Consider the following 54,781-nt stretch of genomic DNA (forward strand, 5'->3'; position numbering starts at 1 on the left):
TGTCGTTACCGTCGGCAACGGCACGGACGAGACCCGTCAGGTACAAGGTGTGGCGGCAGGTGTGGTATCGGCGGATTCTACCGATGCGATCAACGGCAGCCAGTTGTATTACACCAACCAGGCGATTAACCAAAGTGTGACCAACATCGGCAATTACGTGGTGAACATGGGCGACCAAATCAACCAACGTATCGACAATGTTGAAAGCGACTCTAAAGCCGGTACCGCAGCAGCAATGGCGGTGGCCGGTCTGCCGCAAGCCTACCTGCCTGGTAAGAGCATGATGGCGGTTGCAGGCGGCGTTTACCGCGGTGAAAGCGGTTATGCAGTCGGCTTCTCCAGCATCTCCGACGGCGGCAACTGGGTCATCAAAGGTACGGCTACCGGCAACTCACGCGGCCACTACGGCGCGACCGCAGGTGTCGGCTACCAATGGTAATCCTGATCTAAAGCCTGTTTGAAGGCAAAGCAAAGGTCGTCTGAAAACCCGAAACAGGGTTTTCAGACGACCTTTTTCTATATCTGATTGAATGGGACGGGGTTTGCTTTCCGAACATGTTCGGTTTCACAAACACTCGCTTAACACAAAATGCTAAGGTTTGTTTTCAGACGACCTTGCAACCATGTCTGACTATTTTTTGTGGCAAAATTCAGCCATGTTCCACATGGTCAGTCCGCGTATTTATAGTGAATTAAATTTAAATCAGGACAAGGCGACGAAGCCGCAGACAGTACAGATAGTACGGCAAGGCGAGGCAACGCCGTACTGGTTTAAAGTTAATTCACTATAAACTGAAGAAATTTCAAGCTGGCTGACCAAACAGATTACAAGGAGAAACTGACATGAGCCGTATTTTATCCTCGCTGCGTTATCCGCTGATTCAAGCGCCGATGGCGTTTGCACATGATACAGAGCTGCCTTTGGCTGTCGGTAAAACCGGTGCTTTGGGTTCGTTGGCGGGGGCGATGTACGACGCGGCGGGTTTGGAAAAAGCGTTGGCACGGATGAAGCAGGAGGGCGGAGGCCGTCCGTACAACCTCAATTTTTTTGCCCACCGCACGCCGTCTGCCGACCGCGCGCAACAGAACGCATGGTTTGCCGTGTTGCGTCCGTATTTCGAGGCTTACGGGCTGACGGAAAACGACATTCCCAGCGGCGGCGGACGGCAGCCGTTTGATGCCGATGCGTTGGCATGTGTGGAGCGTTACCGCCCGCCTGTGGTCAGCTTCCACTTCGGCTTACCCGCGCCCGAATACTTGCAGCGCGTCAAAGCGACGGGCGCGGAAGTGTGGAGCAGCGTGACGACGGTCGAAGAAGCCGTCTGGCTGGAACAAAACGGCGCGGATGTCGTGATTGCCCAAGCGTGGGAAGCGGGCGGTCATCGGGGATGGTTTTTAAACCGCCATCCCGACAGCCAAAGCGGCTTGTTCGCCCTGTTGCCCGCCATCCGTAACGCCGTGCGCCTGCCCGTTATAGCCGCAGGCGGCGTTTCCGATGCCGCTGCCGTCCGCGCCGCGCTGGAATTGGGCGCATCCGCAGTGCAGGTCGGAACCGCCTTCCTGCTCGCAGACGAAGCCCTGACCAAACCCGCCCACCGCGCCGCCATCCAAACCGCCCGTCCCGAAGATACCGTAGTGACCAACTTGTTCAGCGGCGGCGCGGCGCGCGGGCTTTACAACCGTTTCATACGCGAAGCCGGTCCGATGAATGACGCGGCACTCCCGTTTCCCTTGGCAGGCGCAGCCGTCGGCGCCTTGAAAGCCGCCGCCGAAAAACAAGGCTGCTATGACTTTTCCCCATTTTGGGCAGGACAAAACGCAGGACTGTGCCGCCCCGGCAGCGCGGCGGAAATTGTCGAACGGCTGTGTGGCGGCATCGAGCGTTAGGACGGTTTGAATACGGGCAAGGCGGACATGGCAAACAAGGTCGTCTGAAAATGTGAACTAGGTTTCCAGACGACCTTGTTTTAACTTGCAACCTGCCCCCTCTCCCGTCTGGCGGGAGAGGGCTGGGGAGAGGGTGGTTCTGCGGATTGCACGAATTTGATTTTACCTAAACCTCAGAAGCCACCCCCATCCTAACCTTCCCCCGCCAGACGGGGGAAGGGACAGTTTGCTGTTGCTGCAACGAGTAGCGTGGGCTTTGCTCGCGAAATGGAAGCCAAAATGAATACCCATTCGGCTGTTGTCTGATTTTGATTATTGGATGATAGATTCGTGGGCAAAGCCCATGCTACCTGATTTATCCCAAGCCTGTTTTGATTGAGTAAAGGTCGTCTGAAAAAATCGGGAACGAGTTTCTCCCAAACTCAAATCTCAAAGTTTTCAGACGACCTTGTTTTAACTTGCAACCTGCCCCCTCTCCCGTCTGGCGGGAGAGGGCTGGGGAGAGGGTGGTTCTGCGGATTGCACGAATTTGATTTTACCTAAACCTCAGAAGCCACCCCCCCCCATCCTATCCCTTCCCCCGCTAGACGGGGGAAGGGATAGGTTGCTGTTGCTGCAATGAGTAGCGTGGGCTTTGCCCGCGAGATAAATGCCGAAATGGATGCCCATTCGGCTGTTGTCTGATTTGGATTTTTAGATAGCAGATTTCGTGGGCAAAGCCCACGCTACTTGGGTTATCCCAAGCCTGTATTGATTGAATAAACGAGGTCGTCTGAAAAATCGGGAGCGAGTTTCTCCAAAACTCAAATCTCAAAGTTTTCAGACGACCTCGTTTTTATCTGCAACCTGCTCCCTCTCCCGTCCGGCGGGAGAGGGCTGGGGAGAGGGTGGTTCTGCGGATTGCACGAATTTGATTTTACCTAAACCTCAGAAGCCACCCCCATCTTAACCTTCCCCCGCCAGACGGGGGAAGGGACAGGTTGCTGTTGCTGCAACGGGTAGCGTGGGCTTTGCCCACGAAATGAATATAAAGATAACTGCTCGATTTGGATTGTCAGACAACAGGTTCACGGGCAAAGCCCACGCTACGGGCTGGGTTTATTTCGAGCTTGTAGAGTTAAATGAAAGGTCGTCTGAAAACTTGTTGTTTTAAGTTTTCAGACGACCTTTTTGGTTAGTACGAAGCTAGGAGAAAGGCGGTTTACTGCTCTATTTCTCATCGCCTTTTTCCGGACGCACCCAGCCTTCGATCACGGTTTGGCGGGCGCGGGCGAGGGCGAGTTTGTTGTCTTCGACATTGCGGGTAATCGCGCTCCCTGCGCCTGTGGTTACTTTGTTGCCGAGGGTGACGGGGGCGACTAGGACGCAGTTGGAGCCGATGCGGACTTCGTCGCCGATGACGGTTTTGTATTTGTTCACGCCGTCGTAGTTGGCAATGATTGTGCCTGCGCCGAAGTTGGTTTTGCTGCCGACTTCGGCATCGCCGATGTAGGTGAGGTGGTTGGCTTTGGTGCCTTTGCCGATGGCGGCGTTTTTGATTTCAACGAAGTTGCCGACGTGTACGTCGTCTGAAAGGCGGGCTTGCGGACGCAGGCGGGCGTAGGGGCCGATTTGGTTGTTTTGTCCGACTTCGCAGTCTTCGAGGTGGGAGAAAGGGGCGATTTTGCTGTTTGCGCCGATTTTGGCGTTTTTGATGACGCAGTTTGCGCCGATTTCGACGTTGTCGCCGATTTCGATGTCGCCTTCGAGGACGACGTTGACGTCAATCACGACGTCTTGTCCGTGTTTCAGACGACCTCTTAAGTCGAAGCGGGCGGGGTCGCGCAGGGTGACGCCTGCTTTGAGCAATTCTTGCGCCTGTTCGGTTTGGAAGATACGTTCGAGTTCGGCGAGCTGGAGTTTGTTGTTCACGCCGGCGGCGAGGTGGGAGGCGCGCACTTGGACGGGATGGACTTTGATGCCGTCGGCAACGGCTTTGGCGATGAGGTCGGTCAGGTAGTATTCGCCTTGGGCGTTGTTGCTGGAGAGGCTGTTCAACCAGTTTTCGAGTTTGGCGTTGGGCAGGACGAGGATGCCTGTGTTGATTTCGCGGACGGCTTTTTGGGCGGCGTCGGCGTCTTTTTCTTCGACGATGGCGGTTACGCTGCCTTGGCTGTCGCGGATGATGCGACCCAAGCCTGTCGGGTCGGCGGGAACGTCGGTCAACAGGCCGACTTCGCTGCCGGCGGCTTCGAGCAGGGTTTCGAGGGTGGCGGTGTCAATCAGGGGAACGTCGCCGTACAGCACCAGCGTGCGACCTTCGGCGGCGAGGTGGGGCAGGGCAGTTTTGACGGCGTGGCCGGTGCCGAGTTGTTCGGTTTGTTCAACCCAAAAGACGTCGCGTTTGACGGTGTCCAAGACTTGGTCTTTGCCGTGTCCGATGACGACGCAGATGTTTTGGGGATGGAGCGCGGCGGCGGTGTCGATAACGCGCTCGACCATGGGCTTGCCGCCGACGCGGTGCAGCACTTTGGGCATTTTGGAATACATGCGCGTGCCTTTGCCGGCGGCGAGGATGACGATGTTGAGGGGTGTGGCGGACATGATGGGCTTTCTCGAATGCAATGTTGATGAAGGGGGTATTTAGGGGTCGTCTGAACGGGGTTTTGGGGTTTCAGACGACCTTTTTATTTGGGTTTGGCGTGTGGACGTTTGGAGGTTATGGTTTATTGGGTTTGGGGGTGAACCGGTAAGAGTCGGCATGGCTGCCGCGTTCCAAGCGGTCGAGTGTGGTCGGTTTCAGGGGCGTGCGTGCGGATGTGTCGGCAGGACGGCTGTCGAAGTCGTAGCGGTCTGTGGTGCAGCCGCTCAGGATGGCGGCGGTAACGAAAATCAGGGCGAGGGAACGCATGGTTTTCTCCTTGTGAAGGACGGCAGATATGGGACGAACGGGATGGCGGTTATGTTTGAGGTCGTCTGAAACGGAAAAGACGGTTTCAGACGACCTCTACGGGCGGATTATTCCTCAGTTTGCGTTTCGGGCGCGGCTTGTCCGGCGCCTTGGGGTTTGTTCCATGTCGTGCCGCGTACGTTTTCTTGGTCGCCGTGCAGCGGTTTGAGGGTGCGGCGTTCGGGGCGGTATTGGTTGTAACGCATATCGCGGGAGTAGGTGCCGTCTTCGTAATAGATGCGCGTGCCTTTTTCGTATTTGGGGCGCAGGGAGGTGTGGCCGGATTCGTTTTGGTAGGTTTCCCAAGTACAGCCGGTCAGGGCGGCTGCAGCGGCGAGGATGAGGGCGGTGTATCGCATGATGGTTGTCCTTGTGGTCGGGCGGCTTGGTGCCGTTGTTCAAACCCGATATTGTAAAGGTTTCAGACGAGTGCCGACAGTTTTTCGGCACATTCGGCGAGCGCCTGCATATCTTTTGCAACGGCGTCGGTAAAGGGCAGGGGATGGGCTTTGCTGCCGAACCATACGGTTTTCATGCCCAGCTCTTTGGCTTGGTGCAGGTTGTCCGCGCTGTCGTCGATCATGATGCACTGTTCGGGCGCAGCGTCGAGCAGGCGGCAGACGGTCAGGTAGGCTTGCGGGTCGGGCTTGTAGCGCAGCCCGAAGTCGTCCGTGCCGAAGAGTGCGTCAAAACGGTTTTCCAAACCCAATGCCCCGATGATGGCGTGGACGTAGAACGAAGGGCCGTTGGAAAAAACGGCTTTGCGTCCTTTCAGACGACCTAAAACGCTTTCGGTTCCCTCCATGCCCTCCAATTTTGCCAAGATTTGCGCGATGGGATGGCTTTCGCGCAGAAACTCGCGTATGTCGATTTCGGGATGGTGGATTTGCAGGCCGGCAAGCGTCGCGCCGTACCGGTGCCAATAGTCCTGACGCAGGTCGGATGCCGCTTCTTCGGAAAGCTTAAGGCGTTGCGCCATGTAGTCGGTCATGGCGCGGTTGATGATATAGAAAATGCCGGCATCGGCGTTGTGCAGCGTGTTGTCGAGGTCAAAGAGCCAAACGGGAGAAAGGTTCATGTCGTGTGTTGGTGCGGATTTTGTTATGATGTTTCTTATTTTACCCGTACAAAGGTTAGAGAATGAAACTGAAATTATCCGCCCTCGCCCTCTTGCTGGCTTCGGCAAACTTATCCGCCCAAACCGAAGTGCGCCTTGCCGTACACAAATCCTTCAGCCTGCCCCAATCCGCCATCGCGCAGTTTGAAAAAGCCAACGACGCCAAAGTCTCCGTCATCAAAGCGGGCAGCGGCAACGAAATGCTCAACAAGCTGATTCTCAGCAAGGCAAACCCGATTGCCGACGCGGTGTACGGTTTGGACAACGCCAATATCGGCAAAGCGCGCGAAGCAGGCATACTGGCGGCGACGCAGCCCAAATCCTCGCCCGTTTCGGCGGGGATGCCCGTTATCGCGGCAGTCAATTACGGCTACGTTACCATCAACTACGACAAAAAATGGTTTGAACAGAAAAAACTGCCGTTGCCCAAAACCTTGCAGGACTTGACCCGCCCCGAATATAAAAACCTGCTGGTTACACCGTCGCCCGCCACGTCCTCGCCCGGACTTGCCTTCCTGATGGCAAACATCGGCGGCATGGGCGAAGAGGGCGCGTTCAAATGGTGGGCGCAGATGCGTCAAAACGGCGTGAAAGTCGCCAAAGGCTGGAGTGAAGCCTATTACACCGACTTCACCCAAAACGGCGGTGCCTACCCGCTCGTCGTCAGCTACGCCGCCAGCCCCGCCGCCGAAGTTCACTACTCCAAAGGCAAATACAGCGTGCCGCCGACCGGCAACCTCTTCCTCAAAGGCGGCGTGTTCCGCCAAGTCGAAGGCGCGGCAGTCTTGAAAGGCGCGAAACAACCCGAGCTGGCGGCGAAACTCGTACAGTGGCTGCAAAGCGGCGAAGTGCAAAAAGCCCTGCCGACCGAAATGTGGGTCTATCCCGCCGTGAAAAACACGCCGCTGCCCAAAGTCTTCGAGTTCGCCCAAGCCCCGAAACACACCGACTCGCCCAGCCGCAACGACATCGACACCAAACAGAAACAATGGGTCAGCCGTTGGACGAAGACCGTGTTAAGGTAAGCGGAAAGGTCGTCTGAAAACCGCTGCCTCATCCCGTCGGCTGGATATAGTCAAATGACTTTATTTTCGATACGCAACTTACCGGTTGTCGTCATTCCCGCCCCCGCCTGCGCGAGGACAGGCTAAGGCGGGAATGACGGAATTTGATGATATGCCGTATTTAAAGTTAAGGATGTTGGCGATAAAAAGGGTCGTCTGAAAACCTATAGTAGATTAAATTTAAATCAGGACAAGGCGACGAAGCCGCAGACAGTACAGATAGTACGGCAAGGCGAGGCAACGCCGTACTGGTTTAAAGTTAATCCACTATAAAAGCGGTTTCAAACTTATCGAAACCATGTTTCAGACGACCCCTTACCGTTTCGTTATGAATGAAGGAAACCCATGAAGAAGCTCCTGCTCTACGCCTTCACGCTGACCGCACTTGGCGGCTGTTTCTACACCGAAACCCCTTACGGGCGCACTGCCGTCCTCGACCTGCCCGTCCATTCCCAAACCACCATCAACAAAACCGTTACCGTCAACGCCCCGCCGGGAACGACCGTCATTTATCAAGACAGCGAGTCGGTCCACCGCTACGGCTATCCCTACCCGCCTTACCCGCGCCCGTATCCCGCGCGTCGGGTTTACCGGTATTGAGCAAGCGTAGTTTGGATTGGAAATCCAACAATCAAAAGGTCGTCTGAAACCGTGTTTGGTTTTAGACGACCTTTTGATATGAAGTTGGCAAACTAAAGCATCCAAAGACAGGTGTACCTTTTGACTGTCAAGGATTTCCAAATTTTGATAAAGATACAAAATGCGACACGAAGATTAATGCCAAAGAATTCAGTATGATACTCTTTTTTCAAAATCATACAATTTTAGATTCATAAAATCACCTCTTAACAGAAATTTATTCCCATCTACAATCTATCGAAACAATAGTGATAGGCATCCCTATAATTTGGATATCAAACTTCAAACTTGGTTCTACTTTAGTCGAAGCATTATGAATTCTGAAACTAAATTGCCAACCCCCATCAAGATACAACTCCAATGTATTTTTACTATCTGGTTTATATTCTAAACTTACAATTCGTGTCGGAAGTGTTGATATTGGCAATTCAATGCTTCTCTTTTTCTTATTCCCCTGCTGATTTAAAGTGCCTCTTAAATTATAACTTTGAATTTGAGTTGTTCGTTTGCTATCAATTCCAATAACTTTGTAAAAATCAAATTCTCCAAGCAAATACTCAACCATAAGTCTTGGTATATCTTTTCCAAACAAACTGTTTTGTCGTTCTAGTTCACCTTTAAAAGCGTTCAACAGTGGGATATATACATCATTTTCTTTGTTAGGTAAATCGCTCCACTTAGAGCCCTTTTGTTTCTCAATATCAAGATATTCAAATACAGGTTTAATATCTTTCCAATATTGTTTGGAACAATTCACCCCATACCATTTGTTTCCAAAATCCAAGTTCTTTGACAGCCTACTATGTTTAACAGCAAAATGATTATGCTTAACACTTAAACCAATTTCCCATTCAATACCTCGTCTGATAATCAAAACATCTCTTACGTCGCCTTCCTTGCCTTTATCGTCCGATTGAATTTTTAGTTCAAGCTCATCATCACCATCATCTAAAATCAAAGGCTCAAGGTCAAATATAGTATTGACTCCTGCCAAGGCACTAACTTTATATATCGTTTTTTCAGATTCAGTTAAAGTATTCCACGCTCTTTTTGCTGCAAAGTAACTACTATTTTCTTCAATTTTCGCCGGTCTTTTTTCAGATATTTTTTCAAATAATGTAATTAAATAAGAGTATTCATATGTTCTTCCTTGATTATTACTTTTATTGCTCATGACTAACCTCCAATTAATCATCTGTTCCGGTTTTTAATATATTACTATTTACACTTGAATTATCTAAAGCGGATATAATCGCTTTAGCCATTTCATATGCAAGATTTACCGGTACAGCATTGCCAATCATTTTATAGGCATCATTTAAATTCGTATAGTAAAATTTGAAATCATCAGGAAACCCCTGAACTCTGGCACACTCTCGCACTGTTAATCGTCTGTAAAGTATTTCTTTTCCCGGCTCAAATATATTCTTATTTTTTTCTATTTTAGGCATCACCGGTGCCTGAGGATGTAGCTGACATTGCCTTCCTGAAGCTTGAACTGTAAATGCCTGCTCATCCCATTGTCTAACTCTATTTCTACTCATAAAAATAGGTGAATATTCACCAATAAAATATTCATGATTCAAGACTTTGCAATTATCTCCATTAGTTTTATTTTTTTCTAATGCCGGCATTGCAGAATCTTTCAAATCAAAAATTGTATCTTTAAAAGTTAATTTAGTTTCATAGGGTTTTGGAGGTTCAAATTTAACTCTCATATCCTTCCTAAAACCTACATAAAAAACTCTTTTTCTATCTTGTGGAACACCATAGTCACTTGCATTTAACAAATGAATAAAAACATCATATCCAGCTTCCTCAAATTGAGAAACTATATTCTCAACCGCATCATTATGTCGTCTTGCCATCATTCCCTTAACATTCTCAGCAAGGAAAAACTTAGGGCTTTTATCCTTTAAAATGCGTATATATTGATAAAATAATTGTCCTCTCGGATCATTAATACCTTTTAAAGAACCTGCTTCACTCCATGATTGACACGGTGGTCCTCCTATAATTCCATCACAGTCCGGAAACATGTCTGAAGGAATATTAGAAATATCTCCTTTTATAAGTTTTGTTTTATGATTTTTTTCATATGTTTCCCAAATCGTTTTATCATATTCATTTGCTGCGACTACATTAAATCCGGCTTTTTCAAAACCTAAATCTAATCCACCAGCTCCCGAAAACAAGCTAATTAAATTCATCTTATATTTCCTCCAAAGAATCATTAACACATTCTACAATCTCTGAAATATCACATTCCAATACATTGCATATTCTTAGTAGAACATCAGTAGTAACGTTTTTACCATTTTTTATTTTATAAAATGTACTTTTACTTACCTTTGCTTTTTCCATGAGTTCTGTATTTTTCATTTCTATATCTATCAATTTCTTAAACAATTTTTTATAGCTGAATTTTGACATTACTATTCTCCGGTATTTTTACCAATTCCATATGCCTTCTATATATATCATAAAAATATAACTTCTTATAGTATTTTATTCTTTTTTCTCGAACTTAAAGTCAGCACCATCAGTTCTGTTGTTGATTTGTGTAAGCCCTTTTGTGGCTTGTTGTGTTCCCGTCTAAATTAGACGACCTCTCATCAATCACGGCACTTTGTCCGTCCCGACTTCTTTACGGTGTCTTCCCGCCGTTTTTTCCCGTAAAATAATGCCTTTAACTCACGATACTTGTTTTCAGACGACCCGTCCCCACCGTAGAGGTCGTCTGAAATCCACTCTATCTCAATCAAAACAATACAATGATTCAAAAAATATTCTCATGGTTCGAATCCCGAATCGACCCCTATCCCGAAGCCGCCCCGAAAACGCCTGAAAAAGGGCTGTGGCGGTTTGTCTGGAGCAATATCGAAGGCTTGCGCAAATGGATTGCCGTTTTGGCGGTGTTTACCGCCGGTATCGGCATTATGGAAGCCCTGCTGTTTCAATTTATGGGCAAAGTCGTGGACTGGCTCGGCAAATACACGCCCGCCACCCTGTTTGCCGAAAAAGGCTGGGCATTGACGGCAATGGCGGGGATGATGGTGTTTTTCGCCCTTTGGACCTTCCTCGCATCCAACGTGCGCCTGCAAACCCTGCAAGGCGTGTTCCCCATGCGCCTGCGCTGGAATTTCCACCGCCTGATGCTGGGGCAGAGCCTCGGTTTCTATCAGGACGAATTTGCCGGCCGCGTGTCCGCCAAAGTCATGCAAACCGCGCTGGCGATGCGCGACGTGGTGATGACGGTTGCCGACATGGTTGTGTATGTGCTGGTGTATTTCATCACCTCCGGCGTGATTTTGGTTTCGTTCGACAGCTGGCTGCTGCTGCCCTTTATCGGCTGGATTATCGGCTTCGCCTTGGTGATGCGCTTCCTGATTCCCAAGCTCGGCAAAACCGCCGCGCGGCAGGCGGATGCGCGTTCGCTGATGACCGGCCGCATTACCGACGCCTATTCCAACATCACCACCGTCAAACTCTTCTCCCACGGCGCGCGCGAAGCGGCCTACGCCAAGCAGTCGATGGAAGAATTTATGGTTACGGTACACGCCCAAATGCGTTTGGCGACGCTCCTGTACACTTGCAGCTTCATCGTCAACAGCTCGCTGACCGCCGGCACGACCGCGTTGGGCATCTGGCTTTGGTATCACGGACAAGTCGGCGTCGGCGCAGTTGCCACCGCCACCGCCATGGCGTTGCGCGTCAACGGCCTGTCGCAACACATCATGTGGGAATCCGCCCGATTGTTTGAAAACATCGGCACCGTCAACGACGGCATGGCAACCCTGTCCAAACCGCACACCATCCTCGACAAGCCCAAAGCCCTGCCGTTGAAAGTATCACAAGGCGAAATCAAGTTCGAACACGTCGATTTCTCCTACGAAGCCGGCAAACCGCTGCTCAACGGCTTCAACCTCACCATCCGCCCGGGCGAAAAAGTCGGCTTGATCGGACGCAGCGGCGCGGGCAAATCCACCATCGTCAACCTGCTTTTGCGCTTCTACGAACCGCAAAGCGGCACGATTTCGATTGACGGGCAAAACGTCGACAGCGTAACCCAAGAAAGTCTGCGCGCCCAAATCGGTTTGGTGACGCAAGACACCTCGCTGCTGCACCGTTCCGTGCGCGACAACATCGTTTACGGCCGTCCCGATGCGACTGATGCCGAAATGATTTCCGCCGCCGAACGCGCCGAAGCCGCCGATTTTATCCCCAACCTTTCCGACGCCAAAGGGCGGCGCGGCTATGATGCCCACGTCGGCGAACGCGGCGTGAAACTCTCCGGCGGACAACGCCAACGCATCGCCATCGCCCGCGTCATGCTCAAAGACGCGCCCATCCTGCTGCTTGACGAAGCCACCAGCGCGCTCGACTCCGAAGTCGAAGCCGCCATCCAAGAAAGCCTCGACAAAATGATGGACGGCAAAACCGTCATCGCCATCGCCCACCGCCTCTCCACCATCGCCGCGATGGACAGGCTCATCGTCTTGGACAAAGGCCGCATCATCGAAGAAGGCAGTCACACCGAGTTGCTCGAGAAACAAGGCCTCTACGCCAAACTCTGGGCGCACCAAAGCGGCGGTTTCTTGAGCGAACACGTCGATTGGGAACATAATTGAGAGCATTAAGGAAAAGGCAAAAGGTCGTCTGAAAATCCGTTTTTGAGTTTCAGACGACCCCAGTTCAAAATCATCTCGTCAGGGCGCAAGATTGCGCCCTTCTTTTTTGGTTATAAATTACGAATCTGACCGAAGGATGGAAAGGTCGTCTGAAACCGAAAATCAGGTTTCAGACGACCTTTTTTGATTTCGGCATAACGATGCGCTAAACTTCCCGCTTGTGCCGCCTGACAGGGCGGATGGCAGATTGCCCTTGTTTTCCTGATTTCGCCTGTTTCCATGAGCAAGCGGGAAACAGATTTCTGCCGCTTTACCGCAGCCGAGCCGATAAAAACACGACGCAGCGCATACCGCGACAGGTTTCGCGCCGTTCGGCTGAATATATGTTCCAAACCAAAAATTTATCTATAAAGGTCGTCTGAAAATGAAACCATTGCTGATTCAAACACTGCGCACTACGCTGACTGCGTCTGTCGTGCTCATGCTCGCTGCCTGTCCGAGCCATACCTCCGACAAATCGGGTGCCAAGCCGCATACCCATACCGCGAATACCGCCAAGCCCAAAGCCGTGGTCGCGCTTGCGCTTGGTGGCGGCGCATCCAAAGGCTTTGCCCATATCGGCATTATCAAGGTATTGAAAGAAAACAATATTCCTGTCAAAGTTGTGACCGGCACATCCGCAGGCTCCATCGTCGGCAGCCTGTACGCTTCAGGCATGTCGCCCGACCGCCTCGAACTCGAAGCCGAAATTTTGGGCAAAACCGACTTGGTTGACCTGACCCTCTCCAGCAGCGGCTTCATCAAAGGCGAAAAACTGCAAAACTACATCAACTACAAAGTCGGCAACCGCCCCATCCAACAATTTCCGATCAAATTCGCCGCCGTCGCCACCGATTTTGAAAGCGGCAAAGCCGTCGCCTTCAATAGGGGCAACGTCGGACAGGCAGTCCGCGCGTCCGCTTCCATTCCCAACGTGTTCCAGCCCACCGTGATTGGCGGCCGCCGATATGTGGATGGTGGTCTGTCGCAACCCGTTCCCGTCAGCGCGGCTAAAAAACAAGGTGCCAATTTCATTATCGCCGTCGATATTTCCGCCCGTCCGGTGAAAAACGTCAACAAAAGCTTTTTCTCTTATCTCGACCAAACGTTCAACGTCATGAGCATTCCGTTGCTCCAACATGAATTGGGTCAGGCAAACGTCGTAATCAAACCGCAAGTGTTGGATATGGGTTCTATCGGCGGTTTCGACCAAAAACAACGCGCCATCCAACTGGGTGAGGAAGCCGCCCGCGCCGCCCTGCCAGAAATCAAGCGCAAACTCGCCGCCTATCAATATTAACCAACAGCCTATCGCAGCAAAAAGGTCGTCTGAAAACAGCTTTTCCGTTTTCAGACGACCTCTAATATAGTGGATTAACAAAAATCAGGACAAGGCGACGAAGCCGCAGACAGTACAGATAGTACGGAACCGATTCACTTGGTGCTTCAGCACCTTAGAGAATCGTTCTCTTTGAGCTAAGGCGAGGCAACGCCGTACTGGTTTAAAGTTAATCCACTATACATAGCGGGACAGCATCAAAGGATGTTTTATGAACAACAAACTCATCGCCTTGATATTAATCGGCGTTTCGCTGAACGCAGCGGCAGACAGCGCGGAAGACAATTTGATGAACGCCCGTTCCGCCTACCGCGCCGTACTGAAACAGCAAACCGGCAACGACAGCAAAATCATTTCCCTGCAAAGCGACCTTGAAGACGCGCAATACCGCCTGCAAAAAGCCCAAACCGACATCGTCCGCTTGCAGGGCGAGCTTCAGGCGGCAATGAATGTGAAAAGCCAGCAGGCGGAAACCTTGAGGCAGGCTGGGCAGCAGCTCGATGCCGCGTGGGGTGCCGTGTACGGACCGGGCGGAACCAAAGCAGGGCGGTAAACGGTTTGCCGCTTCGATGGACACGTTGTCCATTCTTTCCATTCAAACAAAAGGTCGTCTGAAATCGGTTTCCCGTTTTCAGACGACCTTTTTCAATACCTATCGTTTAAGCGTTCAGCAAACTTTCATCCAGCGTCAGCTCTTCATTTTTGTTCACCGCTACTTTGCGCGTCAGGACGTTTTGCGCGATTTCCTGCGCTTCGGCGAGCGAGTGCATCATGTAAGTGCCGCATTGGTATTCGTTCAATTCGGGGATTTTGCTTTGATCTTTGACATTGACCACATCCTGCATCGAAGCGAGCCATGCGTCGGCGACCTGCTGCTCGTCGGGCGTGCCGATAAGGCTCATGTAGAAACCGGTGCGGCAGCCCATCGGGGAAATGTCGATGATTTCGACGCCGTTGCCGTTCAAGTGGTCGCGCATAAAACCTGCGAACAAATGCTCCAGCGTGTGGATGCCTTTTTCGGACAGGATTTCTTTGTTGGGAACGCAAAAGCGCAGGTCGAATACGGTAATGGTGTCGCCTTTGGGCGTGGTCATGGTTTTCGCCACACGCACGGCGGGGGCGTGCATACGGGTGTGGTCGACTTTGAAGCTGTCTAACAGGGGCATTGGGTTATCCTTTTGGGTAAATGTTTTGGGAGTGAGATGGGCTTCTGAGTCCGATCACAATTCGATAATCTCAACCGCTTCGCCCGAAGCCGCGCTCAGTGCTTCGTTCAAAACGTCGTAGAAATCGCGGCTGTCGCGCGTTGCCAGCCATTTGCCGTTTTGCTCGGCGAAATGGTAGCCGCCGCTTTTTGCGGCAATCCATAATTCCTGATTGGGCGTGTGGCGGTTGACGATGATTTGCGTGCCGTCCGCCGCTTCGATGGTCAGGACGTTTCCGGCAAACTGGCAGTCGAAATCCCAGCCGTTTTCGTCAATTTGGTCTTCGATGTGTTCGAACAATTCTTCGCTCATGCGGATGAATTCGCTTTCGGTCATCATGGCTTTTTGTGTGTTTTTTGTTTAAGATACCGAATCTTGCCACATTCGCGCTTATGAAGGAAGTTTACCGATGAAATACGGCGTATTTTTTGCTGCGGCAACCGCCCTCCTGCTTTCAGCCTGCGGTTACAAAGGCGACCTCTACTTGCCCAAAGAAGGCGACAAGGCGCGTTTCGGCGTGATCCAAACCGGCTTAAAAGTCCATTCTTCCAAAGAGCCGACCAATCAAACCAACGACTAAGTCTTACCACCATGACCCTGCATTGCGAACAAGTCCCTTACCCCCGCCTTGCCGAAGAATTCGGCACACCGCTTTATGTGTACAGCCAATCCGCGCTGACCGAAGCATTTGAAAATTATCAAACCGCGTTTGCCGCGCTTTCCCCGCTCGTCTGCTACGCCGTCAAGGCAAATGGCAATCTGAGCATCATCAAACACTTCGCTTCGTTGGGCAGCGGTTTCGACATCGTCTCCGGCGGCGAATTGGCGCGCGTTTTGGCGGCGGGCGGCGACGCGGCGAAAACCATATTTTCAGGCGTGGGCAAAAGCGAGGCGGAAATTGAGTTCGCGCTGCATGCCGGCGTGAAATGCTTCAATATGGAAAGCATCCCCGAAATCGACCGCATTCAAAAGGTTGCCGAACGCTTGGGCAAAACCGCGTTCGTCTCCCTGCGTGTCAACCCCGATGTCGATGCCAAAACCCATCCTTACATCTCCACCGGTCTGAAAGCCAACAAATTCGGCATCGCCTACGCCGACGCGCTCGAAGCCTACCGCCACGCCGCCCGCCAAAGCCACCTCAAAATAATCGGCATCGACTGCCACATCGGTTCGCAACTGACCGACCTCAGCCCGCTCATCGAAGCCTGCGAACGCATTTTGATTTTGGTTGACGCACTTGCCGCCGAAGGCATCGTTTTGGAACATTTAGACTTAGGCGGCGGCGTCGGCATCGTTTATCAAGACGAAACCGTCCCCGATTTGGGCGCGTATGCCCAAGCGGTTCAAAAACTGATCGGCACACGTCGTCTGAAACTCATCCTCGAGCCCGGCCGCAGCTTGGTCGGCAACGCAGGCTCGCTGCTGACGCGCGTCGAGTTCGTCAAACACGGCGAAGAGAAAAACTTCGTCATGGTCGATGCCGCCATGAACGACCTCATGCGCCCCGCCCTCTATGACGCCTATCACCATATCGAAGCGGTAGAACCAAAAAACATCCCGTCGCTGACCGCCAACATCGTCGGCCCGATTTGCGAAACCGGCGACTTCCTCGGCAAAGACCGCACCCTTGCCTGCGAAGAAGGCGATTTGCTGGTCATCCGCAGCGCAGGCGCATACGGCGCCAGCATGGCAAGCAATTACAACACGCGCAACCGGGCGGCGGAAGTCTTGGTGGACGGCAACGAATACCGGCTTATCCGCCGACGCGAAACCTTAGAACAGCAAATGGCAAACGAAATGGCTTGTTTGTAAGGTTTGATCGTTTATAGCCCATAAACCACCAAGCGGGTTTATGGGCTAAAGATTAATTAAATCAAGGTATTTTAGTTTTAGGATATGACCCTCCATACGTTTTCAGACGACCCCTCACCATTCCCCGTACAAACTCAGGACAAACAAACATGACCTTAGACCAATGGCTGCGCCATTCGCAGTTGCCGAGACTTGAAGCCCGTATGTTGCTGCAACATGCAGGCGGGTATAGTCGTGTGCAGTTGGTCACGCAAGGTGCCGATCCGCTGCCGGAAGCAGTAGCCGCGCAACTGGATATCCTTCAGACACGTCGTCTGAAAGGCGAGCCGATGGCGTATATTTTGGGCGGACGCGAGTTTTACGGACGATGGTTTGAAGTCAGCCCCGACGTGTTGATTCCCCGTCCCGAAACCGAGCATTTGGTGGAGGCGGTGATCGAACATCTCCCGGCAAACGGGCAGGTTTGGGATTTGGGAACGGGCAGCGGGGCAGTTGCCGTGACGGTGGCGTTGGAAAGAACGGATGCGGCAGTGCGCGCTTCCGACATCAGCGGCGGAGCATTGGCGATTGCCCGTAAAAACGCGGAAACTTTGGGCGCAAGGGTCGAGTTTGCATTGGGTTCGTGGTTTGAGACGGATAAGACGTCGTCTGAAGACAAACACCGCTTTGATGTCATCGTTTCCAATCCGCCTTACATCGAAGCCGACGACGAACATTTGAGCCAAGGGGATTTGAGATTCGAGCCGCAAACGGCGTTGACAGATTTTGCCGACGGCTTGACCTGCATTCGAGAACTGGCGCAGCGTGCGCCGGCATTTTTGAAAGAGGGCGGATGGCTGCTGCTGGAGCATGGTTACAACCAAGGCGCAGCAGCGCGGCATATTTTGACGGCAAACGGGTTTGCCGAAGTCCGTACGCAACAAGATTTGGCAGGGCTGGACAGATTGACCTTAGGCATGTTCCGCCATGTTGAATAATGTTTTTAGTGGCTGAAAGTGAAACCGCCAATCTGCCACCTGCCGCATCAAGTCAGTTTATAGCGGTTTAATCATGCAGCGTCGCGGCATGCAAAGTATTTTCCAATAAAGTAGCAATCGTCATCGGACCAACTCCGCCGGGTACAGGGGTAATCATACCGGCACGTTCTTTTGCTACATCAAACTCCACATCGCCGCACAAACTGCCGTCTTCCAAACGGTTAATCCCGACATCAATCACCACCGCGCCGGGTTTAATCCACTCCCCTTTGACAAAATTGGGAATCCCGACGCCCACCACCACAATATCGGCAGCCCCGACTTCTTTGTCCAAGTTTTCCGTCGCGCTGTGGCAAATCGTTACCGTGGCGCGGGCAAGCAGCAGCTCCAATGCCTGCGGGCGTCCGACAATATTCGATGCCCCGACGACTACCGCTTTCTTACCTTTCGGATCGATACCGTAAGCCTCCAGCAGCGTCATTACACCCTTGGGCGTACAAGGGCGCATCAGCGGCATTTTTACCACCAAACGACCCACGTTATAAGGATGGAAACCGTCCACATCTTTGTCCGGATGGATACGTTCCAAAACAGCCTGACTGTCCAAGCCTTCAGGAAGCGGAAGCTGCACCAAAATACCGTCTACTTCCGCGTTCGCGTTCAATTCATCAATCAGTTTCAATAAATCTTCCTGAGAAGTTGACGCAGGCAGTTCATAAGACAAAGACCGGATGCCGCATTTTTGGCAGGCGGATTTCTTGTTGCGGACATATACCGCGCTGGCAGGATTGTCCCCGACCAATACTACCGCCAAACAAGGCGCACGCAATCCCGACTCAAGCCGTTTGGCTACCGCAGCGGACACCAGCTGCAAACGTTCCTGCGATATTTTCTTACCGTCAATCAATTGAGCTGTCATGAAAGTTCCATTCGGTTATGAATAAATAGCAAGGGCAATTATCGCATTTTTAAACCGATTTGGCAGTCGGATAACAGCAAAAACCGGAGCCATATTTTTGAACTGTATTACACCCGGTATGAAGTAGGTAAAAAATTAAATTTTAAATAAAAATAAACAGATAATTTAGGAAAAAGAAAAAATAGCTCAAATTGAATTGACAGGATTTCGGCGTATCTGTATATTTTCATTCTTCAGTCGGGGCGTAGCGCAGCCCGGTTAGCGCATCTGCTTTGGGAGCAGAGGGTCGTGAGTTCGAATCCCACCGCCCCGACCACCAAAATTCAGCACGAATCGGCATGAGCGCCCGTAGCTCAACCGGATAGAGCACCGACCTTCTAAGTCGGGGGTTACAGGTTCGATTCCTGTCGGGCGTGCCAAAAGTTAATGGTGGCTGTAGCTCAGTTGGTAGAGCCCTGGATTGTGATTCCAGTTGTCGTGGGTTCGAGCCCCATCAGCCACCCCAAATAAAAAATCCTGCATAGCAATATGCAGGATTTTTTATTGTCTATTACATTTCAAATAGCGATCGGACTTACGCATCATCCGTGAGAATTGAAGTATTTGGCTTGTGAATTGTCGTTGTATGCAGGATAAACTTTTAGGTAATCTCAAGGTCGTCTGAAAAGGCTCTTTGAAAGTTATCCCTAACAAAACGGAATTTTCATACGATTTCAAAAGGAAATCCATGCACATTACATTTCCTGAATGGTTTGATGATCTTGCTGAATTTGAAGCTGAAAATAAAGGTTGTCTATTGGATTTTCCATTGTGTATCAATGGGCAAGATTTTGTTTTTACCTTCTACGATTTGTGCCGCCTCAACCAAACCTGTGTCGATGAATCTGACTCAGTCGGTTTTTTGAAAAACGAAGCGGTCGTTGTGCAGCAAGCGGTAAATCGGGCAAACATCACCCGCTTTGTCCAAGCGTTTTTTCAGTTAGGGTGAAAAATGAAACCATGAAAAAGCACATCGACGACTTGCGCAATGTCCTGTATATCCATGACTTAACCGTCGTCTTAGAAGAAGATATCCCTGCCTTCCCCGCTACGTGGACGCTGGCTCATCCTTATTTCACGCTGCCGATGACCATATAATGTGAACGATATCAGCGTGATACTGCTGCACGAGAGTTTCGGTTGCTATCAGATGGAGCAGCCCGAAATATCACTGTATTTCACCAAAACCAACCGCCATTCGTGGCAGCGTGATTTGACCGTTTTTATTAAAACGCTGATGCAATACATTCACTCAACCAAAGCGAAACGCGACAAGGCTATTCGGAAGGACATTTGAACAAACAGTCTTCCGATAAACACGGTTTTCCAAACAGAAAGACGTCGTCTGAAAAACAGTAAAGGGTTTTCAGACGACGTCTTTGTTTTTACGCGGTTCTTAGAAGCGGTAGTTAACGCTTAGACGAACATCGCGGCCGATGCCCGGCAAGGTTTCGCCGCGTTGGCTGTGCGGATAGTAGAACTTGTTGAACACGTTGTTGACTGCGAAGTTGACGTTGAGCGTGTCTTTGCCCAGCGGTTTCCAGTTGGCGAATATGTCGTTCACGCCGTAGCCTTTGCGTTTGACTTCACCCTTGTCGCGAACCAATACCGAACCGGAGGCTTTTTGGAGGTAACGACCACGCCAGCCGATTTCCAAATTCGGATTTTGGAAGCGGTAGGAGAGGGAGGTTGTCCAAGTGCGGCCGGTCTGTACGGCAAATTCGGGGTTTGCGCTTAACAGGTTTTCAGGATGGGTGTCGTAGATGCGCGGTTTGCTGTGGCTTACGCCGACTTTAGCCAGCAGACCGCCTGTGCGGTAGGATGCGCCCAATTCATAGCCATGGTTTTTGATGTAGCCCGCATTGACGATTTCGCGTACGCCTGCAATCGGATTGCCTGCGGCATCATGGCGTTGCTGCGGACCTGCGACGGCATCTTTGATTTTTTGCCAGAAGTAGCTACCGTTGGCGGCAAAGCTGCCGTTGTTGTAGTTGAAGCCGATTTCGGTATTGCGGGCGCGTTCGGCTTTGGTGCCGTCTGCAATCGACGTGATGGCGTTTCTGCGTCCATGTTGGCGCATCGCATCGTAAAGACGCGGGCTGCGGGATGCGTAGTTGTGGCTGGCACTGAGATTCCAGTGTTCGTGCGGCTGCCAAATCACGCCGAAGCTCGGGTTGACTGTGCCGTCGGAAACGGATTTGCCGTCATGGGTTTTGATGTTGAAATGGTCGTAGCGTAAGCCGCCTGTAAGGGTAAAGTCGCCGATGTCGTGGATGGCTTCGGCGTAAATGCCAGCATCGCTTTTCTTCGGATTGCTCAAGGCAGGATTGAAGAATACCGGTGGTTTGATTTCTTGATGGCGGTAGTTGACGCCGTATTTGATTAATGTGTTTTCGCCAATGCGGCTGTCCAGATTGAAATTCGCGCCTTTGGTTTCGATAACGGTCGTACTCGGGCCGGGCAGATTGCCTGCGTAGCCGTTTTTGCTGTCATCGGCGGAATAGCGTTCGTTTTTCATGAGGTAGGCGTTGGCATCCAGTTTTTCAACAAAGCCCAAGTTGCGCGCCGTCCATTCCAAATTGGTGTTAGAGAGGCTGGTTTCGCGGTAGGCCGGGGCTTGGCGTGCCAAAGTCAGACGAGGATTATCGGTGGCGGTAAATTCTTCACGGACGGTGCGGATGCCTCGGTGTTGATCATTCATGTGGCTTAATACTAAGCGGTGGTCGCCGAAGTTTGCGCCGATTTTGGCAAGATAGCTGCGCTTGTCTAGCGCGCTGAATGGTACGGTTTTGCCGCCGTTGCTGTTTGTATAGCCTTTGCCGGGTTTGTAATCTTTTTCATCGTTGCGGCTGTAAGAGAACAAACCGTCGAAGTTGCCGGCTTTTCCGAACACACTTGCACCGTAGCTTACGCCGTCATTAGAGGCATAGCCGCTGTTGAGGCGTACACCCCAGTTTTTGTCCAAACCTTTGAGCAAGTCTTCGGCATCGACGGTTTTGGTAATAATCGCACCGTTGGTCGCGCCGATACCGGCAGATGCGGAGCCCGCGCCTTTCTGTACGGAGACGATTTTGACCAGCGCGGGGTCGATGATGAAACGACCTTGGTGATACAGCATTTGGCTGTCGGAATAGGCGTTGTCCACCTTAATATCCACTGAGTTCTGTCCCATGCCGCGCAGCGTCAGGAATTGGGACGAGCCGTTGCCGCCGCCGAAATCGATGGCAGGTTCGTCTTTCAATAATGCGCGCAAATCGGTTGCCGTGTTTTCGTCTTTTTGCTGAAGGGTAACAATGTTGGTTCTAATTTTGCTGCCTTGTCGGTCGCCTTTCACAGTAACAGTATCAAGGGTAACGCTTTCTTTCGCTTCGTTTTCCGCGTGGGCAAAACCGGCGGCGAGTGCCAATGAAAGCAGGCTGAAGCGGAACAGGGGTGAGGTCATGTAAATTTCCTTCGTTGGGGACAAGTTTCAGTTCTTTGGTTAAACTCATTATTAATAATGATTTCTATTTATTTTAAAGATGAGATGCTATTTTGTAAAGGCGTGTTTATGTTTGCGCTGATAGTGTCTGGTTTTTTCTTGATTGAACCATTTGAAGTTTGCCGACTATAAAAGGTCGTCTGAAAATATCTGTCTGCTTGGGCAGCATTGAACGTAGGGCGGGGATGGTGCGCAACCTGTTATGCCCGTTTTCAGACGACCTTAAGCGGAAAATTTTTGCTTCTTCCCTTGAATTTATCGGGCTGAACCCTAATTTGCCGCTGTGTTAAGGTAAGTTTGTTGACAAACTTGCCGCCTTCTTTTTCAAACCGCATCTGCCGGATGAAGGCAGATGATTGTTTTCAAACTATTTATCGGAGCATAAAACATGACCATCCGTCCTTTACACGACCGCGTCGTCGTCAAACGCTTGGAAGCTGAAGAGAAAACCGCATCAGGCATCGTCTTGCCGGGCGCAGCCGCTGAAAAACCCGACATGGGCGAAGTGATCGCCGTGGGTGCAGGCAAAATCGGTAAAGACGGCGAACGCCGTCCGCTGGATGTCAAAGTCGGCGACAAAGTCATTTTCGGCAAATACAGCGGTCAAACCGTTAAAGCCGACGGCGAAGAGCTGTTGGTTATGCGCGAAGAAGACATCTTCGGTATCGTTGAATAAACATTCCGTGTATTCAGAACAACAGGTCGTTTGAAAAGGCGTACAAGGTTTTCAGACGACCTCAGACAGAATTAAATGTATTAAACAATTTTGGAGAATCAAAACATGGCAGCAAAAGACGTACAGTTCGGTAACGAAGTCCGCCAAAAAATGGTCAGCGGCGTGAACACTCTGGCAAACGCCGTCCGCGTAACTTTGGGCCCTAAAGGCCGCAACGTAGTGGTTGACCGCGCATTCGGCGGCCCGCACATCACTAAAGACGGCGTTACCGTCGCTAAAGAAATCGAACTCAAAGACAAATTCGAAAACATGGGCGCGCAAATGGTGAAAGAAGTGGCGTCCAAAACCAACGACGTAGCGGGCGACGGTACCACTACCGCCACCGTACTGGCACAAGCCATCGTAGCCGAAGGCATGAAATACGTGACCGCCGGCATGAATCCGACCGACCTGAAACGCGGTATCGACAAAGCCGTTGCCGCTTTGGTTGAAGAGCTGAAAAACATCGCCAAACCTTGCGATACTTCCAAAGAAATCGCCCAAGTCGGCTCGATTTCTGCCAACTCCGACGAACAAGTTGGCGCGATTATTGCCGAAGCGATGGAAAAAGTCGGCAAAGAAGGCGTGATTACCGTTGAAGACGGCAAATCTTTGGAAAACGAATTGGATGTCGTCGAAGGTATGCAGTTCGACCGCGGCTACCTGTCCCCTTACTTCATCAACGACGCGGAAAAACAAATCGCTGCGCTGGACAATCCTTTTGTATTGTTGTTCGACAAAAAAATCAGCAACATCCGCGACCTGCTGCCTGTTTTGGAACAAGTGGCAAAAGCCAGCCGTCCGCTCTTGATTATCGCTGAAGACGTAGAAGGCGAAGCCTTGGCGACTTTGGTGGTGAACAACATCCGCGGCATCCTGAAAACCGTTGCCGTTAAAGCCCCGGGCTTCGGCGACCGCCGCAAAGCCATGTTGCAAGACATCGCCATCCTGACCGGCGGTACCGTGATTGCCGAAGAAGTCGGCCTGTCTTTGGAAAAAGCCACTCTGGAAGACTTGGGTCAAGCCAAACGCATCGAAATCGGTAAAGAAAACACCACTATCATCGACGGCTTCGGCGACGCAGCCGAAATCGAAGCGCGTGTTGCCGAAATCCGCCAACAAATCGAAACCGCAACCAGCGATTACGACAAAGAAAAACTGCAAGAGCGCGTTGCCAAACTGGCAGGCGGCGTGGCAGTAATCAAAGTCGGTGCTGCTACCGAAGTCGAAATGAAAGAGAAAAAAGACCGCGTGGAAGACGCGCTGCACGCTACCCGCGCAGCCGTTGAAGAAGGCGTGGTTGCAGGCGGCGGCGTAGCCCTGTTGCGCGCCCGTGCCGCTTTGGAAAACCTGCACACCGGCAATGCCGACCAAGACGCAGGCGTACAAATCGTCTTGCGCGCCGTTGAGTCTCCGCTGCGCCAAATCGTTGCCAACGCAGGCGGTGAGCCTAGCGTAGTCGTGAACAAAGTGCTGGAAGGTAAAGGTAACTACGGTTACAACGCAGGTTCCGGCGAATACGGCGACATGATCGAAATGGGCGTACTCGACCCCGCCAAAGTAACCCGTTCCGCGCTACAACACGCCGCGTCTATCGCCGGTCTGATGCTGACCACTGATTGCATGATTGCTGAAATCCCTGAAGAAAAACCGGCTATGCCTGACATGGGCGGCATGGGTGGTATGGGCGGCATGATGTAAGGTTGCCCAAACCTGAACGCAAACAAAAACCTGCACGGACAACCGTGCAGGTTTTTTCTTATTTGAAAGAAGGTCGTCTGAAAACGGGTAGGGCGGATTTTCAGACGACCCCTAGCTTATCTTGCCTGCTCCATAGCAGCCATTAATGCATTAAAATTTTGCATCAGCGTTGCTTTATCGAACCAGCCAGCCAGTGTAAACAGCTGTATAAAAATCCCTATAATCACAACCATACAGCAGAAATACAAAAGATAGCCTTTGAATACCGTCCAGACTTTGACCTGACCCATTTGCATCAAGCCGACAGCCTGCGCCCAAAACGCCCAAGTCTTCCAAAACATCAACAGCGGCGTAATCTGCGGGATATAAAACACAAGCAGCGCCGGAATCATCAAAGCTTCCGATGCCAAGATGAATCCCCATAAAGGCAGGCGCGGCGCGCCGTTTATACTTAAAACATAACGCATCACACGGCTCAAAATCAGCCACTTTATGACGGTAACCAACACGCCAAAGACGACAGCCGCAGTGCTGACGCCAAGCAAGGGAGACATGTCTGCCGCATTAATCATGCCCAACAACAGCAAAATTGCCAAAATGACAGGCAGCGTATAGAAATAATCAGCAGGATTCTTATAGCGCAGGCGCAGAATATCCCACATATCTTTTAAAAAAACATACAACATCAAACAGATATCTTCAGAAACAAAAAAGCGATTGTATCTTAAAACGACACATAGGTCGTCTGAAATCGACAATCCATCCCCGATGGAAAAATTGTGGATGCCAACGGTCGATATCCGGCGGATTTCGTTGAAAATCATCGAAATTTAATTTAAGTTAAAACAAAAGTTTATAAAATATCTCCGCACCATTTCAAAATAAACCTTGCATGAACCGGTTGTTTTTGGTTTAATGATCACTTCCCTGCAATGCAGATAAGGCCAGATAGCTCAGTTGGTAGAGCAACGGATTGAAAATCCGTGTGTCGGCGGTTCGATTCCGCCTCTGGCCACCATAAAAACCGCCTAAGGCGGTTATTTTTTTATCTCATGCCATCAAGCATCATCAAACCAATCCCTGTCGATAAGATATCACACAGTTTTCAGTTTCACTCTGTTATCTGATTCCCCCCTTTCCGCTAATCAAAACGTCTTTTATGTTTGAAATACAAAAACGAAGGTCGTCTGAAAACATATAGTGGATTAAATTTAAACCAGTACGGCGTTGCCTCGCCTTAGCTCAAAGAGAACGATTCTCTAAGGTGCTGAAGCACCAAGTGAATCGGTTCCGTACTATTTGTACTGTCTGCGGCTTCGTCGTCTTGTCCTGATTTTTGTTAATCCACTATAAAAGCCAGTTTTAAACTTCCCCCCAACTTCATTTTCAGACGACCTTTTTGTCTTAATCTTTGCGTGGCGCCCAATAGACATCTTCTTTTTTGACAATGCCTCGTCTGAGGATATCGGCGGCTAAGGCTGCGGTGTCGGGCGGATTTTGATAGAACGCCGCATCTTCCTTGCTCATCGCCGAGTAGATGCCTTTCCAATGGGTTTTGGCTGGAGGCAGGGGCAGGACTTCGTCTAGGTGCGGGAAGGTGTAGAAGGGGTTGCCGCTTTTTGTGCCTGTGCCCATAATGGCTTTTTCTAGCTCGACATAGGCTGCTTCGCGAACAGGATCAGCAGGTGTAGCCGAAAATTCCTTCATATAGGCATATAGGCTTTTGACTTACCATAAACTTTCCTTAAAGATAAAGCAGCAGTCCCTCCTCCTTCACCACCTTGACGTACAGCATTATGCATTAATTGTAAGGACTCTTTTAGGTTGCCGCGTATTGAATATATCACACCTAATCTGTTCATTGCGGTAGAAAACCCTTGCTTCGCAGCACAGCTCAATAACAGTTCTCGAACCTTTTTATTATTAAACTGTTTATCGTAAATTAAAGACAACTCATATTGCGCCAGCGGCACGCCCAAATCCACAGCCTTTTGCAAATAGGCAAGACCAAGTTGTGGGTTGCGGCGATAACCTGCATTGCCTTCGTACAGCGCGTCAAACAACCAGTAGTTCGCCATTGCCCAATTTTTATCTAAACCGTAGTGCAGCCATTTGCGGGCACGGTTGTGCAAGGGGTCGTACATAATGCCGGTCGAACCTTGAACATGGGTGTAGAGCAGGTAGAGATTGTTAATTGCCTGATAATGCCCCTTTGATGCCGCCGCTTCGTACAAGACAATCATGTCCTGAAATTCCTCTTTATTCATACGCCAGTCTTTGGCATCAAGCAGGGTAGCAGCGCGATACCAAAGATGGGATTCGGCATCGGGTGGGGACGGCGGCGTCCAAGTGGCGCAGGTATATTGGGTACGCTTGGAATCAAAGGCTTTGGGTGCTGGATGGGTTTGAGTGTAATCGCGGTCGGATTGGGACGGAGAGACCGAACCGCAAGAAGTCAGCAGGGGGATAAGTAGGGCGATGAAAGTGAGTTTGTTCATGGTATGTGTTTTATTATGGTTCAGGGAGGTCGTCTGAAAACGGATTTCGGATTTCAGACGACCTTTTTGCCTTTAGTCTTTGCGCGGCGACCAATAGACGTCTTCTTTTTTGACAATGCCGCGTTTGAGAATCTCGGCGGCTAAGGCTGCGGTGTCAGGCGGGTTTTGATAGAACGCTGCGTCTTCTTTACTCATTGCAGAGTAGATGCCTTTCCAATGGGTTTTGGCGGGTGGCAGGGGCAGGACTTCGTCTAGGCGCGGGAAAGTATAGAAGGGGTTGCCGCTTTTGGTGCCTGTGCCTGTAAGTGCTGTATACAACTCGTTGTAAGCTGCTTCAAGGACTGGATCAGCGGGGGTGGAAACGAATTCCTTCATATAGGCTTTCGTTTTGCCATAAACGTGGCTCAAACGTAAAGCTGATTCTCCCCCACTTTCTCCTCCATAGCGCACGGCATTGTGCATTAACCGCAAGGATTCTTTCAAATCACCATCAATAGCTTTAAACGAAGATAATTGCTTCATTGCTGCAGAGAAGCCTTGTTTGGAAGCGCAACCAAGAAGCAATTCCTGAGTTTTTAAATCCTTTGTCTGATTTCTATAAATGAGAGACAGTTCATACTGCGCCAGCGGCACGCCCAAATCCACCGCCTTTTGCAAATAGGCAAGACCAAGTTGCGGGTTGCGACGATAACCTGCATTGCCTTCGTACAGCGCGTCAAACAGCCAGTAGTTCGCCATTGCCCAATTTTTATCTAAACCGTAGTGCAGCCATTTGCGGGCACGGTTGTGCAAGGGGTTGTACATAATGCCGGTCGAACCTTGAACATGGGTGTAGAGCAGGTAGAGATTGTTAATTGCCTGATAATGCCCCTTTGATGCCGCCGCTTCGTACAAGACAATCATGTCCTGAAATTCCTCTTTATTCATACGCCAGTCTTTGGCATCAAGCAGGGTAGCAGCGCGATACCAAAGATGGGATTCGGCATCGGGCGGGGACGGTGGTGTCCAAGTCGCGCAGGTGTATTGGGTGCGGTTGGGGTCGAATGCTTTGGGTGCGGGATGGGTTTGGACGTAATCGCGGTCGGGCATGTTGGGAGATGCCGAACCGCAGGAAATCAGCAGGGGGATAAGCAGGGCGATGAAAGTGAGTTTGTTCATGGTATGTGTTGATTGTGTTTGTGTTGAGGTCGTCTGAAAACGGATTTCGGATTTCAGACGACCTTTTTATGAGTTTCAACCTATCCTTTTAAACGGCGGCAGGCTGGCTAGTAATTGTTGGCCGTATCGCTGCGTTTTGACGCGGTTGTCGAGAATGGTTACGCGGCCGTAGTCTTGTTCGGTGCGGATGAGGCGGCCGACGGCTTGGATGAGTTTGATGCCGGCTTCGGGGACGGTGATTTCGATGAAGGGGTTGCCGCCGCGCTGTTCTATCCAGCGGTTTTGGGTTTTTTCAATGGGGTTGTCGGGCATGGCGAAGGGGAGTTTGGCGATGATGACTTGAACGCAGGCGGTGCCGGGCAGGTCGAGTCCTTCGGCGAAGCTGTCGAGTCCGAAGATGATGCTGGCTTTGCCTTCTTCTATGGCTTGGTGGTGTTTTTGCAGGAGGACGGCTTTGGGCAATTCGCCTTGTACGAGCAGGAGCGGCAGGTAGTCTTCTGGCAGGCGCAGGGCGACATCCTGCATTTGTTTGCGCGAGGAAAACAGGACGAGTGTGCCGATGGCTTCGGTGGGCGAAATGAGCTTGGGCAGCCATTCGACGATGGCGGCGGTGTGCGCGGCGGGGTCTTTGGGGCTGGCGTGTACGGGCGGAATGTAGAGTTCGCCTTGCGCGTCGAAATCAAACGGGCTTTCTAGGGCAAGGGTGGTGGTTTCGGGCAGCCATTGCAGTCCAGTTTGGCGCAGGATCAGGTTGAAGCTGCCCAAGGATTGCAGGGTGGCGGAGGTCAACACTGCGCCTGCCGCGCGCCGCCACAGGCTGTTGGCGAGGTGGGACGCGCTGCTGATGGGGCTGGCGTTGAAAATGTAGTCGTTTTTGTCGTCGGCGCGGCGGGTTATCCATTTTGCCAGCGGTTCTTCGCCCTCGAGGGGGACGGTGGAAAGCAAGTCCCATGTGGCGGTGATTTGTTCGACGCGGGCGCGGAATACGCCGAATTCGGTACTCAGGCGGTCGATTTGCGCGCTGTTTTGGTCTTTGTCGCGGCGGGCGGCGGACAAGGCGTCGTTGAGGCTGTTGACGTGTTTGTAGAGGCTGCGAGCGGCAATGGCGGTGTTGGAAACGGTGGTTTCGAGGCCTTCGGGGATTTTGCCGTCTTCCCACAGCCAAGTCGGTTCGCTGTTGGTCCGTCTGTCGTTTTCAGACGACCCCAAGCTCAAAGACGGCTCTTCGGCGAGGTGGAACTGCCATTCGTGCAGGCTTTCGAGCAGCGCGGCGGCGGCTTCGTCGGCAAGGTTCGCCAACTCGCCTTTGTCGGTGAGCGTGGCGATTTTGCTGGTAACCTGCGGCAGTTTTTCCAACGCCCACACGGCTTGGTTCCACGAATGCTCGGCGGCAAACTGGCTGAGTGCTTTTTTGGGCAGGTGGTGCGCCTCGTCGATGCAGTAGAAGCTGTTTTCAGGGTCGGGCAAAATCACGCCGCCGCCCATGCTGATGTCGACCATCAGCAAATCGTGGTTGGTTACGACGACATCGACGGTCTCCAGCGTGTCGCGGGCAAGGTAAAACGGGCATTCCGGACGGTTGGGGCAGGCGGCTTTGAGGCAGCCGTAGTTGTCGTTGTTCACCTTCATCCAGATGGTGTCGTCGATTTTTTCCGGCCAAGTGTCACGGTCGCCGTTGAACCGTCGGGCGGAAAATTCGTCGGCGATGTCGCGCAGCAGCTTCAATTCTTCGGGCTTGGGTTTGCTGTCCCACAACACGGCGGGGGCTTCGAAACCGAGCAGGTTTTGCTGGGCGTTGCTTTGCGTGAGTTGGTAGAGTTTGTAGGGGCAGAGATAGCGGCCGCGCCCTTTGGCAAGTGCAAAGGTCAGTTCCAAACCGCTTTTTTCAACCAAAAACGGCAGATCGCGGTCCACCAGCTGCTCCTGCAAGGCAACCGTCGCGCTGCTCACAATCAGCCGCTTGCCGCGCGTCTGCGCCATAATGCCGCCCGCCAGCAGGTAGGCAAGCGATTTGCCCACGCCGGTCGGCCCTTCGATCACGGCAATGCTCTCGCCCTCGCGCTTGGGCGGCTCGCCGCCTTCTTCGCGCGTCAACGTCCGCGAAAAAGCGTTGGCAACCGCCGCAATCATTTCCCGCTGCGAAGCGCGCGGACGGAAACCGGGCAAGTTTTTGCCGATATTTTGGTAATGGTCGCGGATGGCGTTTTTTTCTAAATCGGTGAGCATCGAGGTCGTCTGAAAAGGTGGATTTGCTTATGAATTTGTTATTTTAGCATTTTTCGGGGGCGGGTTCGGGAGAGATGGGAGAGGTCGTCTGAAAAGCATATTTTGGCGTTTTCAGACGACCTTTGGTAAGGGAAGTTGTATCGGGACAGGAGGTTTGAACCTTTGTCGTTTCTGTTGCCGTCATTCCCGCCCTCGCGTAGGCGGGGGCGGGAATGACGGAATTTGATGACATACCATATTTAAAGTTAAGTATGTTTGCTAGGGAGATGGGCAGCGGCGGTTTGGCGCGGGTGGGGTCAATTTCTTGGGGCATCGTTGAAATAAAGATAAGGGCGCATGACTGCGCCCCTTCGGTTTTCAGACGACCCCTTAAGCTTGGCGGGATTAAGCCGTTTTGTTCCGCAACGGCAGTTTGATATGCGGCTTGGCGGGTTTGGGCGCTTCTTTCAAGCCCAGTTCGATTTGCTGCTCTTCGCTCAACAAATTGCTCCAGTCGCCTTTTTTATACCACTCGCGCCCGTCCAATTCGATGGGGTGCTGGATGCGCTCGCAGCCGTTGCCGCATTGCAAATCGTCTTCTTTACAATATTTGTCGCAACCCCAGCAGATGCGCTCCGGCGCTTTGGGGAAGATGGGGAATTTTTTTGCCATGGTGTGAAATCCTTGCTTTTATTTTCATGAAATTATAAATGATTCGATTGCGGCAGCTTGGTTTTTGTACGTCTTTTTACGCTGGACAGTTAAGAAATGTATAAGGTCGTCTGAAATAGCCAGCCGATTCATGTTATATTTATACAGACAGCATATCAACCTATTCGATAAAACTAATCCGCCATATGGCACTCAAACGGCGCGAAGCCTGATATAGTGGATTAAATTTAAACCAGTACGGCGTTGCCTCGCCTTGCCGTACTATTTGTACTGTCTGCGGCTTCGTCGCCTTGTCCTGATTTAAATTTAATCCACTATATTTGAAACTATTTTTAAAGCAATCAATCAGTTGGATTTACTGTTAATTTCTTTAAAATTCAGTATGATATATTTTGCTCTGATATAATGTGCGGGCAAGGCGTACGGAAGCCGGCGTCTTGTCTTTTTTCAACTTTAGATACTAAGGAACTTATATGTGCGGTATCGTCGGCGCCATCCGCGCCAATCACAATGTAGTCGATTTTCTGACCGACGGTCTCAAACGCCTTGAATATCGGGGCTACGACTCGTCGGGTATCGCCGTGAACACGGACGGCAAAATCAAGCGCGTGCGCCGTGTTGGCCGCGTGCAGCTGATGGAAGATGCGGCGCGCGAAAAAGGCGTGTTCGGCCATATAGGCATCGGCCATACCCGCTGGGCGACCCACGGAGGCGTAACCGAACCCAACGCCCACCCCCACATCTCCGGCGGCATGATTGCCGTCGTCCACAACGGCATCATCGAAAACTTCGAAGCCGAACGCGAACGCCTCAAAGCCTTGGGTTACACCTTCGAATCGCAAACCGACACCGAAGTCATCGCCCACAGCGTCAATCACGAATACACCCAAAACGGCGGCAAACTGTTTGAAGCCGTCCGCGCAGCCACCGCCCGTTTCCACGGCGCGTATGCCATCGCCGTGATGGCGCAGGACAAACCCGAAGAAATGGTCGTTGCACGCATGGGCTGCCCGCTCTTGGTGGCATTGGGCGACCAAGAAACCTTCATCGCCTCCGACGTATCCGCCGTCATCGCCTTTACCCGCCGCATCGCCTATTTGGAAGACGGCGACATTGCCCTTCTAAGCGCAAACGGCATCGACAAACTCATTGACAAAACCGGTACTGAAACCCAACGCACCGTCAAAGTATCCGAACTGTCGCTCGCGTCGCTGGAATTAGGCCCTTACAGCCACTTCATGCAAAAAGAAATCCACGAACAACCGCGCGCCATCGCCGATACCGCCGAAGTCTTCCTTGACGGCGGCTTCGAACCCGAAAACTTCGGCGCGAATGCACGCGAAGTGTTCGACGATATCCACAGCATCAAAATCCTTGCCTGCGGTACGTCCTACTATGCCGCGCTGACCGCCAAATACTGGCTCGAATCCATCGCCAAAGTGCCGACCGACGTCGAAATCGCCAGCGAATACCGCTACCGCGACGTGATTGCCGATCCAATGCAATTGGTCATCACCATCTCCCAATCCGGCGAAACCTTGGACACGATGGAAGCCCTGAAATACGCGCAGTCTTTGGGACACAAACACAGCCTGTCCATTTGCAACGTCATGGAATCCGCCCTGCCGCGCGAAAGCGAATTGGTGCTGTACACCCGCGCCGGTGCAGAAATCGGCGTCGCCTCTACCAAAGCGTTTACCACGCAACTGGTCGTCCTCTTCGGCTTGGCGGTTACCTTGGGCAAACAGCGCGGCTTAATATCCGAAGAACAAGCGCACGCCTATATCGAAGAATTACGCCAACTGCCCGGCAGTGTACAACATGCCCTTAACCTCGAGCCTCAGATTGCCGCCTGGGCGCAGAAATTCGCCAAGAAAAACAGCGCACTCTTCCTTGGACGCGGCATCCATTTCCCGATTGCCCTCGAAGGCGCGTTGAAGCTGAAAGAAATCACCTATATCCACGCCGAAGCCTACCCCGCAGGTGAGTTGAAACACGGCCCGCTGGCATTGGTGGACGAAAACATGCCCGTTGTCGTCATCGCCCCCAACGACAGTCTCTTAGACAAAGTCAAAGCCAATATGCAGGAAGTCGGCGCACGCGGCGGCGAACTCTTCGTCTTCGCCGATTTGGACAGCAATTTCAACGCCACCGACGGCGTGCATGTCATCCGCGCCCCGCGCCACGTCGGTGTACTCTCGCCGATCGTGCACACCATCCCCGTGCAGCTCTTGTCCTACCACGCCGCCCTCGCACGCGGCACGGACGTGGACAAACCGCGCAATCTGGCGAAATCGGTTACAGTTGAATAAAGCCTGATTGGAACGGTAAAAGGTCGTCTGAAAACTGGGAAATCCAAGTTTCAGACGACCTTTTTTAAATCGACGCGAACTTGAGATAAGCCGAACCCGTAACGTGGGCTTTGCCCGCTGAATATAGTCAATTCAAATCAGCAATGTCCACGCCGTCATTCCCGCGCAGGCGGGAATCCATTTTTGAATTTTGGCAAATGTTTTTCAAGCGCCTGTTTCTTCAAATTTCCGATGGATTCCCACCTGCGCGGGAATGACGGCTGGTGGCGGGTTCCGTATCAAAAACTAAGCCCGTAGCGTGGGTTTTACCCACGAGTGAATAGAAATGATTGGACTCGGATATTTGGGCTGAAAGTCGCGGGCAAAGCCCACGCTACTCTTAATATGACGAAAGGTCGTCTGAAAACCATCAGTTTTGGTTTTCAGACGACCTTTTGTGTCGATTCAATCTCAAATCATTAAGACGGTATCAAATCCGTTTTGCCAATTCTTCCGCTTTGCCGATGTAGAGCGCGGGGGTCAGGGCGAGCAGTTGGGATTTGGCTTCGGCGGGGATTTCCAGCGATTCGATGAAGACTTTCAGCACTTCGGGCGTGATGCCGCCTTTGCCGCGCGTCAGGTCTTTCAGTTTTTCGTAAGGATTGGCGACACCGTGGCGGCGCATAACGGTTTGAATCGGCTCGGCGAGCAGCTCCCAAGTGGCATCCAAATCGGCAGCCAGCGCGGCGGGGTTGGGTTCGAGCTTGTTCAGGCCGCGCAGGTGGGCGGCGAAACCCAAAACGGCATAGCCTACGCCTACGCCCATGTTGCGCAGGACGGTGCTGTCGGTCAGGTCGCGCTGCCAGCGGGAGACGGGCAGTTTTTCGGATAAGAAGCCCAATACGGCGTTTGCCATGCCGAGGTTGCCTTCGGAGTTTTCAAAGTCGATGGGGTTGACTTTGTGCGGCATGGTGGAAGAGCCGACTTCGCCCGCTTTGACTTTTTGTTTGAAGTAACCCAATGAAATATAACCCCAAACGTCGCGGTTGAAGTCGATCAGGATGGTGTTGATGCGGCTGAGGGTTTGGAAGAATTCAGCCATGTAGTCGTGCGGTTCGATTTGGATGGTGTAGGGGTTGAAGGTCAGACCGAGGCCTATTTCGACAAAATTTCGGCAGTGGGTTTCCCAGTCAATGTCGGGATAGGCGACCATGTGGGCGTTGTAGTTGCCGACGGCGCCATTGATTTTGCCAAGGAATTCTTGCGCCTGAAGGTTTTTGAACTGGCGTTGCAGGCGGTACACGATGTTGGCGGTTTCTTTGCCTAAAGTAGTCGGCGTGGCGGGTTGGCCGTGGGTGCGGCTCATCATGGGGACGGCGGCAAGGTCGTGCGCCATGCCGGTGAGTTTTTCGATGATTTCGGCAAGTTTCGGCAGGATGACGGTTTCGCGCGCTTCTTGCAACATCAGGGCGTGGGACAGGTTGTTGATGTCTTCGCTGGTGCAGGCAAAGTGGATGAACTCGCTGGCGGCGGCGACTTCGGGCACACCGGCGAAGCGTTCTTTAAGCCAGTATTCGATGGCTTTGACATCATGATTGGTGGTCGCTTCGATGGCTTTGACGGCAGCTGCGTCTTCCAATGAAAAGTTTTCGATGACTTTGTCGATTTCGGCAAGCGTGAAATCGTTGAAAGCGGGGATTTCGGTGATTTTCGGTTCGGCGGCGAGGGCTTTGAGCCAGCTCAATTCGACTTTGACGCGCGCCCTCATCAGGCCGTATTCGGAGAAAATCGGACGCAATGCTTCAACGGATTTGGCGTAGCGGCCGTCTAGGGGGGAAAGTGCAGCGATAGGGTTGATCATGTTGGAGTCCTGTCGGTAGGTCGGTCAAACGGTTAAATCAAACAGTCAAATTGTTTGCAATTATACATGATTTGACTCGGCAACTTGGGGTCGTCTGAAACTACAACCTGCCCTTCAAAGCGTTTTTGATAAACGCCGCCGACTCGCGCAATACCGTGTAACCATAACCGCCGTAAGGCTCGGAACAAAACGGCGCGGCATACACCTGAATATCGTGTCCCTGCCACTGCCTGTCCGCCATCATGCGCGCCCGCGCCAAGTGAAAACCGGCGCTGACAATGACGACGCGCGGGCTGTTTTCAATAAAATCGCGGCTGAACACAATGTTCTCAAACGTATTTTCCGCCCGCCGTTCTTGGATAATGTCCTCCTTCGGTACGCCCATCTTCTCCGCAATCGCCTGCATATTGCCCGAAGCAGACTGAAAATCACGGCTGAGTCCGCCCGACATCACCAGTTTCTTCACCTTGCCGGCACGATACAGCTCGACAGCCGCTTCAACGCGCGCCACCAAACAAGGATTCAGACGACCCCCTTCATAAGAACGGGTCGAAAGCACAACCGCAGCATCCGCCGGACGCACCGTATCCGCATCCAGCCGCGACACCTGGAAATCGCGCCACATGATCCACAGCGGCAAAAGCGCGGCGGTAAAGAATAAAATCAATATAAAAACAAGGACTTTTTTGAACATCCGAATCCTAAAATGATGAAAGTAGTTGGAACGCGGCTGTACAGGCAGGTTCCGATTATTCCTTAATTTTACGAAATTTATACAGCCATTTAGCTATATTTTTTAGTAACCGATTGTTTCCATGCTGACCAAGTACGAATTTTGTCGGAGGAGGCAGTTTTTATGGAGCGTCGTGATCAGACATTATTTAAATTGGTAATTATGCTAATGCGTATTCTGAGAATATGATAATCAGTATTGACATGGCGTATGATGTAAATATATTATCAAAAACAGATTTTTGTAAAAGTTGCATAAAGTCGGCAATATAATATCAACGCCATAAGCATCATCATCTTGAATGATATGTAGGCTATATTCAATTTTGAAGACTTTTTCTCTTCGTTCAATTATTAGAGAGTAAACATGAAAAAAGCTTTATCAGTTATTTCCGTAGGTTTTTTATCTCTGTCTCTGCTTGCTGCCTGTAATGGTGGAGAAAGTGAAACTCAAAAAGAGTTGGCTGCATTGAAAGAACAATTGGCGCAGCAACAAAAGCAACAAGCTGAACGCGAAAATCAAGAACAAGAACACCGGAAACAAATTGAGCAACAGCAAAGAGAAGACGAACTCTATCAAAAAGCCTACCAAGATGCCCAAGAAGACTTACAGATGAAACAAATGCTGGAAGAAGAGAAAAAACAGGAAGAGGCAAAGAAAAAACAGGCTGCTGAGGAACGTAAACGCGAAGAAGCTAAAAAGAAACAAGCTTTAGAAGAGGAACCTAAGCAAAAAGAAGAGGCCAGAATAAAAAAAGAAGAACCCAGAATTAGACAAGAAGAATCCCCAAAAGCTACTGCAAAACCGGCTGCTTCACAACAAGCGTCCAAAGTTACCGAAAAACTCGTTCGTTACCCTGCTTTTGTGATTTCGGAATCTGGTAGCGGTTCGTTAAATCTTAGAGGAGGACCGTCTATTTCAGCAGTTTCTGTTACCCAATTGAAAGACGGTCAGCAACTTCAAGTGGTGGCTGAAACCAACGCCTGTACCAATGCCAACGGTGGCTGCTGGGTTAAAGTTCAAGTCGGCGGATTGACTGGTTATGTGTCTAATGCCTACCTGCAAAAAGGTCATGTACGAGATAGCGCTTATGCATATTAATATCGGATAGATTTGATTGGTGACTTTCTGTATCAACTAGAATAGAAATGATGGGAAAGTGAAAGAATATTTGGGGCTGTTCTAAATTATTTTAGGATGAAGTCCTTTCAATAATCTATCCAATTCCGACTGTAAAAAAGTCAAAAGGTCGTCTGAAATTTCAGACGACCTTTTTAACGTTTTGAGACCTTTGCAAAATTCCCCAAAATCCCCACCAAGACATTTAGGGGATTTTGGGGAATTTTGCAAAGGTTTCGATATATTTGGTTGTTGCACAAGAAAGGTTAGATGCTAAAAACACAAGCGAAAAAGACCGCACCTTATAAAAAGTGCGGTCTTTTTTTGTAATGTTTTGATAGCGTGGTTTCAAACCCCGTTATTGGATGAGTCCTTCATTCCATAATGCGATAACCACATCAAGTTGGCTATTATGTTTCTTTTCTTCTCCAATGATTTTTTGAATTTCTGCCCAAAGTTCAGCTTTTTTATTTGCCCAAGACATATCTTTTTTTAATAAATGGATGGCAAGAATTGCATATTCTGCATTTTTAGATTCTTTCTCTTGTGGTGTTGGAATAGAAATTCCTTTTATTTTTCCCGCGTAGCACAGCCCGAAAAAGGCATTTTTAGGACATCCTTTCACTCTAGCTGAATAACTGTTAGTAAACTCTTGAACTGCTCCCGTCCATGCTTTTTTAATATCGTGTGTATAAGCGAATAGCTCTACGGCTTTTACAGCTGTTTTTCCATATAAATTCATATGTTCAACTCACGCAAAGCGCGGATTTTAGCATTGGCAGAACAGCAAAAACAACAAATCGCCCGAGAAAATCAAGAGCAGAAACATCGTAAACGGCTCGAGCAACAAGAGCGTGAGACCGCGCTTTATGAAAAGGCATGCCAGAATGCGCAAGAAGACTTGAATATGTTCGTGAAATGTTGGACTCAATAATCTAATTTATATGTGTTATAGAAAAAAGGTCGTCTGAAATTTCAGACGACCTTTTGACTTTTTGCGAAACAACCGGCTCTTTAACCTTTACGGCGGCTGCCTAAGTCGGCGGCGGCGGTAAAGAGTACGTCGGTGGAGGAGTTGAGGGCGGTTTCGGCGGAGTCTTGGATAACGCCGATAATCATGCCGACGCCGACGACGCGCATGGCGAAGTCGTTGTCGATGCCCAAGAGGCTGCAGGCGACGGGGATCAGCAGCAGCGAGCCGCCGGCAACGCCGGATGCGCCGCATGCGCCGACGGTGGCGACGAGGCTCAGGAGCAGGGCGGTGGGGTAATCGACGACGATGCCTTTGGTGTAGGCGGCCGCCATGGCTAAGACGGTGATGGTAATCGCCGCGCCTGCCATGTTGATGGTTGCGCCCAGCGGGATGGAGACGGAGTAGGTGTCTTCATGCAAGCCGAGTTTTTTTGCCAATGCCATGTTGACGGGGATGTTGGCGGCGGAGGAGCGGGTGAAGAAGGCGTAGAGTCCGCTTTCGCGCAGGCAGGTGAAGACCAGTCCGTAGGGGTTTTTGCGGGTTTGCGACCAGACGATGAGCGGGTTTACGACGAGGGCGATGAATGCCATGCTGCCGAGCAGGACTGCCAGCAGGCGTCCGTAACTGAGGAAGGCGGCAAAGCCGGTTTCGGCGACGGTTTGGGAGACCAGTCCGAAAATGCCCAAGGGGGCGAAGCGGATAACCCATTGTACGACGGTGGTCACGGCTTCGGAGAGGTCGGAGACGACTTGGCGGGTGGTGTCGGAGCCGTGGTGGCGCAATGCGGAGCCTAAAACCAATGCCCATGCGAGAATGCCGATGTAGTTGGCTTGTGCGATGGCGTTAATCGGATTGGACACGAGCTTCATCAAAAGTTCTTTGAGGACTTGGACGATGCCGGAGGGTGGTGCGAGGGTGGAGGTGGCTACGTCTTTAAACACCAGTGCGGTCGGGAATGCCATACTGGCGGCAACGGCGACTGCGGCGGCGGCAAATGTGCCAATAAGATACAGAATAATGATGGGTTTGATTTTGGCTTCGCCGCCTTTGCGGTATTGCACCAGCGCGGCGGTCACTAAGACAAACACCAATACGGGGGCGACGGCTTTCAATGCGCCGACGAACAATTCGCCGAGCAGCCCGACGTTCATGCCTGCTTTCGGGGAGATGGTACCGACCAATACGCCCAACATTAAACCGATGATGATTTGCGGTACGAGTCCGATACGGTTGACTGCGTTCAGCAGTGGATTACCACTTGCCATGATACATCCTCTTACTTTATGTGTTAAGAAACGTTGCATTTTAAAAGAAAATATCAATTATTGTGCAGGTTTACATATTGAATTGATTATCGTGGCGCAAAATGCTTGATTTTTTGGAGAATTGGGCAGTTTGTGCCATATTTTTCGGTTTGAAAGGAGTTAATGTGTTTGACTTCTGTGGTGCAGAGGCAGGTGCATCCGCCTTTTCAGACGACCCCTCCGCCTTGGGCGGGTTTTAAACCCGATTGAAAATAATGGTAGAATTTAAAACTCTTCTGTCGTTGAAACATTTTTTGCCATGACCAGACTGACTTCGCCCATTTTGATTGTTTCACTCGCCCTTGCCTACGGACACGCAGCCGCAGCCGATCTGCCGCGTGCCGAAGACTACGAACCGATTCCCGGCTTCAAGCAGGGCGGGCAATCCGAGCAGGCCGACAAAGTAGGCAAACTGACGCCCAAGTTTCCCGTCAAAATCGAAACCAAAAACAGCGAAGTCAAATCCATGCTCGAAGAATACCTGCCGCTGATTACCCAGCAGCAGGACGAAGAGTTGGACAAAGAGCAGGTCGGCTTCCTCGCCGAAGAAGCACCCGACAACGTCAAAACCATGCTCAAAACCAAAGGCTATTTCAACGGCAGTGTCAACGTCCACGACAACGGTTCGAGCTATACCGTCGCCGTCAATCCCGGTCCGCGCACCAAAGTCGACAACGTCAGCGTCGCCATCCTCGGCGACATCCTTTCAGACGACAACCTTGCCGAGTATTACCAAAAAGCCATGCTCAATTGGCAGCAGCCCGTCGGCGAATACTTTGACCAAGACGGCTGGAGCGGCAGCAAAACCTCCGTCCTCAGCGCAGTAACCCGTAAAAAATACCCGCTTGCCAAACTCAGCAACACCCAAGCCACCGTCAATCCCAACAACAACACCGCCGATCTGAACGTGATCGTCGAAAGCAACCGCCCCATTTATTTCGGCGACTTTGAAATCACCGGCACCCGCCGCTATCCCGACAACGTCGTTGCCGGTCTGGCACGCTTCAAACCCGGCGCGCCTTACGACCTCGACCTCTTGCTCGACTTCCAACAAGCGCTCGAACAAAACGGACATTACTCCGGCGCATCCGTCCAAGCCGACTTCGACCGGCTCCAAGGCGACCGCGTGCCCGTCAAAGTCAACGTCACCGAAGTCAAACGCCACAAACTCGAAACCGGTATCCGCTACGATTCCGAATACGGCCTCGGCGGACGCATCGGTTACGACTACTACAACCTCTTCAACAAAGGCTATATCGGTTCCGTCGTTTGGGACATGGACAAATACGAAACCACCCTTGCCGCCGGTATCAGCCAGCCGCGCAACAGCAAAGGCAAATATTGGACGACCAACACATCCTACAACCGCTCGACCACCCAAAACCTTGAAAAACGCGCCCTGACCAGCGGTATTTGGCGCGTACGCGACCGCAACGGCATCGAATCGCGCCTCGGTATCGAATTTATTACCGAAGACCGCAAAGTCCCCGATGCCAATTACGACCTCGGCCGCAGCCACGCCACCATGCTGACCGCCTCGTGGAAACGCCAAAACATCGAAACCGAACTGCGTCCCGAAAACGGCTACTACCTCGACGGCAAAATCGGCGTAACGCTGGGCAAGCTCCTTTCCTCCACCGCCATGGCGCGCGCGACCGCCCGCGCAGGCTATTTCTACACACCTGAAAACAAAAAACTCGGTACCTTCATCGTCCGCGGACAGGCAGGCTACGTTTACGCCCGCGAAGGCGAAGACGTACCTTCCAGCCTCATGTTCCGCACCGGCGGCGCATCTTCTATCCGCGGTTACGAACTCGACAGCATCGGCTTGGAAGGTCCGAAAAATTCAGTCCTACCCGATAGGGCGTTACTGGTCGGCAGCCTCGAATACCAATTCCCAATTACCAAAAGCGTATCCGGCGCCATCTTCCACGATGTCGGCGACGTTACCAGCAATTTCAAAAACATGAGTATGCAACACGGTACCGGTGTCGGCGTGCGCTGGTTCAGCCCCGTCGCCCCGTTCTCCTTCGACGTCGCCTACGGACACCAAGACAAGAAGCTCCGTTGGCACATCAGCTTGGGTACAAGGTTTTAAGGTCGTCTGAAAATCAAAAAGCAGGGGTGCATGATCGCATCCCTGCTTTTTTACGTTGCTATCTGATGGAACCGCTCAGACCAAATGTTTTGCCAAAAGATTCAGGGCAAACTCGACAGCTTGCGTTCTGACCGCTTCGCGGTCGCCGCTGAAGACTTGCATCTCTTCCAGCGATTCGGTCGGCGTAGACAAGCCGAACCAGACCGTGCCGACAGGTTTCGCCGCGCTGCCGCCGCCCGGGCCTGCGATGCCGGAAATACTGAGGGCGTAGTCGGCTTGGGCGACGGCTTTGGCACCGCGCGCCATTTCGTACACGGTTTCGCGGCTGACCGCGCCGTGTTGCAGAAGCGTGTCGGGCATCACTCCGAGGCGTTCTTCTTTGGCTTGGTTGCTGTAAGTGACGAAACTTTGATGAAACCATTGCGAGCTGCCCGCAATGCTGGTGAACGCGCCCGCCAGCAGCCCGCCGGTGCAGGATTCGGCACAGGTTACGGTTTGGCGACGTCGGGTCAGATGTTCGGCGATGGTTTGCAGAGCGGTCATGAGATGTCCTTTCGTGGGGCTGGTGTGTTGCTTGGTCTATTAGGCTTGGCAGAACTCTATTATAGAAGGATTGCGGAGAGTGGGGTCGTCTAAAAATCGGAATACTCGGTTTTCAGACGACCTTTTGATTATTTATCCCAGCTTCGAAACCGTTTCCAATACTGAATTCACAAATACTCATGCCGTCATTCCCGCCCCGCCTACGCGAGGACAGGCTACGGCGGGAATCCATTTTTGAATTTTGGAAACTGTTTTTCAAATATCTGCTTCTTAAAATTTCCGATGGATTCCTGCCTGCGCGGGAATGATGGCGGATGATGCTGTATCAAAAATTCAGCCGCCCGTAGCGTGGGTTTTACCCACGAATGAACAGAGATGATTGGATTCAGATGTTCGGACGTGAGGTCGTGGGCGAAGCCCACGCTACGATTTGCTGCAATGGCAATTTGTTCCTTCCCCCGTCCGGCGGGGGAAGGTTAGGATGGGGGTGGCTTTGTGGGTTTAGGTATAGTGGATTAAATTTAAACCAGTACGGCGTTACCTCGCCTTGCCGTACTATTTGTACTGTCTGCGGCTTCGTCGCCTTGTCCTGATTTAAATTTAATCCACTATAAAATCAAATTCGTGCAAGCCGTAGAACCACCTTCTCCCCCAGACGGGAGAGCCAGCCGCCCGCAACGTGGGTTCTACCCACGAATAAACAGAGATGATTGGGTTCGGATGTTCGGGCGGCAGGTCGTGGGCGAAGCCCACGCTACGGGTTTGGTTTATCCCAAGTCTGCGTCCATTTGACGGAAAGGTCGTCTGAAAACCGGAATACTTGATTTTCAGACGACCTTTTACAGGGAGAGGTTGACGGATAGAGCCTGTGCGCCGTCGAGTTTCAGACGACCTGTGTTCACGAGCTGAGCAGGGTTTGGGCGAGGAAGCCGCCTTTTTCTACACCGGGCAGGATGAAGAAATAGCCGCCGCCGAAGGGGCTGATGTATTCTTCCAGCGGTTCGCCGTTGAGCAGGTTTTGGACGAAGATGAAGCCGTCGGCGAGGTTGGCTTGGTAGCAGATGAACACTAAGCCGACGTCGAGCTGACCGTTGGCGGCGAGGCCGCGGGAGTAGTTGAAGGCGCGGCGGTAGAGCAGGTGTTTTTTCATGAACTCGGGGTCGCGCGGGTTGGCGAGCCTCATGTGGCTGTCTTTGGGGGTGGTTTTGCCGTCGGGGTCTTTGGCGAAGTCGGCGGTGTCTCCTTCTTTTTTGCCGTCCATGGGGGCGCCGCTGTATTTGCGTCTGCCGAAGATTTCGGTTTGTTCCTGCAAGGGTGTCCTGTCCCAGAATTCGACGAAGTGGCGGATGAGGCGGACGGCTTGGTAGCTGCCGTTTTTCGTCCAGGCGGGTTCGTCTTGGCTGTTGGCGGCGATGCCTGTCCAGAGGACTTGGTCGGCAATTTTGGGATCGGATACGTCGGGGTTGCCGGAGCCGTCGCGGAAACCTAAGAGGTTGCGGGCGGCGATGGCGCCGGGTTCGGCTTTGGGCAGCCAGCCGTCTATGCTCCAGCGGATGACGGCGGTTTGGGCGGTGTTTTTGATGATGTCGCGCAGGGCGGCTTGGCAGGTTTCGGGGGTGAAGGCGCAGATTTGGAGGCTGAGGTCGCCGTCGCACCATGATTTTTGGAGGCGGTCGTTGGGGAAGTCGCGCATTTCTTGGAGGTGGCGGGGTTTTTTGTCTTTGAGTCCGAAGCGGTCGTCAAAGAGGCTGCTGCCGACGCCGACGGTGATGGTGAGGCCGTCGGGACGGAAGGTTTTGCCGAGCAGTCCGCTGCCTGCGGGGGGGAGTTTTTCGTCGCCGTCTTGGTATTCGCCGCCTTGGGTGAGGAATTCGATGCGGGCGGTGAGGGTGCGGAAGAGGTTTTCGAGTTGTTTGGGGTCTTTGGCGGTGACGTCGAAGGCGCACATGATGCCGAAGAGTTGGTGCGGGGTGGTGATGCCGGCTTGGTGGGTGCCGTAGCAGGGGTAGGCTTGCGGGGAGTGTTCGTTGTGGCGGGTCTCGGCGGCGGTTTCGCTTTGTTGTTTGCCGGCAAACCAGCCTGCCGCGCCGGCTGCGCCTGCGGCGAGGACGGTTTTGAACAGGGTGCGTTTGGTCGGTTGGGCAGGTTGTAGGTTGTTGTCTTGGCTCATAGTGGAGTCCTTTGCGGGGGATTCGGGCGGCGGTAGGTACGCGGTTGTTGCGTTTACAGTTTGCTATGTCGAATGTTCAGACGACGTTTAAGGTCGTCTGAAAACTTTGAATTGTCGGTCAATCCGATACACGGTAAGCAATGTACGATTCCTGAATGTATTTTGGTATGGCGGCAAGGTGTGCCGCGGTTTTAGTTTTTTTGTGGGCAAAGCCTACGTTACGGGCTGACGGCAGAGTTAGGTTGGGTTGGTAAACCTGACAAAACGTTGGAATGAAGAGGTTTTGTTGGGTCTCGACCCAACCTACGATTGCTTTGTCGGATACAAGTGTCCGACCCACACGGCTTTGGTTTTTTCGTGGGCAAGGCCCACGCTACGACTGCGATTGCCGCGCGGACATGACTGCTGTCAGCGATAAGTTTTCAGACGACCCCTTGTGTCTCAAAAGGTCGTCTGAAACGGTCGGGTCAGGTTTATTTGAGACCCAGTGTGCCGCGCAGTTGGCTCAGGTCTTCGGCAAGGGCGTTAATCGGTGCCTGAAGGGTTTTGCGGTCTGCGTCGCTGAGTTTGTCGTAGGTTTCAAAGCCGTCTTTGGTTTTGTATTTGGCGAGGATGTCGGTCACTTGTTTGAAGTTGGCATCGACTTTCTCGAGCAGGGCTTTGTTTTTCTCGGCAATCATCGGACTGAAGAGTTCGACGATTTTTTGCGCGCCTTCGATGTTGGCTTGGAAGTCGCTCAAGTCGGTGTGGCTGTAACGGTCTTCTTCGCCGCTGATTTTGCTGCCGGCAACTTCTTCAATCAACACTGCCGCGCCGCCGACGACTTTGTTTGGCGGGAAGGAGAGGGCGTCGATTTCTTTTTGCAGGGCTTCAACGTCTTTCATGAGTTTGTCAGCAATGTCTTTCACGCCGGAGACGTCTTTTTTGACCCACAGGGCGTGTTCGATGCGGTGGAAACCGGTGAAGGCCGCGTCTTCGGTTTTGTCTTTGAAGTCGTCTTCACGCGCGTCGATGGCGGGGTCGAGTTCGTTGAAGAGTTCGGCAATCGGCTCGATGCGTTCGTAGTGGATGCGGGTGGCGGCAAACAGGGATTTGGCTTTTTCGATGTCGCCCGCTTTGACGGCGTCGGTGAAGGCTTTGGTTTTGGCAACCAGCTCTTTGGCTTCGCCTTGAACGTAAACTTTATAGTCGGCAAGCGGTTTGGCGAGTTTTTCCAAATCGGCTTCGTTGCCGGTGTCTTTAAAGCCGCTGTCGGTTACCACCAGCTTGCCACGCGGGTTGGTCAAAAGGCCGCAGGTCATTTCGTATTCGCCCGGCAGCAGGGTGACGGTCATTTTGTCGGAAAGTCCGGGGGCGATGTTTTCGCGTTCGTCAACCACCATCACGCCTTTGAGGATTTCCCATTCCAGCTTGCGGCCGCTGTTGTTTTTGATGTTGAACACGACTTGTCCGCTCGGTACGGTCAGTTCCATCGGTTCGCAGGCGGTGTCGTTCACGCCGACGTTGACGGTGCCGTCGGCATTCGCGCTTGATGCACCCGATGCGGCAGGCGCGGATTTTTCCGCTTCAGGCGGCTGACACGCGGTCAGACCCAAAGCCAGCATCACGGATAAAGCAGTTATATTGAGTTTTTTCATTTCAAACCTCTTTGGCATGTTGATAAGAATGAGATACGGAATTTTTAAGCGCCACTAATGGCTTTCAGACGACCTCTGCACTGCGGCGGGCTTGCTGCCGTGCAGAAACCAAATCATGACCGGAACCAAATACAGCAGCCACGCCAGCACCTCGCCCTGCGTCGGGTGGTCAGTATAGCCGAAGAAGCCGCCGAGCAGCACGCCCAGCGGGCTGTCTTCATGCAGGTATTTGGAAGAATCAAACACCACCTCTTGCAGGTGGTTCCACACGCCCGCCTCATGCAGCGCGCGCAGCGAACCGGCCACCAAACCGGCGGCCACCACAATCAAAAACGCGCCCGTCCAGCGGAAAAACTTCCCCAGATTCAGACGCATACCGCCCTGATAAATCAGCGCGCCGATGACCACTGCGGCCAGCAGCCCCAATACCGCGCCGACAGGCATAGACCAAGTCGGACTCTGCTGAAACACCGCCAAGAGGAAAAACACACTCTCCAGCCCCTCGCGCGCCACGGCCAAAAACGCCATGCCGACCAAAGCCCAGCCTTGACCGTTGCCGCGGTTTAAGGCGGTCTGAACCGAATCCTGAAGCTGCTGCTTCATCGAACGGGCGGCTTTTTTCATCCATAAAATCATATAAGTCAGCATCGCCACCGCCACCAAACCGATAACGCCGACCACAAATTCCTGCTCCTTCTGTGGAATCTCGCCCGTTGCCGAATGGATGCCGTATCCGATGCCCAAACACATCAGCGCAGCCAAAGCCACACCCAGCCACACCTTAGGCATCAGCCGCGAATGTCCCGACTGTTTCAAAAAACCCGCGACGATACCGACGATCAAAGCCGCCTCGATACCCTCGCGCAACATAATCAAAAAAGCAATCAACATATATAAAACAAACCTTAAAACTTAATATCAATATGAAGACCAAAACCGGTCCATTTAGCCTTTACCGCATTCGGATTCACGCGCAGCATATGTTTATGAAGCCTGTCGAAACCTTCATGACCGAACCACAGGCTTCCCCTCGGACAAAATGTATACCGCGCATGTTTACCGCCCGATACGCATTCGATTTCCCAAACGCTGATTTTGTTGATGTGCCAACCGGTTTTCGCCAGTTTGACGACCTCTTCAAATCGGTAATGCGCGATCAAAGTCCGTCCGCGATAAACAAACACGCCCTGCGTTCCGCAATATAAAAGCTCACGGCTGAAAAACTTGTTACGGCTAAAACAAATGAGTGTGTCACCGTTCAACACCCTATCGGGCGCGGGCGCGATAGAGCGGTATAAGGCAAAAAAGAAGAAAGAGAAGAAAAGAATCGTTGGTATCAGCATTGAAGACATGACAAACCTCTCTGAAAAATTCAGACGACCCCGGTTAGACAGGGCAGTAGAAATTTTGTTTGAACACATCGGGTTTAAAATGCTATTTGATACGCCAAAAATCTTTACAAGATATTTGATTTCGCCGTCTCTTTATCCCAAGTCTGACAAAGTGTCGTGATTTGTCTGCCTTGAAAAGCAAGAGTTTATAAATTGAATCATACAAATGCAAATAATTTTTATTATTTCATCAGTAAGCCGTTATTTAAGCAAGCCAAAAAGTAACGGCAAAATTTACCGTAAAGTAAGGAGAATCAACGTTATAGCGATTTCCTAGAGACGCTGTTTATCCGCATAGAAATATAAGCACACCAACAAGCCAAACAAAAAGGTCGTCTGAAAACTGAACTGGCCCCCAAATCTTGGACACTCATAAAAGCCTTTTCAGGCGCTCTGTGCAAGCTGGGTTCTGTATGCGACAGGACTCAGCTTTTTCAATTTCAAACTGCAACGCTCGTGGTTGTAGTAATCCATATAGTCATCTATCTGTTTCATCAATTCGTCCACCGTCAATTCTCCTGCGTTATAGAAACACTCCGTCTTCAACACCGCAAAGAAGCTCTCCATCGGTGCATTGTCCCAACAGTTTGCCTTACGCGACATGCTTTGAACCATGGAATGTTCCGCCAGCAATTCCCTATATCCCGCCGTACGGTACAGCACGCCTTGGTCGGAATGAAGCATCGTTCCTTTGCCGGTCAGCCGAGGTGCGGCTTTTTCGAGCATTTCCTTCACCATTTCGCTGTTAGCATTGCGGCTCATGGCGTAGGCGACGATTTCTCGGTTGAACAAGTCCAAGATTGGCGAGAGGTACAGTTTGCCGTCCTTTCCTTTGAGTTCGGTTACGTCGGTCAGCCATTTTTCGTTGGGCTTTCGGGCTGTGAACCGGCGTTTGAGGAGGTTTTCCGATATTTCGCCCATGGCGGGATGGCGGTAGGCTTTTTTCGCCCGTATTTTGGCTTTCAGCCCCATCTGTTTCATCAACCGCGCCGCTTTTTTGTGGTTCCAACACAATGCTGCGGCAATGCGCCTTTGCCCGTAGCGTCCTTTGTGCCGTTCGTAGATTTCGGCGATAAGGTCTTTGTCGGCTTCATCGGGGTCGGGCCGGTCTTGGTGATGGTAGTAAAAGCTGCTTTTGGGCAGGTTTGCGATGTGCAGCAGGTATTTGAGCGGGTGTTGCGCCCTCAGTGTTTGGACGGTTTGGCGTTGTCCTTTGCGGTCTGCTTTTGGCTGAGGGCTTTTAACTCCTTTAGGTAGGCGACCTCTGCGCGCATATAGCACAACTCTTCGATAAGCTCTGCCTGTGTTTTTTCGTGGTCGGGTTTGTCGGCGATGAAGGGGTTTTTGCGGTGGTCGGTCATGGTTTTGGATTGGGGATGTTTGAGTGCGCCGATGCCGCCTTCTTGATAGGCGGTTATCCATCGTCGCAGGTGGGTTCGGGAGATGCCGTAGTGGTCTGCGGTACGCTGTTGGCTGCGTATGTGCAGGTAGTGGAGTACGGCTTGGTATTTGAAGTGTAATGTATATTTGGTCATAAAAAAACTGCACCTTGTGAGTTGGAGGGGATGTGTCCAACTTTTGGGGTGCAGTTCAAACCTTGATATCGGTTTTCAGACGACCTTTTGATGTCGGCGCCAAACGGCTTACTTGAATTTGTAAGTGTATTGCAGGCCGATGATGTCGGCGTGGTTTTTGAAACGCGCGCTGGATGCGCCTTTGCTGTCCACATCGCTACCGGTGGCGCGAGCGGTGTGGTAGCGGGTGTCGTTGATGTGGATGTGGCTGTAAGCGGCATCGAGGACGTGGTTTTTGCCGATATGGTATTTCGCACCGAGCGAGAACCAGATGCGGTTGCCGTCGGGCAGGCTGTTCATGCGGTAGCCGGCGTTTTTGACGGGCGAGCGGTCAAAGGCGATACCTGCACGCAGTTGCAGCGGGTCGGTCACTTGGTAAGAACCGCCGAGCGCGACTTTGTAAGTGTTGCGCCAGTTGGGCGTGATGACCGTGCGGTCGGATTTGCCGTTGACGATGTTTTTGGTGTTTTCAAAAACCAGTTCCGCTTTGTTGAAGCGGCTGTGGCGCGTCCAAGTCACATCGCTGAACAGGTTGAATTTGTCGGTGGCTTTGTACATGCCGTGAACGGACAAGGATTCGGGCGTTACGATTTTGACGCTTGCTTTTTCATGCGGAACGTAACCGCGGGCGGCAAGCGCGCCCAAATCCCAAGCGCGGCGGGCGTATGCGCCATCGGCTTCCCATTCCGCTGAGCCTTTGAGGGTGTGGGTTACTTTGGAACGGTAGTTCACGCCGACCCGTGCGCGGTCATTGATGTCCCACATCCAGGCAAGTTGATAGCCGAAGCCCCAGTCGTGACCTTTAACTTCGGCGTGTCCGTCAGATTTGCCTTGCGCGCTGACGGAAACAGGACGGCCGGCTGCGCGTGAGGCAAGGCCGCTGGCGAGTTGGCTGATGGAGCCGGAGGCATCCCAGTCGGAATATTTGCGCAATTCGGCTTTGGAATATTGGGCGATCAGACCTGCACCGAAAGCATGGTTTTCATTGGCTTTCCAAGCGACGACCGGTTCGATGTCGATGCTGGTGAGGCTGAGTTTGTTGATGTTGTGGCGCAGTACGGAATCTTTTTCGTATTCGGTGGCAGAGCCGAAGGGGACGTAAACGCCCAAGCCCAAAGTTACATCGTCATTGACTTTGTATGCGCCGTAGAGGTGCGGGGCGACGGTGGTTTTGGTGATTTTGCCGCTTTTCGAGCCGGAAACATCGCCGCCTTGATAGTATTGGGCGGAATCGGCTTCGTAGCGGATGCTGGGCATGACGATGTTGGCGTTAACGGAAACTTGGCTGCTGTCAAGTTTGGACAGACCGGCGGGGTTGTAGAAGATGGTCGATGCGTCGGCGGCTTCCGCGCCGGAAGAGTTGGCAGTGCCTTGCGCGTTGACCGACTGCGTACCGAAGTGGTAGCCCGAAGCGTGGACTGCGCCGGAAAAGAAGACTGCGCTGAGTAAGATTACGGTTTGTTTGATGGGTGAGTGTGTCATTTTCTTGTACCTGCGTGTAAATAATAAAGAGGTCGTCTGAAACAAACGCCTCCGTATCTGGAGCGGGCTGACGGTTTGGAATCGGTATTTTGAATAGAAACGATGGGCTTCAAGGCAAAAAGATGCAGCAAATGACTGGCTGGCATGAATTTTGGGCTGAAGGGCAACGGTTTTTCAATCAAAGTACAGTTGTTTCCTAGCGGTCATTCCGTTTGATTAGTGTAGGTGCTCGATTCTATACCACGTTATCGCTTTTGCCTAATATTTTTGGACGCTTTCGGAAAAACTTGCATGTTGCGCAGATAGGAGGGGGCGGGACTGTGGTAAAGATGCCATGGTGGGATTGTTTGATAGAAAAAAACGAAAAGGTCGTCTGAAAACCCGTTCCCAAGTTTTCAGACGACCTCTTGTTTATCTGCCGTTTGCGTGTCTATTATTTAACGCGCAACACTTCCAGCGTATTGGTCGAACCGGATTCACGCATTTGCGAACCGCTGGTGATGATGTATTGGTCGCCGGATCTTAAGATTTTATGTTCGACCAACATGGCTTCCACTTCGTTCAGCGCGGTATCGTGGTCGGTGCTGGTCGCCAAAATCAACGGGCGAACGCCGCGGTACATCGCCATACGGCGTTGGGCGGAAATGCTCGGGGTCAGTGCGAAAATCGGCAATGTGATGTTGTGGCGGCTGACTTCGAAGGCGGTCGAACCGCTTTCCGTCAGGGCAACGATGGCTTTGGCGTGAACCGCGCGCGCCACGCTGACTGCGCCGCCGGCAATCGCCAAGTTGGTGCTGACGGCTTCGGGATAATCGACCTGTTCGGCAACGCCGTTGAGCGAATCTTGTTCTTTTTCCGCAGCGGCGCAAATAATCGCCATTTGGCTGACGGTTTCAAACGGATACGCGCCGACGGCGGTTTCGGCGGAACACATCACCGCATCGGTGCCGTCCAATACCGCGTTTGCCACGTCGCTGACTTCCGCGCGGGTCGGGACGGGGTTGGTGATCATGGATTCCATCATTTGGGTTGCCGTAATGCTGAAGCGGCGCAACTCGCGTGCACGGCGGATCATGCGTTTTTGCAGGGCGGGGACGGCTGCGTGTCCGACTTCGACCGCCAAGTCGCCGCGCGCTACCATGATACCGTCGCTGGCGAGGATGATTTCGTCCAAGTTTTCAATCGCTTCCACACGTTCGATTTTGGAAACCAAGCCGGGGCGAACGGCAGTGCTGCCTTTCATTTCTTCTTCGACTTTGGCGCGGGCAGTGTGCAAATCTTCGGCGGATTTCACAAAGCTGATGGCGAGGTAGTCGCAACCGATGGCAATCGCGGTTTTCAGGTCGCGGAAGTCTTTCTCGGTCAACGCGCCTGCGGACAAACCGCCACCGCGTTTATTGATGCCTTTGTTGCTTTTCAACACATGGCTGTTTTCAACTTTAGTAACAATCTTACTACCTTCAACGGATTCCACGGTCAAAGTCAGCAAACCGTCATCCAACCACAAAACATCGCCCGCAACGACATCATTAGGCAGGTCGCGGTAGTCCAAACCGACCGCGTCGCGCGTGCCTTCGCCTTCGAGTGCGGCATCAAGAACCAGCGTTTCTCCTTTGTTCAATTCGATGCTGCCACCGGCGATTTTGCCGACGCGGATTTTCGGACCTTGCAAGTCGGCGAGGATGGCGATTTCCTGTCCGGCGCGTTTTGCCGCTTCACGCACGATGCGGGCGTTTTCCTGATGAAATTCAGGCGTACCGTGGCTGAAATTGAAACGGACGACATTCAGACCGCCTACACGGATCATGTCTTCCAACAACTGGACATTGTTGCTGCCCGGCCCCAACGTGGCGACGATTTTGGTGTTGTGGCTGATGCGGGTTACATCGCGTTTTGCATTACTCATGTGAAGCGTCCTTTCGGTCAATCCGTTGATAAATGGCATACGACTTTGTTAGAAAATTACAAAATTTCATCCAAACGTCGTCTGAAATTTGTAGAGTAAAATCCTGCGTTGAGACAGTTAAGCCGTAAATTATGATACAAATTAATATTTTGGCATTCTACTCCCAAAGCCAAACAACTGGTAGAAAATTACAGAATTTTCTGACTTAGGCTAAATTTAATTTTACATACGTTCGAGCCGGCAATCCGCTACAATACCGTCTGCAACTTTTCAGACGACCTCCCTAATAGATATATATAGATATATATAGATATAGAGTGAATACGTCGTCTGAAACGACATCATCTTCCATTCCTACCTTATTTCATCATTATCTGACACAACCATGCTAAGACGAATGCTCACTTCCTTGCCCATAGGCATTATGCTTGCCGATATGGTTTATGGTTTCGTTTTAAATATCATTCAAGGGCTTAACCTTCAGCAGCAAGCGGCGCCTGCTTCAGACGGCGGTCTGGCGGTAACGCCCGACATCGCTTTCAACAGCCTGCAAATCGTTGCAAACGGCGGCATGGTCCTCACCATCGGGTTTGGATTGATTGTCTTGTTACAGCTAAACCGTACGGTGCTAAAACGGCAGATTTTGCCTATCGGTATTTTTCGAACGCTGGGATTGATTGCTGTGTTGGCTTTCAGCGTGCCTTCGTTGTGGGAGTGGTTTAATGCTGCATTGTCCCTGTCGGCGGGCGGGAATGTCCTCAATACCAATAATCCGCGCTATTTGGTTTCCGCCTTATGCATGCCGTTTATTGCCTTTTTGTGTTTGGTGCGGCTGTTTGGCTGGTATAAGTTACACACGCGCCAGTCCGAACAAACTCCACCGACGGAGTTGCAGAAATAGCAGTTTCGGTATGAAGCGCATCCGAGTGGATTAAAATAAACCATATATATTGAGAAGAGGTCGTCTGAAATTTCGTGGATGAAGTTTCAGACGACCTTTTATGTTGTTGAGTGATAATTGAGACTGTCAAAATTTGGAACGGAATATCGATGAATTTGGTAAAACTCAAATCTGCCGGATGACAGTAAATAATCTGCGGCAAGCCTAAGATTTTGCTTGAAAACTTCTTTATTGTCGTGGTATAGTCCAGGGCTTGGTACAAATGTGCCAAGTTTTATCTTTGTCCGAAGGCAGGCCAATCGTAGCCCGCCCCTTTACTTTAAAAGGAAAATAATCATGACTTTAGGTCTGGTTGGACGCAAAGTTGGTATGACCCGCGTGTTCGACGAACAGGGTGTTTCTGTTCCGGTGACCGTTTTGGATATGTCTGCCAACCGCGTTACACAAGTAAAATCCAAAGATGCTGACGGCTATACTGCCGTTCAAGTTACCTTTGGTCAGAAAAAAGCTAACCGTGTCAACAAAGCCGAAGCTGGGCACTTTGCAAAAGCAGGTGTTGAAGCCGGTCGCGGTTTGATGGAGTTTGCTTTGACTGAAGAAAAACTGGCTGAATTGAAAGCCGGTGACGAAATCACCGTTTCTATGTTTGAAGTCGGTCAACTGGTCGATGTAACTGGTACCTCTAAAGGTAAAGGTTTCTCCGGTACGATCAAACGTCATAACTTCGGTGCCCAACGTACTTCCCACGGTAACTCCCGTTCTCACCGTGTTCCAGGTTCTATCGGTATGGCGCAAGACCCAGGTCGCGTGTTCCCCGGTAAACGCATGGCCGGTCAATACGGTAACACCAAAGCAACTGTCCAAAAACTGGAAGTTGTACGTGTTGATGCAGAACGCCAACTGCTGTTGGTTAAGGGTGCTGTTCCGGGTGCGGTCAACAGCGATGTTGTAGTTCGTCCTAGCGTGAAAGTAGGTGCGTAATGGAATTGAAAGTAATTGACGCTAAAGGACAAGTTTCAGGCAGTCTGTCTGTTTCTGATGCTTTGTTCGCTCGCGAATACAATGAAGCGTTGGTTCATCAGCTGGTAAATGCCTACTTGGCAAACGCCCGCTCTGGCAACCGCGCTCAAAAAACCCGTGCCGAAGTAAAACACTCAACCAAAAAACCATGGCGTCAAAAAGGTACCGGTCGTGCCCGTTCCGGTATGACTTCTTCTCCGCTGTGGCGTAAAGGTGGTCGCGCGTTCCCGAACAAACCCGACGAAAACTTCACTCAAAAAGTAAACCGTAAAATGTACCGTGCCGGTATGGCGACTATCCTGTCCCAATTGGCCCGTGACGAGCGTTTGTTTGCTATCGAAGCGTTGACTGCTGAAACTCCTAAAACCAAAGTTTTTGCTGAACAAGTGAAAAATCTGGGTCTGGAGCAAGTGCTGTTTGTAACCAAACAGCTCGATGAGAATGTTTACTTGGCTTCACGCAACTTGCCAAACGTGTTGGTTTTGGAAGCTCAACAAGTTGATCCTTACAGCTTGCTGCGTTACAAAAAAGTAATCATCACTAAAGATGCAGTTGCACAATTAGAGGAGCAATGGGTATGAATCAACAACGTTTGACTCAAGTGATTTTGGCACCTATCGTTTCTGAAAAAAGCAACGTATTGGCTGAAAAACGCAACCAAATGACGTTTAAAGTTTTGGCAAATGCAACCAAACCTGAAATCAAAGCTGCTGTTGAGCTGCTGTTCGGTGTTCAAGTTGCTTCTGTAACT

The 54,781-nt window shown here is 51.5% G+C and carries 54 protein-coding genes, 4 tRNA genes and 3 pseudogenes (1 of these 61 cut by a window edge); 27 read left to right on the top strand and 34 right to left on the bottom strand.

Going from position 1 to position 54,781, the window contains the following annotated elements:
* Both DBZ16_RS09050 and DBZ16_RS09065 read left to right on the top strand, forming a co-directional pair.
* On the top strand, positions 1-439 hold a 439-nt coding region (locus tag DBZ16_RS09050), incomplete at its 5' end, for a YadA family autotransporter adhesin (protein WP_205836788.1).
* A gap of 404 nt (positions 440-843) precedes the next feature.
* Positions 844-1,887: an NAD(P)H-dependent flavin oxidoreductase gene (locus DBZ16_RS09065; RefSeq protein WP_107813764.1), complete on the top strand. Its 1,044-nt coding sequence runs from the start codon at positions 844-846 to the stop codon at positions 1,885-1,887.
* A gap of 1,209 nt (positions 1,888-3,096) precedes the next feature.
* Here the strand turns inward: DBZ16_RS09065 and glmU are convergent.
* The 4 genes from glmU to DBZ16_RS09100 all read right to left on the bottom strand — a co-directional run bounded on the left by glmU (position 3,097) and on the right by DBZ16_RS09100 (position 5,894).
* Positions 3,097-4,470, bottom strand: coding sequence for a bifunctional UDP-N-acetylglucosamine diphosphorylase/glucosamine-1-phosphate N-acetyltransferase GlmU (gene glmU / locus DBZ16_RS09085; protein WP_107813768.1), 1,374 nt, complete (start codon positions 4,468-4,470; stop codon positions 3,097-3,099).
* A gap of 115 nt (positions 4,471-4,585) precedes the next feature.
* Positions 4,586-4,777 (bottom strand): hypothetical protein, encoded by a 192-nt coding sequence (locus DBZ16_RS09090; protein WP_016687857.1) that lies wholly within the window; start codon positions 4,775-4,777, stop codon positions 4,586-4,588.
* Positions 4,778-4,884: 107 nt separating this feature from the next.
* Positions 4,885-5,175 (bottom strand): hypothetical protein, encoded by a 291-nt coding sequence (locus DBZ16_RS09095; RefSeq protein WP_003743185.1) that lies wholly within the window; start codon positions 5,173-5,175, stop codon positions 4,885-4,887.
* 62 nt (positions 5,176-5,237) lie between these two features.
* Positions 5,238-5,894 (bottom strand): pyrimidine 5'-nucleotidase, encoded by a 657-nt coding sequence (locus DBZ16_RS09100; protein ID WP_107813769.1) that lies wholly within the window; start codon positions 5,892-5,894, stop codon positions 5,238-5,240.
* 62 nt (positions 5,895-5,956) lie between these two features.
* Between DBZ16_RS09100 and DBZ16_RS09105 the strand changes: the two genes are divergently transcribed.
* On the top strand, positions 5,957-6,958 hold the full coding sequence (locus DBZ16_RS09105; protein ID WP_107813770.1) for a thiamine ABC transporter substrate-binding protein: 1,002 nt from the start codon (positions 5,957-5,959) through the stop codon (positions 6,956-6,958).
* Positions 6,959-7,342: 384 nt separating this feature from the next.
* The gene (locus DBZ16_RS09110) at positions 7,343-7,597 is read left to right on the top strand and encodes a methionine-binding protein (protein WP_107813771.1); all 255 of its coding nucleotides are present in this window, start codon (positions 7,343-7,345) and stop codon (positions 7,595-7,597) included.
* A 256-nt stretch (positions 7,598-7,853) separates the two neighbouring features.
* Here DBZ16_RS09110 and DBZ16_RS09115 read toward each other — a convergent pair whose 3' ends face one another.
* From DBZ16_RS09115 to DBZ16_RS09125, 3 genes are read right to left on the bottom strand one after another with little or no spacing between them, the layout of a single operon-like run.
* Positions 7,854-8,810: a HaeIII family restriction endonuclease gene (locus DBZ16_RS09115; protein ID WP_107813899.1), complete on the bottom strand. Its 957-nt coding sequence runs from the start codon at positions 8,808-8,810 to the stop codon at positions 7,854-7,856.
* Between the two features lie 13 nt (positions 8,811-8,823).
* Entirely contained in the window at positions 8,824-9,846 is a 1,023-nt protein-coding gene (locus DBZ16_RS09120; protein ID WP_107813772.1) for a DNA cytosine methyltransferase, read from the bottom strand.
* Between the two features lies 1 nt (position 9,847).
* Positions 9,848-10,069, bottom strand: a complete 222-nt coding sequence (locus DBZ16_RS09125; protein ID WP_107813773.1) for a helix-turn-helix domain-containing protein — start codon at positions 10,067-10,069, stop codon at positions 9,848-9,850.
* A gap of 341 nt (positions 10,070-10,410) precedes the next feature.
* On the opposite strand from DBZ16_RS09125, the gene DBZ16_RS09135 reads away from it, so the two are divergent.
* From DBZ16_RS09135 to DBZ16_RS09145, 3 genes are all read left to right on the top strand, one after another.
* The gene (locus DBZ16_RS09135; RefSeq protein WP_107813775.1) at positions 10,411-12,267 is read left to right on the top strand and encodes an ABC transporter ATP-binding protein; all 1,857 of its coding nucleotides are present in this window, start codon (positions 10,411-10,413) and stop codon (positions 12,265-12,267) included.
* A gap of 424 nt (positions 12,268-12,691) precedes the next feature.
* The gene (locus DBZ16_RS09140) at positions 12,692-13,606 is read left to right on the top strand and encodes a patatin-like phospholipase family protein (protein ID WP_107813776.1); all 915 of its coding nucleotides are present in this window, start codon (positions 12,692-12,694) and stop codon (positions 13,604-13,606) included.
* Positions 13,607-13,856: 250 nt separating this feature from the next.
* Positions 13,857-14,198: a hypothetical protein gene (locus tag DBZ16_RS09145; RefSeq protein ID WP_107813777.1), complete on the top strand. Its 342-nt coding sequence runs from the start codon at positions 13,857-13,859 to the stop codon at positions 14,196-14,198.
* A gap of 106 nt (positions 14,199-14,304) precedes the next feature.
* Here DBZ16_RS09145 and luxS read toward each other — a convergent pair whose 3' ends face one another.
* Both luxS and cyaY read right to left on the bottom strand, forming a co-directional pair.
* A complete protein-coding gene (luxS, locus tag DBZ16_RS09150) occupies positions 14,305-14,811 on the bottom strand; it encodes an S-ribosylhomocysteine lyase (protein ID WP_016686573.1) in 507 nt (168 codons plus the stop codon).
* Between the two features lie 54 nt (positions 14,812-14,865).
* Positions 14,866-15,189, bottom strand: coding sequence for an iron donor protein CyaY (gene cyaY, locus DBZ16_RS09155; RefSeq protein WP_107813778.1), 324 nt, complete (start codon positions 15,187-15,189; stop codon positions 14,866-14,868).
* 70 nt (positions 15,190-15,259) lie between these two features.
* Between cyaY and lptM the strand changes: the two genes are divergently transcribed.
* The 3 genes from lptM to prmC all read left to right on the top strand — a co-directional run bounded on the left by lptM (position 15,260) and on the right by prmC (position 17,639).
* Positions 15,260-15,430 (top strand): LPS translocon maturation chaperone LptM, encoded by a 171-nt coding sequence (gene lptM / locus DBZ16_RS09160; protein WP_003745044.1) that lies wholly within the window; start codon positions 15,260-15,262, stop codon positions 15,428-15,430.
* Between the two features lie 11 nt (positions 15,431-15,441).
* Positions 15,442-16,662 carry a diaminopimelate decarboxylase gene (lysA, locus tag DBZ16_RS09165; protein ID WP_107813779.1) on the top strand — a complete coding sequence of 407 codons (1,221 nt, stop codon included), beginning with the start codon at positions 15,442-15,444 and terminating at the stop codon, positions 16,660-16,662.
* A gap of 149 nt (positions 16,663-16,811) precedes the next feature.
* Positions 16,812-17,639, top strand: a complete 828-nt coding sequence (gene prmC, locus DBZ16_RS09170; RefSeq protein WP_107813780.1) for a peptide chain release factor N(5)-glutamine methyltransferase — start codon at positions 16,812-16,814, stop codon at positions 17,637-17,639.
* Positions 17,640-17,706: 67 nt separating this feature from the next.
* Here prmC and folD read toward each other — a convergent pair whose 3' ends face one another.
* Positions 17,707-18,558: a bifunctional methylenetetrahydrofolate dehydrogenase/methenyltetrahydrofolate cyclohydrolase FolD gene (folD, locus tag DBZ16_RS09175; RefSeq protein WP_107813781.1), complete on the bottom strand. Its 852-nt coding sequence runs from the start codon at positions 18,556-18,558 to the stop codon at positions 17,707-17,709.
* A 238-nt stretch (positions 18,559-18,796) separates the two neighbouring features.
* Between folD and DBZ16_RS09180 the strand changes: the two genes are divergently transcribed.
* From DBZ16_RS09180 to DBZ16_RS16385, 6 genes are all read left to right on the top strand, one after another.
* Positions 18,797-18,874 (top strand) — tRNA-Pro (locus tag DBZ16_RS09180).
* A gap of 26 nt (positions 18,875-18,900) precedes the next feature.
* Positions 18,901-18,977, top strand: a tRNA-Arg gene (locus DBZ16_RS09185).
* A 10-nt stretch (positions 18,978-18,987) separates the two neighbouring features.
* Positions 18,988-19,063, top strand: a tRNA-His gene (locus DBZ16_RS09190).
* A gap of 222 nt (positions 19,064-19,285) precedes the next feature.
* Entirely contained in the window at positions 19,286-19,546 is a 261-nt protein-coding gene (locus tag DBZ16_RS09195; protein ID WP_107813782.1) for a hypothetical protein, read from the top strand.
* 11 nt (positions 19,547-19,557) lie between these two features.
* Complete coding sequence (locus DBZ16_RS16380; protein WP_240600325.1) at positions 19,558-19,695, top strand: hypothetical protein; 138 nt, start codon at positions 19,558-19,560, stop codon at positions 19,693-19,695.
* 1 nt (position 19,696) lies between these two features.
* On the top strand, positions 19,697-19,894 hold the full coding sequence (locus tag DBZ16_RS16385) for a hypothetical protein (RefSeq protein ID WP_240600327.1): 198 nt from the start codon (positions 19,697-19,699) through the stop codon (positions 19,892-19,894).
* A 99-nt stretch (positions 19,895-19,993) separates the two neighbouring features.
* Here DBZ16_RS16385 and DBZ16_RS09205 read toward each other — a convergent pair whose 3' ends face one another.
* On the bottom strand, positions 19,994-22,039 hold the full coding sequence (locus tag DBZ16_RS09205; RefSeq protein ID WP_107813783.1) for a TonB-dependent siderophore receptor: 2,046 nt from the start codon (positions 22,037-22,039) through the stop codon (positions 19,994-19,996).
* A gap of 427 nt (positions 22,040-22,466) precedes the next feature.
* Between DBZ16_RS09205 and groES the strand changes: the two genes are divergently transcribed.
* Together groES and groL are read left to right on the top strand one after the other, a co-directional pair.
* The gene (groES, locus tag DBZ16_RS09215) at positions 22,467-22,754 is read left to right on the top strand and encodes a co-chaperone GroES (protein WP_003684150.1); all 288 of its coding nucleotides are present in this window, start codon (positions 22,467-22,469) and stop codon (positions 22,752-22,754) included.
* Between the two features lie 105 nt (positions 22,755-22,859).
* Entirely contained in the window at positions 22,860-24,494 is a 1,635-nt protein-coding gene (gene groL, locus DBZ16_RS09220) for a chaperonin GroEL (RefSeq protein ID WP_107813784.1), read from the top strand.
* 116 nt (positions 24,495-24,610) lie between these two features.
* Here the strand turns inward: groL and DBZ16_RS09225 are convergent, their stop codons facing one another.
* The gene (locus tag DBZ16_RS09225; protein ID WP_070497852.1) at positions 24,611-25,180 is read right to left on the bottom strand and encodes a hypothetical protein; all 570 of its coding nucleotides are present in this window, start codon (positions 25,178-25,180) and stop codon (positions 24,611-24,613) included.
* Positions 25,181-25,436: 256 nt separating this feature from the next.
* Here DBZ16_RS09225 and DBZ16_RS09230 point away from each other — a divergent pair.
* Positions 25,437-25,512 (top strand) — tRNA-Phe (locus DBZ16_RS09230).
* A 129-nt stretch (positions 25,513-25,641) separates the two neighbouring features.
* Here DBZ16_RS09230 and DBZ16_RS16720 read toward each other — a convergent pair.
* From DBZ16_RS16720 to DBZ16_RS15915, 8 genes and pseudogenes are all read right to left on the bottom strand, one after another.
* Positions 25,642-25,838: pseudogene (locus tag DBZ16_RS16720) on the bottom strand (hypothetical protein); the annotation flags it as partial.
* A gap of 60 nt (positions 25,839-25,898) precedes the next feature.
* On the bottom strand, positions 25,899-26,201 hold the full coding sequence (locus DBZ16_RS16390; protein ID WP_240600329.1) for a hypothetical protein: 303 nt from the start codon (positions 26,199-26,201) through the stop codon (positions 25,899-25,901).
* A complete protein-coding gene (locus tag DBZ16_RS09240) occupies positions 26,198-26,992 on the bottom strand; it encodes a tetratricopeptide repeat protein (protein WP_240600331.1) in 795 nt (264 codons plus the stop codon). Before DBZ16_RS09240 ends, DBZ16_RS16390 begins: the two co-directional genes overlap by 4 nt.
* 72 nt (positions 26,993-27,064) lie before the next feature.
* Positions 27,065-28,150: a tetratricopeptide repeat protein gene (locus DBZ16_RS09245; RefSeq protein WP_107813785.1), complete on the bottom strand. Its 1,086-nt coding sequence runs from the start codon at positions 28,148-28,150 to the stop codon at positions 27,065-27,067.
* 75 nt (positions 28,151-28,225) lie between these two features.
* Complete coding sequence (gene dinG / locus DBZ16_RS09250; protein WP_107813786.1) at positions 28,226-30,376, bottom strand: ATP-dependent DNA helicase DinG; 2,151 nt, start codon at positions 30,374-30,376, stop codon at positions 28,226-28,228.
* A gap of 43 nt (positions 30,377-30,419) precedes the next feature.
* Positions 30,420-30,689, bottom strand: a complete 270-nt coding sequence (locus DBZ16_RS09255; RefSeq protein ID WP_107813787.1) for a hypothetical protein — start codon at positions 30,687-30,689, stop codon at positions 30,420-30,422.
* 71 nt (positions 30,690-30,760) lie between these two features.
* Positions 30,761-31,027 carry a DUF3079 domain-containing protein gene (locus DBZ16_RS09260; RefSeq protein ID WP_003766405.1) on the bottom strand — a complete coding sequence of 89 codons (267 nt, stop codon included), beginning with the start codon at positions 31,025-31,027 and terminating at the stop codon, positions 30,761-30,763.
* A 178-nt stretch (positions 31,028-31,205) separates the two neighbouring features.
* Positions 31,206-31,349: pseudogene (locus tag DBZ16_RS15915) on the bottom strand (IS5/IS1182 family transposase); the annotation flags it as partial.
* A gap of 151 nt (positions 31,350-31,500) precedes the next feature.
* Between DBZ16_RS15915 and glmS the strand changes: the two are divergent.
* Positions 31,501-33,339, top strand: a complete 1,839-nt coding sequence (glmS, locus tag DBZ16_RS09275; protein WP_107813788.1) for a glutamine--fructose-6-phosphate transaminase (isomerizing) — start codon at positions 31,501-31,503, stop codon at positions 33,337-33,339.
* A 469-nt stretch (positions 33,340-33,808) separates the two neighbouring features.
* Here the strand turns inward: glmS and purB are convergent, their stop codons facing one another.
* Both purB and DBZ16_RS09290 read right to left on the bottom strand, forming a co-directional pair.
* On the bottom strand, positions 33,809-35,179 hold the full coding sequence (purB, locus tag DBZ16_RS09285; protein WP_101809831.1) for an adenylosuccinate lyase: 1,371 nt from the start codon (positions 35,177-35,179) through the stop codon (positions 33,809-33,811).
* A 100-nt stretch (positions 35,180-35,279) separates the two neighbouring features.
* A complete protein-coding gene (locus tag DBZ16_RS09290) occupies positions 35,280-35,873 on the bottom strand; it encodes a YdcF family protein (protein WP_107813790.1) in 594 nt (197 codons plus the stop codon).
* A 405-nt stretch (positions 35,874-36,278) separates the two neighbouring features.
* Here DBZ16_RS09290 and DBZ16_RS09295 point away from each other — a divergent pair, with 405 nt between their 5' ends.
* Positions 36,279-37,013, top strand: coding sequence for an SH3 domain-containing protein (locus DBZ16_RS09295; protein WP_107813791.1), 735 nt, complete (start codon positions 36,279-36,281; stop codon positions 37,011-37,013).
* Positions 37,014-37,389: 376 nt separating this feature from the next.
* Here DBZ16_RS09295 and DBZ16_RS09300 read toward each other — a convergent pair whose 3' ends face one another.
* Positions 37,390-37,773, bottom strand: coding sequence for a DUF6979 family protein (locus tag DBZ16_RS09300; RefSeq protein WP_107813792.1), 384 nt, complete (start codon positions 37,771-37,773; stop codon positions 37,390-37,392).
* On the opposite strand from DBZ16_RS09300, the gene DBZ16_RS09305 reads away from it, so the two are divergent.
* Positions 37,774-37,965 (top strand): hypothetical protein, encoded by a 192-nt coding sequence (locus DBZ16_RS09305; RefSeq protein ID WP_240600333.1) that lies wholly within the window; start codon positions 37,774-37,776, stop codon positions 37,963-37,965. It begins immediately after the preceding gene.
* An 80-nt stretch (positions 37,966-38,045) separates the two neighbouring features.
* Here DBZ16_RS09305 and sstT read toward each other — a convergent pair whose 3' ends face one another.
* Complete coding sequence (gene sstT / locus DBZ16_RS09310; RefSeq protein WP_107813793.1) at positions 38,046-39,269, bottom strand: serine/threonine transporter SstT; 1,224 nt, start codon at positions 39,267-39,269, stop codon at positions 38,046-38,048.
* Positions 39,270-39,567: 298 nt separating this feature from the next.
* Here sstT and DBZ16_RS09315 point away from each other — a divergent pair, with 298 nt between their 5' ends.
* Positions 39,568-41,406, top strand: a complete 1,839-nt coding sequence (locus DBZ16_RS09315) for an autotransporter assembly complex protein TamA (RefSeq protein ID WP_107813794.1) — start codon at positions 39,568-39,570, stop codon at positions 41,404-41,406.
* 75 nt (positions 41,407-41,481) lie between these two features.
* Here the strand turns inward: DBZ16_RS09315 and DBZ16_RS09320 are convergent, their stop codons facing one another.
* From DBZ16_RS09320 to pyk, 10 genes and pseudogenes are all read right to left on the bottom strand, one after another.
* The gene (locus tag DBZ16_RS09320; protein ID WP_107813795.1) at positions 41,482-41,949 is read right to left on the bottom strand and encodes a CinA family protein; all 468 of its coding nucleotides are present in this window, start codon (positions 41,947-41,949) and stop codon (positions 41,482-41,484) included.
* Positions 41,950-42,439: 490 nt separating this feature from the next.
* Positions 42,440-42,562 (bottom strand): annotated as a pseudogene (locus DBZ16_RS16725) (IS5/IS1182 family transposase); the annotation flags it as partial.
* Between the two features lie 285 nt (positions 42,563-42,847).
* Positions 42,848-44,119, bottom strand: a complete 1,272-nt coding sequence (gene efeB / locus DBZ16_RS09335) for an iron uptake transporter deferrochelatase/peroxidase subunit (RefSeq protein WP_107813798.1) — start codon at positions 44,117-44,119, stop codon at positions 42,848-42,850.
* 473 nt (positions 44,120-44,592) lie between these two features.
* Complete coding sequence (gene efeO, locus DBZ16_RS09340; RefSeq protein ID WP_107813799.1) at positions 44,593-45,756, bottom strand: iron uptake system protein EfeO; 1,164 nt, start codon at positions 45,754-45,756, stop codon at positions 44,593-44,595.
* Positions 45,757-45,810: 54 nt separating this feature from the next.
* Complete coding sequence (gene efeU / locus DBZ16_RS09345; protein ID WP_107813800.1) at positions 45,811-46,647, bottom strand: iron uptake transporter permease EfeU; 837 nt, start codon at positions 46,645-46,647, stop codon at positions 45,811-45,813.
* 14 nt (positions 46,648-46,661) lie between these two features.
* Positions 46,662-47,108: a hypothetical protein gene (locus tag DBZ16_RS15075; protein WP_159070318.1), complete on the bottom strand. Its 447-nt coding sequence runs from the start codon at positions 47,106-47,108 to the stop codon at positions 46,662-46,664.
* A 423-nt stretch (positions 47,109-47,531) separates the two neighbouring features.
* The gene (locus tag DBZ16_RS09360) at positions 47,532-48,428 is read right to left on the bottom strand and encodes an IS3 family transposase (RefSeq protein ID WP_107813802.1); all 897 of its coding nucleotides are present in this window, start codon (positions 48,426-48,428) and stop codon (positions 47,532-47,534) included.
* Positions 48,332-48,682: a helix-turn-helix domain-containing protein gene (locus DBZ16_RS09365; RefSeq protein WP_240600336.1), complete on the bottom strand. Its 351-nt coding sequence runs from the start codon at positions 48,680-48,682 to the stop codon at positions 48,332-48,334. The genes DBZ16_RS09360 and DBZ16_RS09365 overlap by 97 nt, the downstream gene beginning before the upstream one ends.
* A gap of 108 nt (positions 48,683-48,790) precedes the next feature.
* Positions 48,791-50,203: an OmpP1/FadL family transporter gene (locus DBZ16_RS09370; protein ID WP_107813804.1), complete on the bottom strand. Its 1,413-nt coding sequence runs from the start codon at positions 50,201-50,203 to the stop codon at positions 48,791-48,793.
* Positions 50,204-50,636: 433 nt separating this feature from the next.
* A complete protein-coding gene (gene pyk / locus DBZ16_RS09375; RefSeq protein ID WP_107813805.1) occupies positions 50,637-52,109 on the bottom strand; it encodes a pyruvate kinase in 1,473 nt (490 codons plus the stop codon).
* A 397-nt stretch (positions 52,110-52,506) separates the two neighbouring features.
* Here pyk and DBZ16_RS09380 point away from each other — a divergent pair, with 397 nt between their 5' ends.
* The 4 genes from DBZ16_RS09380 to rplW all read left to right on the top strand — a co-directional run.
* Positions 52,507-53,010, top strand: a complete 504-nt coding sequence (locus tag DBZ16_RS09380) for a hypothetical protein (protein ID WP_107813806.1) — start codon at positions 52,507-52,509, stop codon at positions 53,008-53,010.
* Positions 53,011-53,346: 336 nt separating this feature from the next.
* Positions 53,347-53,991: a 50S ribosomal protein L3 gene (gene rplC / locus DBZ16_RS09390; protein ID WP_070439763.1), complete on the top strand. Its 645-nt coding sequence runs from the start codon at positions 53,347-53,349 to the stop codon at positions 53,989-53,991.
* Positions 53,991-54,611: a 50S ribosomal protein L4 gene (rplD, locus tag DBZ16_RS09395; RefSeq protein WP_002218573.1), complete on the top strand. Its 621-nt coding sequence runs from the start codon at positions 53,991-53,993 to the stop codon at positions 54,609-54,611. The genes rplC and rplD overlap by 1 nt, the downstream gene beginning before the upstream one ends.
* On the top strand, positions 54,608-54,781 hold the 5' portion of the coding sequence (rplW, locus tag DBZ16_RS09400; protein ID WP_002231529.1) for a 50S ribosomal protein L23. It continues 141 nt past the right edge of the window; only the first 174 of its 315 coding nucleotides appear in the window; it begins with the start codon at positions 54,608-54,610; its stop codon lies beyond the right edge, outside the window. The genes rplD and rplW overlap by 4 nt, the downstream gene beginning before the upstream one ends.

It is taken from the genome of Neisseria sicca (genome assembly GCF_003044565.1).
GTDB lineage: Bacteria > Pseudomonadota > Gammaproteobacteria > Burkholderiales > Neisseriaceae > Neisseria > Neisseria sicca_A.

Excerpts from the sequence above, each read along its gene's own strand:
- DBZ16_RS09065 (WP_107813764.1), top strand. The coding sequence starts at position 844 with ATGAGCCGTATTTTATCCTCGCTGCGTTATCCGCTGATTCAAGCGCCG.
- glmU (WP_107813768.1), bottom strand. The coding sequence starts at position 4,470 with ATGTCCGCCACACCCCTCAACATCGTCATCCTCGCCGCCGGCAAAGGC.
- DBZ16_RS09090 (WP_016687857.1), bottom strand. The coding sequence starts at position 4,777 with ATGCGTTCCCTCGCCCTGATTTTCGTTACCGCCGCCATCCTGAGCGGC.
- DBZ16_RS09095 (WP_003743185.1), bottom strand. The coding sequence starts at position 5,175 with ATGCGATACACCGCCCTCATCCTCGCCGCTGCAGCCGCCCTGACCGGC.
- DBZ16_RS09100 (WP_107813769.1), bottom strand. The coding sequence starts at position 5,894 with ATGAACCTTTCTCCCGTTTGGCTCTTTGACCTCGACAACACGCTGCAC.
- DBZ16_RS09105 (WP_107813770.1), top strand. The coding sequence starts at position 5,957 with ATGAAACTGAAATTATCCGCCCTCGCCCTCTTGCTGGCTTCGGCAAAC.
- DBZ16_RS09110 (WP_107813771.1), top strand. The coding sequence starts at position 7,343 with ATGAAGAAGCTCCTGCTCTACGCCTTCACGCTGACCGCACTTGGCGGC.
- DBZ16_RS09115 (WP_107813899.1), bottom strand. The coding sequence starts at position 8,810 with ATGAGCAATAAAAGTAATAATCAAGGAAGAACATATGAATACTCTTAT.
- DBZ16_RS09120 (WP_107813772.1), bottom strand. The coding sequence starts at position 9,846 with ATGAATTTAATTAGCTTGTTTTCGGGAGCTGGTGGATTAGATTTAGGT.
- DBZ16_RS09125 (WP_107813773.1), bottom strand. The coding sequence starts at position 10,069 with ATGTCAAAATTCAGCTATAAAAAATTGTTTAAGAAATTGATAGATATA.
- DBZ16_RS09135 (WP_107813775.1), top strand. The coding sequence starts at position 10,411 with ATGATTCAAAAAATATTCTCATGGTTCGAATCCCGAATCGACCCCTAT.
- DBZ16_RS09140 (WP_107813776.1), top strand. The coding sequence starts at position 12,692 with ATGAAACCATTGCTGATTCAAACACTGCGCACTACGCTGACTGCGTCT.
- DBZ16_RS09145 (WP_107813777.1), top strand. The coding sequence starts at position 13,857 with ATGAACAACAAACTCATCGCCTTGATATTAATCGGCGTTTCGCTGAAC.
- luxS (WP_016686573.1), bottom strand. The coding sequence starts at position 14,811 with ATGCCCCTGTTAGACAGCTTCAAAGTCGACCACACCCGTATGCACGCC.
- cyaY (WP_107813778.1), bottom strand. The coding sequence starts at position 15,189 with ATGATGACCGAAAGCGAATTCATCCGCATGAGCGAAGAATTGTTCGAA.
- lptM (WP_003745044.1), top strand. The coding sequence starts at position 15,260 with ATGAAATACGGCGTATTTTTTGCTGCGGCAACCGCCCTCCTGCTTTCA.
- lysA (WP_107813779.1), top strand. The coding sequence starts at position 15,442 with ATGACCCTGCATTGCGAACAAGTCCCTTACCCCCGCCTTGCCGAAGAA.
- prmC (WP_107813780.1), top strand. The coding sequence starts at position 16,812 with ATGACCTTAGACCAATGGCTGCGCCATTCGCAGTTGCCGAGACTTGAA.
- folD (WP_107813781.1), bottom strand. The coding sequence starts at position 18,558 with ATGACAGCTCAATTGATTGACGGTAAGAAAATATCGCAGGAACGTTTG.
- DBZ16_RS09195 (WP_107813782.1), top strand. The coding sequence starts at position 19,286 with ATGCACATTACATTTCCTGAATGGTTTGATGATCTTGCTGAATTTGAA.
- DBZ16_RS16380 (WP_240600325.1), top strand. The coding sequence starts at position 19,558 with ATGAAAAAGCACATCGACGACTTGCGCAATGTCCTGTATATCCATGAC.
- DBZ16_RS09205 (WP_107813783.1), bottom strand. The coding sequence starts at position 22,039 with ATGACCTCACCCCTGTTCCGCTTCAGCCTGCTTTCATTGGCACTCGCC.
- groES (WP_003684150.1), top strand. The coding sequence starts at position 22,467 with ATGACCATCCGTCCTTTACACGACCGCGTCGTCGTCAAACGCTTGGAA.
- groL (WP_107813784.1), top strand. The coding sequence starts at position 22,860 with ATGGCAGCAAAAGACGTACAGTTCGGTAACGAAGTCCGCCAAAAAATG.
- DBZ16_RS09225 (WP_070497852.1), bottom strand. The coding sequence starts at position 25,180 with ATGTTGTATGTTTTTTTAAAAGATATGTGGGATATTCTGCGCCTGCGC.
- DBZ16_RS16390 (WP_240600329.1), bottom strand. The coding sequence starts at position 26,201 with ATGAAGGAATTTTCGGCTACACCTGCTGATCCTGTTCGCGAAGCAGCC.
- DBZ16_RS09240 (WP_240600331.1), bottom strand. The coding sequence starts at position 26,992 with ATGAACAAACTCACTTTCATCGCCCTACTTATCCCCCTGCTGACTTCT.
- DBZ16_RS09245 (WP_107813785.1), bottom strand. The coding sequence starts at position 28,150 with ATGAACAAACTCACTTTCATCGCCCTGCTTATCCCCCTGCTGATTTCC.
- dinG (WP_107813786.1), bottom strand. The coding sequence starts at position 30,376 with ATGCTCACCGATTTAGAAAAAAACGCCATCCGCGACCATTACCAAAAT.
- DBZ16_RS09255 (WP_107813787.1), bottom strand. The coding sequence starts at position 30,689 with ATGCCCCAAGAAATTGACCCCACCCGCGCCAAACCGCCGCTGCCCATC.
- DBZ16_RS09260 (WP_003766405.1), bottom strand. The coding sequence starts at position 31,027 with ATGGCAAAAAAATTCCCCATCTTCCCCAAAGCGCCGGAGCGCATCTGC.
- glmS (WP_107813788.1), top strand. The coding sequence starts at position 31,501 with ATGTGCGGTATCGTCGGCGCCATCCGCGCCAATCACAATGTAGTCGAT.
- purB (WP_101809831.1), bottom strand. The coding sequence starts at position 35,179 with ATGATCAACCCTATCGCTGCACTTTCCCCCCTAGACGGCCGCTACGCC.
- DBZ16_RS09290 (WP_107813790.1), bottom strand. The coding sequence starts at position 35,873 with ATGTTCAAAAAAGTCCTTGTTTTTATATTGATTTTATTCTTTACCGCC.
- DBZ16_RS09295 (WP_107813791.1), top strand. The coding sequence starts at position 36,279 with ATGAAAAAAGCTTTATCAGTTATTTCCGTAGGTTTTTTATCTCTGTCT.
- DBZ16_RS09300 (WP_107813792.1), bottom strand. The coding sequence starts at position 37,773 with ATGAATTTATATGGAAAAACAGCTGTAAAAGCCGTAGAGCTATTCGCT.
- DBZ16_RS09305 (WP_240600333.1), top strand. The coding sequence starts at position 37,774 with ATGTTCAACTCACGCAAAGCGCGGATTTTAGCATTGGCAGAACAGCAA.
- sstT (WP_107813793.1), bottom strand. The coding sequence starts at position 39,269 with ATGGCAAGTGGTAATCCACTGCTGAACGCAGTCAACCGTATCGGACTC.
- DBZ16_RS09315 (WP_107813794.1), top strand. The coding sequence starts at position 39,568 with ATGACCAGACTGACTTCGCCCATTTTGATTGTTTCACTCGCCCTTGCC.
- DBZ16_RS09320 (WP_107813795.1), bottom strand. The coding sequence starts at position 41,949 with ATGACCGCTCTGCAAACCATCGCCGAACATCTGACCCGACGTCGCCAA.
- efeB (WP_107813798.1), bottom strand. The coding sequence starts at position 44,119 with ATGAGCCAAGACAACAACCTACAACCTGCCCAACCGACCAAACGCACC.
- efeO (WP_107813799.1), bottom strand. The coding sequence starts at position 45,756 with ATGAAAAAACTCAATATAACTGCTTTATCCGTGATGCTGGCTTTGGGT.
- efeU (WP_107813800.1), bottom strand. The coding sequence starts at position 46,647 with ATGTTGATTGCTTTTTTGATTATGTTGCGCGAGGGTATCGAGGCGGCT.
- DBZ16_RS15075 (WP_159070318.1), bottom strand. The coding sequence starts at position 47,108 with ATGTCTTCAATGCTGATACCAACGATTCTTTTCTTCTCTTTCTTCTTT.
- DBZ16_RS09365 (WP_240600336.1), bottom strand. The coding sequence starts at position 48,682 with ATGACCAAATATACATTACACTTCAAATACCAAGCCGTACTCCACTAC.
- DBZ16_RS09370 (WP_107813804.1), bottom strand. The coding sequence starts at position 50,203 with ATGACACACTCACCCATCAAACAAACCGTAATCTTACTCAGCGCAGTC.
- pyk (WP_107813805.1), bottom strand. The coding sequence starts at position 52,109 with ATGAGTAATGCAAAACGCGATGTAACCCGCATCAGCCACAACACCAAA.
- DBZ16_RS09380 (WP_107813806.1), top strand. The coding sequence starts at position 52,507 with ATGCTCACTTCCTTGCCCATAGGCATTATGCTTGCCGATATGGTTTAT.
- rplC (WP_070439763.1), top strand. The coding sequence starts at position 53,347 with ATGACTTTAGGTCTGGTTGGACGCAAAGTTGGTATGACCCGCGTGTTC.
- rplD (WP_002218573.1), top strand. The coding sequence starts at position 53,991 with ATGGAATTGAAAGTAATTGACGCTAAAGGACAAGTTTCAGGCAGTCTG.